This window comes from Pseudomonas sp. GW456-12-10-14-LB2, assembly GCF_002884345.1.
GTDB classification, from domain to species: Bacteria; Pseudomonadota; Gammaproteobacteria; order Pseudomonadales; family Pseudomonadaceae; genus Aquipseudomonas; species Aquipseudomonas paraglycinae.
Genome location: NZ_POHV01000032.1, coordinates 1 through 55,630, shown reverse-complemented (window position 1 = coordinate 55,630; position 55,630 = coordinate 1). Strand labels below are relative to the sequence as shown.

The following is a 55,630-nucleotide window of genomic DNA, read 5'->3' as shown; positions in this document are numbered from 1 at the left end:
CATCGGATCGCGACGCAGGTCCTCGGAAACCTTGTAATGGCCTGCGATGGAGATCAGTTCAGCGCTCAATTGCTGACAGAAGATCCGCGCCTTGGTGTCGCCCTTGACCCCGGCCAGCGCACGACCGCGCATCGGGCCGTATACATGGATGTTGCCATCGGCGAGAAGTTCCGCCCCCGGGCTGACCGAGGAAACCACGACCAGATCGCCACCTTGTGCATATATCTGTTGGCCACCACGTACTGGCGTGGTGATGACGCGGGTCGGTTTGACGGCTGGCTCCGGTGGTTTTTCCGGCTTCTTCGGTGCGACGGGTTCGGCGCTTTCCAGCGGTCGTTCGCGGGCGCCGGACGGCGGTAGCACCGGGATGTCGATGGCGATGGCGGCGGCGATGTCTTCGATGCGGCTGGCGCGGATCGCCAGGGTGCGCAGGCCGTGCTGGCGGCACACGCGCATCAGGCCCGGCAGGTCGACGGCGCCTTCGCTTGGCGGCAGTTTGTCCAGCGCCAGAACCAGCGGCGCGTTGCTGAAGAAATTCGGTGCCTGGGCGACTTTGGCGGCCAGTTGCCGATCGAGGCTGTCCAGGTTATTGCGGGACAGCTCCAGCACCGTAATGGCGAGCATGCTGCCCTTCAGCTGGAACACGGGATCTTGGTCTAGCGGTTCGGTTTGGCTCATGTCGGCATACAACGGCTTGTCACTAAAAGTGCCGAGACTTATAACGAGAACGCCCGCAGGCCGCAAGCCGGGTCGAACGATGTAGAATGCGCGGCCACTGTATTTACGGAAGCTTTAATGGATCGCCCGCGTTTTCGAAAAGCATTTCTTGCCCCACGCTTCTGGCCGCTCTGGTGCGGCCTCGGGCTGTTGTGGCTGATCGTGCAGCTGCCGTATCCAGCCTTGCTGGCCATCGGTCGTTTTCTTGGTGCCCTGATGTATCGCTTCGCCGGCGACCGGCGGCGTATCGCCAAGCGCAATCTGGAACTGTGTTTCCCGGAAAAGTCCGCCGCCGAACGCAAGCGTCTGCTCAAGGAAAACTTCGCGTCCACCGGCATCGCCTTCTTTGAAATGGCGATGAGCTGGTGGTGGTCGCGTCAGCGCCTGGCGAAACTGGCTCATGTCGAAGGTCTTGAGCACCTGCAAAAGGCCCAGCGCGAAGGCAAGGGCGTGATTCTGATGGCGGTGCATTTCACCACCCTGGAAATCGGCGCAGCGCTGCTCGGCCAGCAACACACCATCGACGGCATGTACCGCGAACACAAGAACCCGTTGTTCGACTTCGTCCAGCGTCAGGGCCGCGAGCGGCACAACCTCGATTCGCTGGCGGTGGAACGTGACGACGTGCGCGGCATGCTCAAATTGCTGCGCGCAGGCCGGGCGATCTGGTACGCACCGGATCAGGACTACGGCGCCAAGCAAAGCATCTTCGTGCCGCTGTTCGGGATTCAGGCCGCAACCGTCACCGCCACCAGCAAGTTCGCCCGTCTGGGCAAGGCACTGGTGGTGCCGTTCACCCAAGAGCGTCTGGCCGACGGCAGCGGTTATCGTCTGGTGATTCATCCGCCGCTGGAAGGTTTCCCGGGCGAGACCGAAGAGGAAGATTGCATCCGCATCAATCAGTGGGTCGAAGGCGTGTTGCGTGAATGCCCCGAGCAATACCTGTGGGCACACCGGCGCTTCAAGAGCCGGCCACCGGGTGAGCCGAAGCTGTACGCCAAACGCGGTTGATTGACCCATCCCCATAAGCACCACGGAGCGTTGCGATGAGCCCAGCTGAACCGGTCACAGGTTTGATTCTTTCCGGCGGCGGGGCTCGGGCGGCGTATCAGGTGGGGGTTCTGGCGGCGATTGCCGAATTGCTGCCGTTGGGGGCGGACAATCCGTTTCCGGTGATTGTCGGCACGTCGGCCGGGGCGATCAACGCAGTCAGCCTGGCCAGCGGTGCGACGGATTTTCGCGCCGCCGTCGAACGCCTGACGCTGTTCTGGCAAGGCTTTCGCAGCCATCGCGTGTTGCGCAGCGACTGGCCGGGGGTGATCCGCCAGGCCAGTCGTTTCGTCAGTCACAGTCTGTTGGGCATGGGCCGGCAAATGCCGGTGGCGCTGCTCGACAGCTCGCCGCTGCGTCATCTGCTCAACGAAAAACTGCATCTGCCCGGCATCGCCGAGTCCATCGCGCGCAAGCAGTTGCATGCGGTGGCAGTGACGGCGTTTGGTTACGAGTCGGGGCAAGCCGTGACTTTCTATCAGGGCGGCGGCACCATCGATTCCTGGCTGCGTCATCGGCGCATCGGTGTGCCGACGCAGTTGTCGGTGGAGCACTTGCTGGCCAGTTCGGCGATCCCGCTGTTGTTCGCGCCGGTGAAGATCGGCGATGAATATTTCGGTGATGGCGCGGTGCGGCAGTCGGCACCGATCAGCCCGGCACTGCACCTGGGCGCGAGTCGGGTGCTGGTGGTGGGCGTCAGCGGCAACCCGCGCGGTTTCGATCCGGCGCAACCGCTGGAACGCACCTACACCGGGCAGCAGCCGACGCTGGCGCAGATCGGCGGGCACATGCTCAACAGTACGTTCATTGATAGCCTGGAAAGCGATATCGAGTTGCTTCAGCGCCTGAACCAGTTCAGTCATCTGATGCCCGAAGGCACGCCGACCCGCGCGCTGGGTGTGGCGCCGGTGGAAGTGCTGGTGATCTCGCCGAGTCAGCCGATCGATGAAATCGCGGCGCGGCATCGCCAGGAACTGCCGGCGGCGTTGCGGTTGTTTCTGCGTGGGCCGGGAGCGACCAAGACGAGCGGGGCAGGGGTGTTGAGTTACTTGCTGTTCGAGGCGGGGTATTGCAGCGAATTGATCGACCTCGGGCGGCGCGATGCCTTGGCCAAACGTGATGAGCTGTGCCGGTTTCTCGGGATTGGCGAGGCGCTGGTTCCGGCCTGAGAACGATGGCGCCCGAGCGGGCGCCATCTGAACCTTCATCAGAAGTGGAACTTCACCAGGAAGCTGGTCACGTTCTGATTGGTGGTGAAGGCCTTGGTGTCGTCGATACCGTACTTGTCTTTCCAGTAGTCGTATTCAACACCGACGTACAACTGCTTCTCGCCGAAATTCAGCGCCTTGCCCAGGTCGTATTTGACCTGAGGGTTGAAGTGCAGGTTGGCGTGGTATTCGCCTTTGTTGTTGACGTCGTTGTCGACCACCCAGTCCATGTAGCCGTCGATCAGGATGTTCGAGTCGCCCACCGGAATGGTGTAGGACCACACTGGCGTGATCTGCCAGACGTTGTCACCCGGACGCGAGCCTTCGGTGTGACGCTGGTAGAAGTTCAGCTGGAAGTAGTCGAAGCCCGGAATGGCCAGGTCGAAGCCCGGGCCGATCAGGTAGGACTCGGTGTCACCCTCGCCGAACTCGTAGGTCATCGCCAGCAGGACATCCTTGATCGGACCGAACTCGATCTTCTGGTCGAGCACCTTGCCCAGCGAGATGCGTGGCTGGAACTCGCCGTAGTAGGTGTTCGGACCGTTGTTGAAGTCCTTGTCACCGTTGTAGAAGATCTTGTCGAGGAAGAAGAAGTTGTCCCCGTACTTCCACGCATCGGCGTGTTCGAAGGTCACGGTCTGCTGGATCGCCGGGTTGACCTTGAAGTCTTTACCGTAGAGGTAGGTCAGGCTGTTGTTCTGCCATTGCAGCAGGCCGTCGGCCATGGCCTGACCCCCTGCCAGCAGCGATCCCGCAAGCATCAGGCTGGTGCACATACGTTTCATTCGGTTGCTCCCAAAGTAGGTGTTCCACGTTTATTTTTTTGAGTCGGCGCTCTGGTGTGGCGCCTTTTTTCGTTGCTGCAAAATTCATCCATTCGGTCAGCTTTAGTGCTGTTAGCAAGAGCTGAGCCAAGGCTTTTCGAAAAGCAAAAAAACGCCCGTCGGCTGCTGAAAAACAGTCGATTGAGCGTGTTTTCGGGATGCCTCGGTACTGACCGCGGCCGGGATAAGTTGGCTTTTCGGTCAGGAATTAAATTCGGGCTTTTTTTTAGACCGAATTCAGGAGGCCGCGGAGAATACTGACTCAACGGCCAGGCCTCAAGTGCCCTGCAACAGAGCACCGACGACAGGTAGGGGGCACGGTTGCGGGTCATCTTAGAAGTGCACCTTCACCAGCAGGCTGGCGGTGTTCTGGTTGGTGTCGAAACTGTGGGTGCTTTCGACCCCGTATTTGTTTTTCCAGTAGCTGTATTCGGTGCCGACGTACACCTGCTTTTCACCCCAGCCGAGGGCTTTGCCCAGGTCGTATTTGATCTGCGGGTTGATGTGCAGGTTGGCGTGATAGGTGCCGCGCGAGTTCTGGTCGTTGTCGACCACCCAGTCCAGATAGCCGTCGATCAGCAGGTCGGAATTGCCCACGGGAATGCTGTAGGACCAGCCGGGCGTGATCTGCCAGACGCCGTCGCCGGGGCGCGGGCCTTCGGTCTGGCGGCGATAGAAGTTCAGGGTGAAATAGTTGAAGCCCGGCACCTTGAGGTCGAAGCCGGGGCCGATCAGATAGGCCTCGCTGTCGCCTTCGCCGTACTCGTAGGTCATGGCCAGCAGCACGTCCTTGATCGGGCCGAACTCCAGCTTCCTGTCGAAGATCTTGCCGAACGACAGGCGCGGGCTGAATTCGCCGTAGAACGCGTGGGGGCCTTTGTTGCGGTCTTCCTGGCCGTTGTAGAAGATCTTGTCGACGAACAGGAAGTTGTCGCCGTACTTCCACTTGTCGGCGTGCTCGAACGTCACCGTCTGCTGGATCGACGGGTTGATCGCGAAGTTCTTGCCGTACAGGTAGCTCAGGCTGTTGGTCTGCCACAGCAATAAATCGCCGGCCATGGCTTGCGATGCGGCCAGCAGGCCGCCGCTCAACAACACGTTGGTTTGAGTCCGGATCATCTGTTGCTCCCTCTTGTTTTTATTGTTTGAGGCAAAGCTGTCGCGAGGGGGCAGGCTTGGGCGAGCCCCCTTTTTTACTCTTCGGATCAGTGCGGGTGTGCGTGGCAGTCGTTGATCGCGGCGCGTTCGGCGCCGCCGAGGATGTTGAACAACAGGTTCAGCGTCAGCGCGCTGAGGGTGGCCATGGCGATCCCGCTGTGGGTGATCGGGCTCATCCACAACGGCAGGTGGGCGAAGAACTCCGGGCGCACCACCGGGATCAGGCCCATGCCGATGCTCACGGCCACCAGCAATTGATTGCGACGGTCGCCGATGTCGGCTTCCTGCAGGATCTTGATGCCGGTCGCCGCCACCATGCCGAACATCGCGATCGCCGCGCCACCCAGCACCGCCGGTGGAATCGACGCCACCAGGAACGCTGCTTTCGGCAACAGGCTCAGGACAATCAGCAGACCGCCGGCGACGATGGTCACCGAGCGGCAGCGCACGCCGGTCATCTGCACCAGGCCGATGTTCTGCGCGAAGGAGGAGTGGGTGAAGGTGTTGAAGAAACCGGCGAAGAACGACGCGCCGGCATCACATAACAGGCCGCGACGCAGCATGCGCGGGCAGACTTCCTGGCCGGTGATCTTGCCCAGTGCGAGGAACATCCCGGTGGACTCAACGAAGATGATCACCACTACCAGGCACATCGACAGGATCGGTGCCAGTTCGAACTTCGGCATGCCGAAATGCAGCGGGGTGACGAACTGAACCCACGGCGCGTTGGCCATGCCGCTCAGGTCGACCATGCCGATGGCGCCGCAGAGCACGTAGCCCAGGCACATGCCGATCAGCACGGAAATGTTGACCCAGAAACCGCGCATGAAGCGGTGGATCAACAGAATGGTGGCCAGCACCAGTGCGGCGATGGCCAGGTAAATCGGTGAACCGAATTGTGCGGCGCCAGCGCCGCCACCGGCCCAGTTTACGGCCACGGGGAACAGCGACAAACCGATCGAGGTGATGACCGTGCCGGTCACCAGAGGCGGGAAGAAGCGTACGACCTTGGACATGAACGGCGCGATGATCATGCCGAAGAACCCGGCGGCGATGGTGGCGCCGAAGATTCCCTGCAGACCGATGCCGGGCATGCCGGCCATGGCGACCATGCTGCCGACGGCGGCGAAACTGGCGCCCATCATTACCGGCATGCGAATGCCCATCGGGCCGATGCCCAGAGATTGCACGATGGTGGCGATGCCAGCGACCAGCAGGTCGGCGTTGATCAGGAAGGCGATTTCTTCACGACTCAGGCCAGCGGCCTGTCCAATGATCAGCGGTACCGCGATGGCGCCGCCGTACATCAGCAGTACATGTTGCAAACCGACCAGGATCAGTTGCAAAAGGGGCAAACGCTGAATGGCGGGTGCGTCGGGGATGCGCGCTTTGGACAGCTCGGACATGCAACACCTCGGATCTTTTTTATTCTTGTGATTAACAGCTGCCGGGTTGCTCACAGCTGTTTCTTTGCATCAGGTAAGCCGCGTTGCGGCTAATCGCTGGCAAGCCAGCTCCCACACAGGCAGTGCAAAACCCTGTGGGAGCTGGCTTGCCAGCGATGCTTTTACTGCTTAGTTGGTCTGGGCTCCCTGGGCGATCCATGCACCGATCAGGTCACGTTCCTGCTGGGTCATCTGCGTGATGTTGCCCAGTGGCATGATCTGCGTGGTGATGGCTTGCGCCTGGATCCGTGCCGCGTTCTGGCGGATCTGCTCGGGGGTGTCGAACATCACACCGGCCGGTGCAGCGCTGAACAGCGGGCTGGTCGGCTTGGCCGAGTGGCAGACCGCGCAGCGTTCCTGGATCACGTTGTGCACCTTGTCGAACGCAGGACCGGCGTTGGACGCCTGAGCCGGAGCAGCGGCCGGTGCAGCAGGAGCTGCCGGTTGTGCCGCTTCAGCCGGTTTCGCGCCACCACCCAAAGCCGTTTCCGGCAGCGGCTGGTACTCGATTTTCGCAGGCGCCTTGGCCACGTCCGGAGCGGTCGACATCGGCGCAGGGCCGGTGACGTACGCCAGACTGATCATGCCCACCGCTGCCACCGGCAGGGTCCAGGCAAACTTGTGGCTGTCGTGACGGGTGTTGAAGTAGTGACGCACCAACACCGCCAACACTGCGATCCCGGCCAGGATCAGCCAGTTGTACTGGCTGCCGTAAGTGCTCGGGAAGTGGTTGCTGATCATGATGAACAGCACCGGCAGGGTGAAGTAGTTGTTGTGACGCGAACGCAGCAGGCCTTTGGCCGGCAGCGCCGGATCCGGCGTGCGGTTCTCGGCGATCGCGGCCACCAGTGCGCGCTGCGCCGGCATGATGATGCGGAACACGTTGCCGACCATGATGGTGCCGATGATCGCGCCGACGTGCAGGTACGCACCACGACCGCTGAACACCTTGCTGAAGCCAAACGCCGCGCCGATGATCAGCACGAACAGGATGAAGCCGAGCAGGGCAGGTTTTTTGCCCAGAGGCGAATCGCAGAGGAAGTCGTAGATGAACCAGCCGGCGATCAGCGAACCGATGCCGATGGCCACGCCTTCAGGGCCGGTCAGGCCGCTGCCGGGTGCCACGAGGTAAAGCACGGGGTTGGAGTAGAACACCACGCACAGCAGCGCGATCCCCGACATCCAGGTGAAATAGGCTTCCCATTTGAACCAGTGCAGGTTCTCCGGCATCGACGGAGGGGCCAGTTTGTATTTTTCCAGGTGATAGATGCCGCCGCCGTGGATCGCCCACAGATCACCGGCAAGACCGGTTTTCGGGTTGACGCGGTTGAGGTTGTTCTCCAGCCAGACGAAGTAGAACGACGCGCCGATCCAGGCCACGCCAGTGATCATGTGAACCCAGCGCACGCTCAGGTTCAGCCATTCCAACAGATGTGCTTCCACAGTCTTTACCTCTCGCCCGTCACTCTTGTTGTCGAGTGATCGGACCTTCTCTTATTGGTGGGGGGCGAGGATCAAACGCTCATCCTCTTTGAAAAAATGCTCATCGCAGTTATTGCCTGTGCCACTGCGATCAACCACCAGGAAGTCATCCCGCTTTTCGATCGTCAGCACCGGGTGGTGCCAGACGCCGCGATGGTAATTGATGCCCTGCCTGCCGTTGGTGACGAAGGCGCGGACCAAGCCTGATACAGGTACATCGCCAAGTGGCGCGACCACGATCAGAAAGGGGTTGCCGAGCAGCGGAATGAAAGCCTGGCTGCCCAGCGGATGGCGTTCCAGCATGCTGACGGTCAGCGGCATGTCCTGCGCGTCGGCGCGGAAGATGCTGATGATCGCGTTGTCCTCAGGCGTTGCGGTTTCGACCGTCGCCAGTTTATGGAAGCGCATGGTCGAACCGTTGTTGATCATGAAGTGATCGCTGCCGTCGGTTTCGATCACGTCACCGAAAGGGGCGAAGGCTTCTTTGGTCAGCGGTTCAATCGTCAGTGTGCGCATGCTGTTCTTCTTAATCTCTTGAAAATTGATCGTTCCCACGCTCTGCGTGGGAACGCTGCCATGGACGCTCCGCGTCCACTGTGACGCGGAGCGTCACGGTATGCATTCCCACGCAGACGGTTCGACGCCTCGACGTGGGAACGATCGGGTGTTACTTCGCGACCTTGCCCAAAACGCGCAGGCGGCTCACACCACCATCCGGGAACACGTTCAGACGGATGTGGGTGATCGGGCCCAGTGCCTTGATCTGCTCGACGAAGGTGTGTTCGGCGTGCATTTCCAGCTTCTGGCTTGGCAGCAGTTCGCGCCAGAACAGCGACTGGGTTTCGATCTGGCTGTCGGTGCCGCCCTTGACGAACGCGCCCTGGATCGAGCAGGTGTCCGGGTAGTTGCCCTTGAAGTGCAGGGTGTCGACGATGATTTTTTCGATCTCGCCCGGGTGGCCCAGCGCGACGATCACCCAGTCATTGCCTGGCGTGCGACGACGTGCGGTTTCCCAGCCGTCGCCCATGTTGATGCCACGGCCCGGGTTGAGAATGTTGCTCATGCGGCCGAAGTGTTCGTCGGAGCAGGCGAGGGCGCGGCCACCGTTGAGGGCTGCTGCCAGGTCCACTTGCTCGTTGTCGCCAACCGCCGACCAGTCGCGGAACGGAATGCCGTACACGCGCAGACGGGCCACGCCGCCATCCGGGTAGATGTTGAAGCGCAGGTGGCTGAACGCCTTGTCGTTGCTGATTTCGTGGTAGTGGTGGCTGTTGCCCTGCAGCTCGACGGCCGACAGCACTTCAGTCCACTGGGTGTTTTCGTCCGGCTCGCCCGACGCCAGGAAGCAGGCTTCCAGCGAGGCCGATGGCGGGAAGTTGCCGGTGAAGAATGAAGTGTCGATGTCCACGCCTTTGATCGAACCCGGTACGCCCAGGCGGATCACCGCGCTGTCGTAGCCTTCGAAGCGCTTGCGGCGCGATTCCCAGCCGTCCATCCACTTGCCGTTGTCATCGAACACGCCCTCCTTCCACACGGCCGGGGTCGGCTGAAACAGACGATTGGCGTCTGCGAACCAGTCATCGGTGACCGAGATGATTTTGGTGCCCAGACGGGCATCGGCCAGGTTGACGAACTTCTCGAAAGGTACGGCGTAAGCTTTCATTCTTCTTGTCTGCCTTTAAATAAGTGGCTTGGGATGCTTGCAGGGCCCTGGGAAACACAAGCGTTCTAGAGGCTTCTCGGGCCAGGCTCGCTAGAGAGTCAGTAATCGGAACAGGGCGATCTTGTTGATCTCCGCCAGCGCACATTTGAACTCGGTGTCGACCGGGTTGTGAATGCGCGTTTCGAACGCCGCGAGGATCTGATGCCGGTTGCTGCCTTTTACCGCCATGATGAAGGGAAACTTGAACTTGGCTTTGTAGGCGTCGTTCAGCTCGGTGAAGCGCTGGAACTCTTCGGCCGTGCATTGGTGAATACCGGCGCCAGCCTGTTCATTGGTGCTGGCTTCGGTCAACTCGCCCTGGACGGCAGCTTTGCCGGCCAGGTCCGGGTGAGCGTTGATCAGTGCCAGCTGACTGGCGTGATCGGCGCTCAACAGGATGTCGCTCATGCGCTGGTGCAGGGTTTCGATCTGGTCGATCGATGCGTCCTGGCCCAGGTCGAAGGCCTTCTCGGCCACCCATGGCGAATGTTCGTAGATGTCGGCGAAGGCTTTGACGAAGGCGTCGCGGCTCAGGGTCGATGGTTTCAGGGTTTGAAAGGTGCTCATTTGGCAGCCCCTTGGTACGGGTGGGTTTCGTGCCAGTGACGCGCGATGTCGACGCGGCGGCTGAACCACACCTGTTCATGACTTTTAGCGTATTCGATAAAGCGCTTGAGCGAAGCCAGACGCGCCGGACGGCCCACCAGACGGCAGTGCAGACCGATCGACAGCATCTTCGGTGCTTCGGCGCCTTCGGCATAAAGCACGTCGAACGCATCTTTGAGGTATTCGAAGAAATCGTCGCCCTTGTTGAAACCCTGGACCTGGGTGAAACGCATGTCGTTGGTGTCCAGGGTGTACGGGATCACCAGGTGCGGCTTGCCGGTCGGGTTGTTCGGTTCCCAGTAGGGCAGGTCGTCGTCATAGGTGTCGCAGTCGTAGAGGAAACCGCCTTCTTCCATCACCAGGCGACGGGTGTTCGGGCCAGTGCGACCGGTGTACCAGCCCAGTGGGCGCTCGCCGGTGAGTTCGGTGAGGATGCGGATCGCTTCGAGCATGTGCTCGCGTTCCTGCGCTTCGTCCATGTACTGGTAGTCGATCCAGCGGTAGCCGTGGCTGCAGATCTCGTGACCGGCCTCGACCATCGCGCGGATCACGTCCGGGTGACGCTGGGCGGCCATGGCCACGGCGAAGATGGTCAGCGGAATGTCGAATTCCTTGAACAGTTTCAGGATCCGCCAGACGCCGGCACGGCTGCCATACTCGTAAAGCGATTCCATGCTCATGTTGCGCGCGCCTTGCAGAGGCTGAGCAGCAACCATCTCGGACAGGAAGGCTTCGGATTCTTTGTCGCCATGCAGAATGTTGCGCTCGCCGCCTTCTTCGTAATTGAGTACGAACGACAGGGCGATCCGGGCATTGCCCGGCCAGTGTGGGTGAGGAGGGTTACTGCCGTAACCGATCAGGTCGCGTGGGTAGTCAGCGCTCACTGCAGTCTTCCTTCTTATTCGTTGACAGATTGTGTGGCGCCCTGAAGTTTGAATGGCAGGCTGGCGTCACAGCGATGGGCTGATTGTATACAACTTTATTCTCAATTTGTAAGCCTGAATTTTCGCATTTTTCACCGGCTGTCATCTTTTGCTGTTAATGGCGTGAACCTGCAAGAAACCTGCCTGACCAGTCAGCTAATGGATTGGGGGTTCAATGAATGCGAGGTTATGGGGCAAATCACCGGGAAATCGAAAAATGGCGGGGGTAGCAGCAAAAATGTCGTTTTTATTGTGTACAATTTTTTTGAAAAGTGTCTTAATCAATCGCTCGCCGCAGCTTTTCGTGCTCCGAAACGGTGCGGTCTCCTTTTCAACTGACTTCGGGAGGCGCGAGGTCTGACTGCTCCACGCAGGCAGGCGCGCAGAATCAATGGGACGTTTGACAACACACGTTTTGGACGCTGCACACGGTTGCCCGGGCAGCTCGATCAAGGTCGAGTTGTACCGCGTTGAAGGTTCGCACCTGGAATTGGTCGCCAGTGCGCTTACCAACAGCGATGGCCGGGTCGATGCGCCGCTGCTGCAAGGCGATGACTATCGTACCGGTGTCTATCAGGTTCAGTTCCACGCCGGCGATTACTACCGAGCCCGTGGCGTCCAGTTGCCGGAGCCGGCATTCCTGGACGTGGTCGTGCTGCGGTTCGGCATCTCTGCCGAACAGGATCACTACCACGTACCGTTGCTGATCTCGCCTTACAGCTATTCCACCTATCGGGGCAGCTGACCCCCAAGCAGCTGCCCCTGCCGGGAAGCGACTGCGCATATAGCTTCTTTGGTCTTTCGCCCGCTCACACTGCGGGCTTTTTTTCGTCTGTCATTCAGCAATCTGCGATCACAGCCGTGGGTGCCCGTCGCGCACGATAAACACTGTGTCGTCAGCGTTTGCAAGCGTCTGCGGGCCGCCCCTGAGCCAGACGACTTTGTTTCTGGCATTTGCTGCGATCACCGCTGCCGCCGCCGGTGCGCCCACCTGAATATGCAGGCGCAAGCTGGCGCTGTTCTGATCGACATTCAGAGTCTGGTTGATCTTGCGGCCCCGGATGCGATGCAGGCTGATGAAGAATACATAGTCATGCCCGGTGCGCTTGAACACCAATGCCGGATACGAGTTGGAAGGGCTAGGATCGAACACGGCGTAACCGTTACGGGTCAGCAGCGTCGCCATGAAGCGTTTGAGATCCACCGCCGATTGGGTATTGGTCGAATACAACCATTCCTGGCGAAACAGCGCCGGATCGAAATCCAGTCGATGCAGCGGACCACCCGATTCCGGCGTCGGTAGTTCGATCACACGGATCGTTCCAGCGCCCGACGTTGGCAGGATCGGCAACATCAGCAACGGATCCGCCAATTGCGGGCGTGGAGTGTCGTTTCCGGTTTCCCAGTCGTTGAAGGTTTGTCGCAGCAAGGTCAGTCCCGAACCGGTGGCGGTATTGGTTCCGTTTGCCAGCACAAACTGGTGAAACGCGACATTCTCCTGCGAGCTCGCGGACAACTCGGGAAAGTATCGAGCGACGTAATTCGTCAATGGACGATCGAATGGCAACGTCGGATCGATTTGCCAATGATGGGCAGGCGGAACCTGAATGGCGCCTCGCGGCTGTTGCTGCGGGTCCAGTCGGAGTGTGCGCTCCAGCAGGTCGAAGTCGTAGATCAGGTGACTCGGGTTCTTGATATAGACGATCGGATCTCTCGCATCGCCTGGCGGAATGACTTTGTACTGGATACCGTCGACGCGAATGTCACCCGGGGTGGCATGTTGCGGGTCGATGCCCCAATCGCTCCACGGCGTCTCTTCCAGGCGAGAGCGTTTTGACGGTACGGCTGACGGTTCATCATCCGGCAATCGGTGGCGTGTGATGGTCAGCCTGGAAGTATCTGGCGCGGTTTCCACGGGAACCGGGCGCCACATCAGCGTCCCTTCAACCCGCTCCAGCAACGGACCGGACGCGAAGAGTTCGTTCGATAAACGAGCTCTTACTCCATCCTGTGCATCGGGGTCGATCAGCACGGTGCCACCCTCGACAAGATCGACATAGGCATAGCGTCCGGCGGAACGAATGCCGCTCGGCAAGTCGGGAGGCGGCAACCTGTTGACCAGCCCGGGTGCAAGAAAATAACTGCCGATCGGCCTTTGCGCGGTGCTGGCCCTGACCTGTGTCTCGGCAGGAAGATCGTAGATTTCGATCATCTGACGGCGAGTCACGGGCGGCGCAGGCAATTGCCAGGCCGGATGCGTGAGGGTTGGGTCGATCAAGGTGTCGGGCGTCAGGCGTGGGGGGACTGGAATGTCCGGCGTGGTGTCTCGCACGACAGGCGTGGAGTCCGGTGTATCCGTTTTCGGTCGGGTGGGGCGTTTGGGGCTCATTGATGATCAGCCTTCGCGAAGAATGAAGAGGGTGGGTTGGTCCGGACTCGGTCGTTGAATGCCGCCCACCAGATAGTTGATTTTGTCTTGTGCCAGCAGGGTGTTCAGCCGTTGCCGTCCGGTTTCGTCGAGTGTCATCAGCGCTGCCGAACTGGTCAGTTCGGAACCCGGTCGGGTGTAGCGGGGGATGAAGTCGGAGGAGACGAGCGGGAGCTTCAGTACGAAAAGCGAGTCCAGTCCTTCCCGACGGAAAACCAGCGAGTTTTCCAGCAGCAGGGGATCTGGCGGACTGACCGTGTAGCCGCTCTTGACCAGAATTTTGTAGAAGAGCTTTTGCAAGCTCGCAGCCCCCGGTTCAGCCGTATATTCATTCCATTGCTGCGAAAATTTCTGCGGATCAATATCGACTCGCTGCAGGCTTGGCCCGCTTGTCGGGGGCAGTACGATCCCTCCCCCGAAAGTGCCGTCATCGATGATGGGCTGGATCGGCAGCAACATCAGCGGATCTGCGAGCTGTCGGTGGGCGGGGATGGTCCTGTTTTCCCAGTAACGGAACGTCTGGCTCAGTGCCTGCAATCCCTCACCATTGATCACTTCGGCGCCACGTGACGCGCTGAACATGGCCTTGGCCACGGCCCTGGCGGATTGCCCGGACAAGTACTCGAAGGTATCGGCGACGTATTGCGTCAGCGGTTTTTCGAATGGCAGGTGATCGTCTGCAACGACCCACCGGTTGTCCGGGGCACGGGCTGCCCAGCGCGGTTGCAGCGTGCGATTGTCTACGAGCATCTGTTCGAAAGCTTCGAAGCGTTCCGGGTTGAAGCGCGGGTGCTTGATGCAGACAATGGGAGTATTGGAGCGAACGATCTGCGACACGATCGGGTAGTGCAGCCCATCTACTTCAACCGATTGACCGCTGGTGGGTTTTGTCGGTTGACCCCAGCTTTGCCATGGCTTGCTGGACAGATCCAGTGGTTGCTGGATGGTTGTCGACGCCTCATCTTCGTTCAGTCGCGGGCGCTTGCTCGGACCGGCTTGCTCGTCCGGCTCGTCGACATGCGGGCGACGTGCCGCGATGGCTTGGCGTTTTTGCCACAGATTCGTGCCATGGATCCGCTCGACTTGAAAACCGGATGGCGTCAACTCGCTGGCCGAGGTCAGTTGATAGCGGCCGTCAGGGTGTTGATGAACCATGGCAGTACCTTCGCGCATGTCGACATAGGTTCGTTCACGACCGTCACGGCGAATGCCTTGCGGTGAGTCTGCTGCCGGGGTCAGCCTGAGGGCCAGATGAACGGGAATGAACACGGGTGATGTCGGCCTCGCCGAGGCGTCAGGTGCAATGACTGACCCGTGTGGATGCTGGCGGGTCAGCATCTCGCTGACCTCGACCGAGGGCTGTTTGCCCCCGCCATGGTCTGCCGTGTGTTGCGATGAATGTCCGGCGAACGTCAGCTCGACGGTTGGCAAATGCGTGCCGGGGCGAATGTTCGAAACGTGATCGACATTGATAGGAGGCGTGTCTGTCAAGGACCTGGGAGGCGACGAACTCGCGGGAGGAATCTGCTTGGGTGGCTTGGCCATTTGAAGTGCTCCGGTGTACGACTGATTCAGCGGTGTAAAGCCATGGAGTGGTGCTGGCTAAAGGGGGCTGAATGATCGTCAAAGCAGGCTTCTGGCGTGTGGTACATATATCAATTGGCGCAAGCGACTGATGCAAAGCGTTTCCAGCGGAGTCCGTGACTCCCGAGGGCGTCAGTTGTAGTGCGATTGTCCGGATAAAAGCCAGGCGAGGTGTTTCGCCTGTTCCAGTTTTGCCGGGTAATCCAGCGAGAGATCGCCCATCAGCCTGACGCATTGATCGCGCAAGGCTCTCAAAGCTTGCTCGCCAAGTGGAGGAGAGTAAGCGAGACCGATCTGTGCCACTTCTTCGAACAGTTTCAGTTGGTGGGTGCAGTGGTTGGTTGTCTGCAGATCCTGGCGGTCAATGGTGCGGGACTTGTCTGTGTCGAGCATCCATTTGCGCTGTGTCAGGTGATACCGCAGTGCACCGAGGCTGCCATCTTTCATGACCATGTTGCGTACAAGTATGTGGTCTTCCGGATGTTGCTTCAGCCCGGCAGGCAAGGGAGTCGAAACGTCGGTTGCCGGTACCAGGAACCGTGCGTCTATCGCTTCGATATAGACCGCCTCGAAAATCAGATCGACCGCCCAGACAATGCCCTGCGCGGTTATCACGCGAACCTGGTCGATCAGGTCGCCCGTGTTCTGGTATTGCGGCAGATAGATGATCGTCTGGCCGATCTGCAACTGGTTGTCGATGAGCCTGATCTCCACCTCGCCCAGGCTGGAGGCGTCGAATTCCCAGGTCGAGGAAAAGGCCAGTTGCTGGCTCGCGGTCGCCAATGCGCCTGGCGTGGAAATGCGCAACGACATGCCGGGGTTGAGGTGGACGAGGTACTTCGAACCTTCACCGGTGAGGCTTTCCACGGCAGTCTGTTGCGCAGCCGGTTTGAGCATGACGCACTTCTCCCCGCTACCTAGCGCATGTGTCTGGTTGTCGAGCGGTTGCAGGTATTGATGCGTTCCCGCTCTGGGGGAAAGTGGCAGAGGCACGTTGCTGGTCCAATGCATCGGGCCGCTTATTTCAAACGTGTCGTTCAAAAAATGACTGTCGGTGACAGGGGGTTGGATAAGTCGATAAGACGCGCCGTCGTTCATGATCAGAATGAACGAGTGGTTGGTTGCCAGCTCGGGGGCCTTCAACCGGGGCTTGAGATCGCGCATGCCGGACACGGTCGAAGAGGCAAGATTTTTGATCGATAGCTGTTTGCTGCCGAAATGCAGGGTCAGCCCGCATTCCTTGTACATGATGTAGTTGAAATGAGTTCCGCGCATGAGGTCGGCGTTGTAATAAGCCTCGACGTGAGTCAGTTCTGTGCTGGCACAATCGATGTGCAGCGTAGTGACCCCTGTATTACCGGGCGTTGTTACCTGGAAAACCGTCTGGATATTGTTGCGTGACAGCCAGTAGCTCGAACTTCTGTCGTTGGGGACGGTGAGCTGCTTATCAAACACAATGACCGGAAGCTGGCGTGTTCCCTGTCGCAGGATCACCACTTCCACATCGACCGCTAGCGGCGTTTCTATGCTGGCTGGAAGTTCCGGCACGAGATGAAATCCATCTTTGCTGATGAAGGTCAGTTTTCCATTCTGTAGCAATCGTTTGTCCCCGGTTTGCTGGTAGACATTCTTGATCCGGACAATTTTCTTGCTGGTATCGTCGAATTCGAATCCTGACGTGATGACCAGTTCCCGTTTTTCAATCTTCCAGCTTTCGATCAGCTCGCAGGGCCAGTCCAGCGCAATGATGCTTTCATCTGCGCCGTCTTCAATAATCGATACCATGCCGGGGACGTGAGCGATTGCGTAGGCATCCTTGCCTTTGCCGCCATTGGCCGATACGTAACTGCCGAGTAAATAAATCTGGTCCTCGCCGGGGCCTGCATCAATCTCGTCGCGACCACGGGACTTGATGATGTTCGGACCGTCACTACCGATGACTTCATTGGTTGCACCGGCCAGCGTCTCGACGTTTTCGATACTTCGCAGATGACTGTGCAGCCTGTAGGCCTGCTCTTTTGGAGTGAGCGGCTTGACCAGCAGCGACATCTCGCCCTTATGCAAATCAACTCGGAATCCGTAACGATCGTCGTTGGTTTGCGGAAAGTGCCCCGCCAGTTTCAGCGTGTCGTTACCTGCATCACCTTGCAGTTCGGAGATCAGTGTTTCTTGCGTGCCGGTTTTCAGCAGGTCGGCAGCGCCCTCGAAGATGAACTCGTCGGCTTTCTCGCCACCGTTCAGGGATTTATGGCCGGCACCGTAATAGAGCCTGTTCGGTTTTTTCTTTACCCCCAGAATCGTGTCGTTACCGCCACCGATAAACCATAGGATGTCTTTGTCGTAGGCAGAAGTTCCAAACACTGCCCCGGGTGTGTCTTGGGTGACGCCTGCATGTGCGTCGATGTTGTCGTTGTTATCGCTGATTCGTGGACGCTTGATGGTTTTGTACTTCGGGTTTTCCGGGGTCCACTCATAAGTCGCGACCTGGAGTGATTCGACTTCCACCCGGAAACTGCCATTGATGATGGCTTCGGTCTGATCCTTGAGTGTTTCGTCCAGCAACTTGCGGGCGGTGGTTTGAAGTTGTTGTGAATGTCGGGCAGCCGATCTGGCAATGAGGTGGCGATCTTCAATGCTTTCATCCGGGCTGATGCCCCAGAAAGCGAACCAGCCGGTACGCAGACGCTCTTCGGTGGTCAGCGTGATGTAATCGTCAATGTCATCGACTACATTGATTGCCGCCCAGACTCGCGATCCCGCGACCAGCAGCAAACCCGCGATCAGCCCGATCGGGCCGGCCGAGGAAAATCCGGCCAGGGCCGCGGCGCCGAGCAGCACGGTCATGGTCGCGCTGGTGACGCTCAGCCCGGCATTCACATAGTTATTGATCGACTCTTTCCCGGTTGTTCTGGCTGCCGCTTTGAAACCATCCACCGCAGAAATGACATCGAACGGCAGCGTCAGGGCACCGCCGATCAAGCCACCGCCGCGACCCAACTTGAGGGCGAAACTGGTTTTGGCAAACCCCTTGTAGGCACTCTCGCTGGCTTTGAGCATTTGTGTGGCTTTGCGGGCGACGGCCAGATCGATCGCTATCGAAGCGACATCGGCGGTGAACGCCGAGCTGTTGAACACAATGCCATACGAATCCTTGTCTCTGATCGCATCCTGCAGACCGCGAAGACCACTGTAGATACCGAACGCCTGAAGTCCGATACCGGTGCTGGCCATGGTTCGGCTGCTTGAGCGTTTGACCCAGTTGGGAAGTGGCTCCTCGATATGGGCATGGCGGATATCGAGTCTCTGCGCCGAGTTCAGAAGTTGTTTCAGCTTGGCCTGATAAGCACCTGGATCGGTTTGAGTATCGAGTGGATCAATCAACAAGGGAGGTGCCGTGAGAGGGCGTCGGCTGGCCATTTCGAAGAGCAGGGCCGGAAGTAAATAGTCGTCTGCGCCGGTCGTTGTTTTCATCCGCGCTTCAATGGCGACCGGGTCAAATTGCAGGGCGTTGATAAAGCGCTTTCCTGGGGTACGGAAAAACGTGTTCTTGCCATCCAGGGGTTGCCCGTCGACCGTTGCGCCCAATGTGTCCAGCGCTCTGCGGCTAATGGAGTATTCGCCTATCAGCAGCGGGCCGAAGACTTGGTCCACGGTTTTAAGCTGCGCTCTTTTGTTTTTGAGCGCAGGAGAGAGCGGGCGGGAATTGTCGTCGTCATAGTCGATCGTTGAAGGTTGCCGTTCATTGGCGACAAGTTGCATGTCGGCAATGTCTGCGTCGTTATATTCGATCGAGGACGGGTGAATAAGCGTGGCCATTTGAACATCCTTGTTCTGAGATGAGGTTGTGCTGCGCCGTCATCTTAGGAAAAGGGTTCAAACGAAGTACATCGGCGGGGTGTTGCGGTGTGTTGCGTTTTGGAAGCGGAAGTTGCTGCCAGTTTCGATGCAGGACGTGAGTGTCGAAACTGGCAGTCAGATTCAAATCATCTGAGACTCAGAACATTGTCTGCAAGTATCAGTGCCCGCTGAGCAGCGATGCGGCACCGGCACCGCCGAACAATCCGGCGCTGATGCGGTTGAACCAGCTCTGGCCCTTGCCACTGCGCAGGTAACGCGCTGCACCATGGGCACCGAGGCCGTAGGTCAATTTGCACAGCAGATCGAGCAGCGTCCAGGTGGCGATCATCACCAGCAGTTGCGGCAGGAACGGTTGTTCGGCGCTGAGGAATTGCGGCAGAAACGCGGCGAAAAACAAAATGTCTTTCGGATTGCTGGCGCCAAGCACGAAGGCCCGGCTGAACAATGCGCGGAACTTAGGAACCGGTGCGGCCTGAGGCACTTCGGCCCCCACCGACGGCTGGCGCGATTGCTGCCAGCTCTGCCAGGCGAGGTAGAACAGGTAAATCGCGCCGACGATCTTCAGGGCGCTGAACAGTTTTTCGGACGCCAGCAGCAGGGCGCCCAGCCCCAGCGCCGAGGCACTGAGCAGGCAGATCGAGGCGAACACGCCACCGAGAAACGCCGGGTACGATCGACGCAGACCGTAATTCAGACTGTTGCTGATCATCAGCAACGACAGCGGCCCCGGAATCAGGATCACCACCAGCGCAGCGCCGCTGAACAGCAGCCAGGTTTCCAGACTCATCACTTGCTCCTTTTTATCGTTATCAAGAATGTGCAAAAGCCCCACCCGGTGGGGTGAGGCTGTTTTGAAGCTTGAACCGCGTAGCGCTTACAGGAAGATGAACTTGGCGATGAAGATCGCGCAGAGCACCCACAGGCTGACGGAGATCTCTTTGTATTTACCGGTGCCGGCCTTCAGCGCGACATAGGTAATGAAGCCCAGCGCGATACCGTCGGCGACCGAGAAGGTCAGCGGCATCATGATCGCGGTGACGATCGCCGGAATGCTGTCGGTCGCTTCGTCCCATTCGATGTGCGCCATGCCGCCCATCATCAGCATCGCTACGTAAATCAGCGCGCCGGCGGTGGCATAGGCGGGAATCATGCCGGCCAGCGGTGCAAAGAACATCGCGGCTATAAATAGCACACCCACGGTGACTGCGGTAAGACCAGTCCGACCACCAGCCGCTACACCGGCGGCACTTTCCACGTAACTGGTGACCGGCGGAACGCCGACCACTGCGCCGAAAACGCTGGAGGCGGAGTCGGCTTTCATGGCGCGGGACAGGTTTTCGATGCGGCCGTCAGCGTTCACCAGGTTGGCGCGCTGGGCGACGCCCATCAGGGTGCCGGCGGTGTCGAACATGTGCACGAAGAGGAAGGCCAGGACCACGCTGATCATGCTGACGTTGAAAACGCCGGCGACGTTCATGGCCATGAAGGTCGGCGCCAGGCTTGGCGGGGCGGACATGATGCCCTCGTAGTGCACCAGACCAATCCCCCAGCCAGCCAGGGTCACGGTGATGATGCTGATGAGGATCGCGCCGAACACTTTGTGATAGCTGAGGATCGCGATCATCAGGAAGCAGATGGCGGCAAGCAGCGGACCGGGTTCACGCAGCGAGCCAAGTTTGATCAGGGTGGCCGGGCTATCGACGACGATGCCGGCGGTTTTGAGGCCGATCAGCCCGAGGAACAGACCCACACCGGCGCCCATCGCATAGCGCAGGCTGACCGGAATGCTGTTGAGCAGCCATTCGCGAATCCGCGAAAAGGTCAGGATCATGAACAGCACGCCCGAGACGAACACCGCACCGAGCGCGGTTTCCCAGTTGTAGCCCATGGTGCCGACCACGGTGTAGGTGAAAAACGCGTTGAGGCCCATGCCCGGCGCCAGGCCTACCGGCCAGTTGGCGTAGAGGCCCATCAGCAGGCAGCCCAGCGCGGCGGCGATACAGGTGGCAACGAAGGCTGCACCGTGATCGATCCCGGCATCGGCCATGATGTTCGGGTTGACGAAAATGATGTAAGCCATGGTGATGAAGGTTGTCAGACCGGCAATCAGCTCGGTCTTCACCGTGGTGCCATGCAAGCTGAGTTTGAAGATGCGCTCCAGCAGGCCATTGCGTAACGGCGGCGAGAGTTCCAGCGTCGATGCTTCGGATTTGCGGCTTTCCACAGCGAGTACTCCTCAAGAGTTTTATTGTTATTTCCAGGACCGGACCCATGAGGGGTGGCAGCGGCCCTTTGAGGCATACGCGAATTTGTTGACCATGCGGTCAGGAACTCGCACGCTGTGGATTATGCTTTTGTGTACAAATAAAGCAAATATTGTTTTTGGTTTTGTAGACGAAAATACTGGCGATCAAGCTATATCACTCGTTCGGGCGATTGGCTCCCAGCGCCAGATTCACCGCCAGCCAGCCGTTGACCGCCGTTTCGCCGGCTTCGGCAAAGACGCGTTCAAGCAATTTCACCTGTTCCCGACGCAGAGCCTGTTCAAATTTCGCGCCTTCAGCAGTCAGCTCCAGCAGGCGTTTACGCTTGTCGGTCTCGGACGCCACGCTGTTCACCAGATGCATTTCCTGCAATTGCCGCAGCGGCATGTTCAGCGCCTGCTTGCTGACACCGAGCAGCGCGAGCAATTCCTTGACGCTCAGGTTCGGGTAACGGGCGATGAAAAACACGATGCGTTGATGCACGCGGGACAAGCCGCGACGCTCGAGCATTTCATCGGCCTTGGCGGTGAACGCCTGGTAACCGAAGAAAAACGCTTCCATGGCTTGTTGCTGGCTGGCGCAGTTTTTAAGGTCAAGCATATTGACGTTTCCAGAGAGGGTGTCGTAATTTCAGTCAACAAGTTTGACTCATTTTTCCCATGCCTCGCTAGCGGTGACTTCCATGGCTTTTTCCGAACGTGTCTCGCGCCTCAAAAGTTCTCTGATCCGTGAAATCCTTGCCGCGGCCCAGCGCCCGGAGGTCATGTCATTCGCCGGTGGTTTACCGGCCGAAGCGATGCTGCCGAAAGTTGAATGGGCTGAGATGCCGCTGTCTCTCGGCCAGTACGGCATGAGTGAAGGCGAGCCAGCACTGCGCGAAGCGCTGGCGGCAGAGGCGAGGGCGTTGGGTTTGCCGTGTGAGGCGAGTCAGGTGCTGGTGGTCAGTGGCTCCCAGCAAACCCTCGATCTGGCGGCCAAGCTTTACATCGACAAGGGCACCGAAATCCTGCTCGAAGCGCCGACCTATCTGGCGGCCTTGCAGATTTTCCAACTGTTCGGCGCCGATTGCCTGACCGTGCCGCTGGAGGCTGACGGTCCGAACCTTGCGCAATTGCGTCAGCGCCTGGAGCAGCATCGTCCGGCGTTCATCTATTTGATTCCGACCTTCCAGAACCCGTCCGCCGTGCGCTACAGCGAAGCCAAGCGCGAAGCCGTTGCTGCATTGCTCGACGAATTCGGCGTGACCCTGATCGAAGACGAGCCCTATCGCGAACTGACCTTCGACGGCGGCAGTGCCCAGCCGATTGCCGGACGCCTGAAGAAGTCCAGCTGGATCTACACCGGCACCGTGTCGAAAACCCTGCTGCCAGGTCTGCGCGTCGGCTATCTGATCGCCAGCCCGGATCTGTTTCCGCATCTGCTCAAGCTCAAACAATCGGCGGATCTGCACACCAACCGCATTGGTCAGTGGCAGGCGTTGCAGTGGATCGGCAGTGAGAAATATCAGCAGCACTTGAGTGAATTGCGTGGCTTCTACCGTCAGCGTCGCGATGCATTTCAATCAGCGCTGGAAACTCACTTCGGCGATCTGGCGGACTGGAACACACCCCAGGGCGGGCTGTTTTTCTGGCTGACCCTGAAGCAACCGCTGGACACCCGCACGTTGCTGAACACCGCGCTGGACAACGATGTGGCGTTCATGCCGGGCGAACCATTCTTCCCCGAGCCGGATCGCAATCCCGGTCATCTTCGCCTGAACTTCAGCCACATCGATCCGGCACGACTCGATGAAGGGCTCAAGCGTCTGGCGGCGGTGGTGCGCCAGGCACAGGCCGCGCAGGCAGCATGAAAAAACCGGCCTTCAGGCCGGTTTTTTTGATTCAGACCGCGGCGAACCGCTTGTTCAGATATTCGATGATCGTGTTGGACTCATACATCCAGGTGGTCTGGCCGTTCTCTTCGATGCGCAAGCACGGCACCTTGATCCTGCCGCCCTGTTCCAGCAGGGTCTGGCGATCCTGCTCGTTGTTTTTCGCATCCTTCAGGGCCACCGGAACGTTCAGGCGGCGCAGGCTGCGGCGGGTCTTCACGCAGAACGGGCAGGCGTGGAACTGATACAGGGTCAGGTCCTTTGCGGCGGCATCAACCTGAGCCTGGGCAGCGGCGGGGCGCTGCTTCTTGCCCGGGCGGGTGAGGAAATCAACGAAGATGATCAGTTGGCCGAGGCCGACACGAAGCGCTTTGACGAACACGTTACAAGCCTCACAGGGACATTGAAGAAGGCGCGCAGCTTACCCGATTTTTCACGGACGAAAAAAAACCGGCGATCAACGCCGGTTTTTTTGTGTCACGCATTACTTGATCAGGCTGAGAAACTCGCTGCGGGTCGCCGCGTTTTCACGGAACTCACCGAGCATCACCGAGGTGATCATCGACGAATTCTGTTTCTCGACACCGCGCATCATCATGCACATGTGCTTGGCCTCGATCACCACGGCCACGCCCAGCGCGCCGGTGACCTGCTGGACCGCATCGGCGATCTGGCGGCTGAGGTTTTCCTGGATCTGCAGGCGGCGGGCGTACATGTCGACGATCCGCGCGACCTTCGACAGGCCCAGCACTTTGCCGCTCGGGATGTACGCGACGTGGGCCTTGCCGATGAACGGCAGCAGGTGGTGTTCGCACAACGAGTAGAGCTCGATGTCCTTGACCAGCACCATTTCGCTGTTGTCGGAGCTGAACAGGGCACCGTTGGTGACCTCTTCGAGCGTCTGTTCATAACCGCGGCAGAGGTACTGCATGGCTTTGGCGGCACGCTTTGGCGTGTCGAGCAGGCCCTCGCGGGAGACGTCCTCGCCCAATTGGCCGAGAATCGCGGTGTAATTCTGTTCCAGGGACATGAAACTACCTGTGGGGATTTTCGCAAAGGGCAAGGGTACGGTGGCGGACACGACCCTGCAAGTTCGGTGTGACGGGATTATTCGTCGCGGCCTTCCATCATGGTGCGTTTGAGCATCACATACACGGCGCCGGCACCGCCATGTTTCGCCTGGCACGAGCAGAAACCGAGTACTTGCGCATGCTGGCGCAGCCAGGTGTTGACGTGGCTTTTGATCATCGGCCGCTTGCCGTCCAGACGCACGGCCTTGCCGTGGGTGACGCGCACGCAGCGGATTTCGAATCTGGTCGCTTCGGCGAGAAAGGCCCAAAGGGTTTCGCGGGCTTTTTCCACGCTCATGCCGTGCAGGTCGAGGCTGCCTTCGAACGGAATCTGCCCGATCTTGAGCTTGCGCATCTGGCTTTCCTGCACCCCGTCGCGAGCCCACATCAGCTCGTCTTCAGGACCGACGTCGATCACGAACTGATCGGACAGGCCGTCAACGGTAGTGGTGTCGGTGCGCACGGTGGCGGAATGGCGCAGCTTGGCGATTCGGTCACGGTCAGCCTTGGGTTTGCCGGTGTCGGCGCGGTCGTGCTTGATCGGCTTGACGCCTTGGATCGCACTTTTGAACAGGGAAAAATCGTCGTCTTGCATGTCAGCCTCCGCGAAGGGCGGCCAGTTTACCCAAACAGACACAAAACGGCCCGGCAAAAAGCCAGGCCATCGATCAATCGTGTTTTTTCATCAGATGCGGGGACATGTTCAATTCCCGCGATTGCCGTGCGCGACGCCGGCAACGACGCCACAGGGCCACACCGAAATACAGGAACAGCAGGCCGACCGCGAGAATGATCGCCGAGCCGAGCGGTGTTGCATTCAGATCGCCGAGCGCCGGCGGGCGCCCCAGCAGGCTGGCGGCCCCGGCCATCGCCAGCAGCACGCCGAACGTGGCCAGAATGGCCGCGATCGCCGCGCCGAATCGAAATCGCCAGTTGCTTTGGCCTTTGGGCCGCAAGCGGCGTGCGTCAAATCCATCGGATAACTTCATTCCGACCTTCCTCAATGGGTATCGGCCCTTCGACCGGGAGTTGACCGGGTTGTTCCTGAGGCTAGGGTAATTGAAGCAAATGCGAGGTTTTTGCAGATGAGCGGCGGGCTGAACCGCTCATTTACGGTCGATCAGATCAGGTCCTGAGTCAGCGCGAGGGTGGCGAAGTTGTCGGCCATGATCGCCATTTCCGCTTCCTGCACCTGTTCGGCGCTGAGTACGCGGCCCTTGAACGGCAGATCGCGGGTGGCGCAGGCGTCTTCGACCAGGGTGCAGCGGAAACCCAGGTTCTTCGCTGCACGCACGGTGGTGCTGACGCTGGAGTGGCTCATGAAACCGCAGACGATCAGGTCCAGCGAACCGATGGTTTGCAGACGATCGTAGAGTTCGGTGCCGTGAAAGGCGCTCGGCAGCAGTTTGCCGATGATGGTTTCATCGCCCTGGGGTTCCAGGCCGGGGATGAACTCGCCGCGTTCGCCCTGCGGGTCGAACAGACCGCCGACGGTGCCGAGGTGGCGCACATGCACGATCGGTCGGCCGGCTGCGCGGGCGGCGGCAACCAGTTGTTTGATGTTCGCGACAGCCGCGTCCATACCGCTCAGGGCCAGCGGGCCGCTGAGGTACTCTTTCTGGGCATCGATGATGACCACGGTGGCATGGCTCAACGTGGCCGCTGCGTAACCGCGACCGCTGAGTTGAAACATCGTTTTTGGAACGGACATTCTGGGGCTCCTTCGGGTGGGGCTTTTGCGACATTGTCCTCTGGCTGAGCGGTTCTGTGAATCGCTACCATCGTAGACACCGTCGTTGCTGGCCTGCAGCCTTGTCAAGTTACACGATCTGTTCAATAGCCGAGGGGAAAATCGGAAGCGTCCTACCGTCGCCCCGGAATCTTTCCTGCGTCGTCGCGGCGCGTTTTGGCTGCTAGAATCGCCAGTCGTTTTTTCTGGAGTTCTGCCCCGTGATCACTTCCCGACTTCGTACCCTGCGCGACCACATCCGTTGGGCCGTCAGCCGCTTCCATGGGGAGGATCTGTTTTTCGGCCATGGCACCGACAATGCCTGGGACGAAGCCCGGCAGCTAGTGCTCGGTGCCTTGCACCTGCCATGGGAAATCGCTGACAGCTATCTGGATTGCGCGCTGGAAGACGACGAACTGGTCAATCTTCAACGCCTGCTCAAGCGCCGCATCGAAGAACGCATTCCGACCGCTTACCTGCTGGGCGAAGCCTGGTTCTGCGGCATGTCGTTCATCGTCGATGAGCGCGTGCTGATCCCGCGTTCGCCGATTGGCGAGCTGATCGAAAACCGTTTTGCCCCATGGATCGGTGACGAACCTGCGCGCATTCTCGACCTGTGCACCGGCTCCGGCTGCATCGGCATCGCCTGCGCCTACGAGTTCCAGAACGCCGAAGTGGTGCTGGCGGATCTGTCGTTCGAAGCGCTGGAAGTGGCGAACCAGAACATCGAGCGTCATGGCGTCGATGAGCGTGTGTTCACTGTGCAGGGCGATGGTTTTGATGGTCTGCCGGGTCAACGTTTCGACCTGATCGTGTCGAACCCGCCCTACGTCGATGCGGAAGATTTCGCCGACATGCCGGACGAATACCAGCACGAGCCGGAACTGGGCCTGGCCTGCGGCGATGACGGTTTGAATCTGGTGCGCCGGATGCTCGCCGAAGCGGCGGATCATCTGACAGAGAAGGGTTTGCTGATTGTCGAGGTGGGCAACAGCCAGGTCCACGTCGAGGCGCTGTACCCGGAAGTCGATTTTGCCTGGCTGGAGTTCGAGCGCGGCGGGCATGGCGTGTTCATGCTGACCGCCGAACAGTGCCGCGCCCATCAGGCACTGTTCGCCTCCCGCGTCTGACTGACGTCGATCGTTCCCACGTCGAGGCGTCGAACCGTCTGCGTGGGAATGCAGCCCGGGACGCTCCGCGTCCCATCCGAGTCAAACGCGGAGTGTGGGAAAGATCAGTCAGCGGTGCGTTGCAATCCAGATCAGCAACCCGGCCTGAAACACCGCAAACGCCACCAGGCAAGTAATGGTGAAACGCAAACCGGCGTCTTCACGCTTGAACTTGCTGACCTTGTCTTCCTGCTTCTTCAGCTTCACTTCCTGCTCGGCCAGATTCTGCTCAGCCTGCTGCAACATCTGCGCGGCTTCAAGAATTTCGACGATCTGCAGCTTTTCGCTGTTCCAGTCGCCCAGCAAATCGCCGACCTGCACTTCCTTGACGCTGCCCTTCAAATGCTGGGCGTCGGCGTAAACCACATCAAAGCCGTGCACTCGCAGAAAGTGATCGCGGCGCAGGCGAGTGTCTTCGTTCAGCGCGTCCTTGTTGTTCAAGTCCATGCCGTCGACGGTGTAGGTGGGCCAGCGCTTTTTCGCCCAGTTGATGCCCTGGGCAGCCATGAAACGGCCGATGCCACGGTTCATCGGTTCGATCTGCAAACCGCTGTCCGGACCGAAGTGCACGCGTTTGGTCGTGTGATCGACCCACACGTCCAGATGATTCTGTTCTTTACGCACGCGCTGAGCGGGCAACTTGATCGCCATGCGCATCAGGCTGTGTTCTTTGCCGTTGCGCTCGGCGTAACCGAATTCAACGAAGCGCAGCGGCCGCCCGCCGGTGTTGCGGTCGGTCTGCAACGGCGCCAGGCGGAGCATCTTGTGGTGCTCGACGTGGACATCCGCCCATGGCAGCTCGACCGCTGGCGGTGCGTCTTTTTCAGCGGTGGTGTCGGGTGAAGTCTGGGTATCAGTCATAACGGCGAGATCCTGTCCAAGCTGCTTGCCGCCAGCCAGTACGCTGGCGACAAAGGCTTATCGGCCGTTTTTCAAAGTCCTAGAGGGTAAAAGAGCTTAACGGGTGCGAAGTCCGTCAATAAATTCAAGAACGCGTGTCCCCAGTTCAGCCGCCAGGGGCAAATTCGGGTCCTTGTAGGAGGCCAGTTGCCGCTTCACGTCGTTGGGCACGATGCGCAACACGTGGTTCATGCCTTCGATCAGCGCCAGTTGCGCGTCCGGTTTGGCGGCCTTGAGCAATTTCGCATCATCGACCTGAACCTGAATGTCGTTGCTGCCTTGCACGATCAGCGCCGGCATTTTCAGCTGGGCGAAGGCCGCCGCCGGATCCTGACGGAACAGCGAAATCAGGTACGGCTGCACACTCGGACGGAAGATCACCTGCAACGGCGCCGGCACATTGTCGTCGGTGCGCCCGGCCTTGAGGCTGTCGAGCAGTTCGTTGCTGCGCAGCATCAGCGGGGGAGGGAGGCTGCGGGCCAGTTGCCGACGCAGCACCTGATCGATCGGTCGGGCCGTGCCGGAGAGCGAGATGACCGCCGCCGCGTCGACCTTTGGCGCCGCCAGGCTGGCAATCAGCGCGCCTTCGCTGTGGCCGAGCAGGATCAACGGGCCGAAGCGCGGATCGGCTTTCAGCTTCTGGCCCCAGGCCACGGCGTCCGCCACGTAGGCTTCCACCGACAGGTTTCGCTCGTCCGGAGTTGCCGCCAGGCTGGCCGCCACCCCGCGCTTGTCGAAACGCACACTGGCGACGTTGTGTTTGGCCAGCACCCAGGCCAGTCGCTTTAGGCTGTCATTGCGCCCGCCATCGGGGTTGTTTCCGTCACGATCGGTAGGACCCGAGCCGGAAAGGATCAGGACAACCGGCACGGGGCTGTCGGATTTCGGCAGCAACAGCGAGCCGAAAAGTTCGCCATTGTCGGTAGTCAACGTGACCGGTCGTTGCAGGACAGTTGCCTGGACGAAGCCGGTAAACAGGGAAAGGCTCAAGATCAAAACTCGCAGCATCATCACGCCATCATTTGCCAAGGTGCCGGTTGGACTCACCCACACCGCTAAGGTTCGAGGATGAACTACTCGGTTAGCCTGCGTATACTGGCGCGCATCACGAATTTGGGTTCGATTTCACGGAGCGTCCTGCATGTCCGGCAATACCTACGGCAAGCTGTTCACTGTCACCACCGCGGGCGAAAGCCATGGTCCGGCGTTGGTCGCCATTGTCGACGGCTGCCCGCCGGGCCTGGAGATTTCCCTTGAGGACCTGCAACGCGACCTCGATCGTCGCAAGCCGGGCACCAGCCGCCACACCACCCAGCGCCAGGAAGCCGACGAAGTCGAAATCCTTTCCGGCGTGTTCGAGGGCCGCACCACCGGCTGCTCCATCGGCCTGCTGATCCGCAACACCGACCAGAAGTCCAAGGACTACTCGGCGATCAAGGATCTGTTTCGCCCGGCCCACGCCGACTACACCTACCACCACAAATACGGCGAGCGCGATTATCGCGGCGGCGGTCGCAGCTCGGCGCGGGAAACCGCCATGCGCGTCGCGGCCGGCGCCATCGCCAAGAAATACCTGGCCAGCCAGGGCATCGTCATTCGCGGCTACATGAGCCAGCTCGGCCCGATCGAAATCCCGTTCAAGACCTGGGAATCGGTCGAGCAGAACGCCTTCTTCAGCCCGGACCCGGACAAGGTGCCGGAGCTGGAAGCCTATATGGACCAGCTGCGTCGCGATCAGGATTCCGTCGGGGCGAAGATCACCGTGGTTGCCGAAGGCGTGATGCCGGGCCTGGGCGAGCCGATCTTCGACCGTCTCGACGCCGAACTGGCCCACGCGCTGATGAGCATCAACGCGGTCAAAGGCGTGGAAATCGGCGCCGGTTTCGCCTGCGTTGCCCAGCGCGGCACCGAACACCGTGACGAGTTGACGCCGGAAGGTTTCCTCAGCAACAACGCCGGCGGCATTCTCGGCGGGATCTCTTCGGGTCAGCCGATCGTCGCGCACCTGGCGTTGAAGCCGACCTCGAGCATCACCACCCCGGGCCGTTCGATCGACATCGACGGCAACCCGGTCGAAGTGATCACCAAGGGCCGTCACGACCCATGCGTCGGTATCCGCGCCACGCCGATTGCCGAGGCGATGATGGCCATCGTGCTGATGGATCACCTGCTGCGTCACCGTGGCCAGAACGCCGATGTGCGCGTGAGCACCCCGGTGCTGGGTCAGCTTTGATGGGTGATCTCAAAGCCGCCGCGGTCTGACCGTGGCGGCGCTCCCGTACTGGCGGCTGTCCAGTTTCTATCTGTTCTATTTCGCCTTGCTCGGTTCGACGGCGCCGTTTCTGGCGCTGTACTTCGATCACCTCGGATTCAGCGCCGCGCGCATCGGCGAGCTGGTGGCGATCCCGATGCTGATGCGCTGCGTGGCGCCGAACATCTGGGGCTGGCTCGGCGATTACACCGGCAGGCGCCTGGCCATCGTGCGCTTCGGCGCGGTGTGTACGCTGCTGACGTTCTCATTGATTTTCGTCAGCAAGACCTACGCCTGGCTGGCGATGGTCATGGCCTTGCACGCCTTCTTCTGGCACGCGGTGCTGCCGCAGTTCGAAGTCATCACCCTCGCGCATTTGCAGGGCCAGACCTCCCGCTACAGTCAGATCCGCCTCTGGGGCTCGATCGGTTTCATCATCACCGTGGTCGCCCTCGGTCGCCTGTTCGAATGGCTCAGCCTCGACATCTACCCGGCGGCGCTGGTGTTGATCATGGCCGGCATCGTGCTCAGCAGTCTGTGGGTGCCGAACGCTCAGCCGCCTCAGGGCAACCGGCCGACAGGCGAGGGCTTTCTCAAGCAATTGCGCAATCCCGGGGTGCTGGCGTTTTACGGTTGCGTGGCGCTGATGCAGATGAGCCACGGGCCGTATTACACGTTTTTGACCCTGCACCTCGAACGACTGGGCTACAGCCGTGGCGTGATCGGCATGCTCTGGGCGGTCGGCGTGGTGGCGGAAGTGCTGATGTTCATGGCCATGAGCCGGATCCTCGCGCGTTTTTCCCTGCGGCGGGTGCTGATGGCGAGTTTTCTGCTGGCGGCGTTGCGCTGGTTGCTGCTAGGTTCGTTCGCCGAGTTCCTCTGGGTCTTGCTGTTTGCCCAGGTGCTGCACGCGGCGACCTTCGGCAGCTTTCATGCGGCTGCCATCGCGTTCGTGCAACGTAGCTTCGGCGCGCGCCAGCAGGGACAGGGCCAGGCGCTGTATGCAGCGCTGGCCGGCACCGGCGGTGCGCTCGGCGCCTTGTATTCCGGTTACAGCTGGAATGCCCTCGGCGCGACATTGACCTTTAGTATTGCCAGTCTCGCAGCGCTCGCCGCTGCCGTTATCATTGCCATTCGAATGCAAGAGGACAGGCCATGAGCCTTACCCGTGAACAGCTTGCCCAGCAAATTGTCGACGCCGGGCGTTTTCTTTATGGTCGCGGCTGGTCGCCGGCCACCAGCAGCAATTACTCGACGCGTCTGTCGCCGAGCGAAGCGCTGCTGACCGTGTCCGGCAAGCACAAGGGCCAGTTGGGCCTGGACGACGTGCTCGCCACCGACCTGTCCGGCAACAGTCTTGAGCCCGGCAAAAAGCCGTCCGCCGAAACCTTGTTGCATACCCAGCTCTACAGCTGGCGCCCGGAGATCGGCGCGGTGTTGCACACTCACTCGGTGAACGCCACGGTGCTGTCGCGACTGACGCCGCAAGACTTCATCGAGTTCGAAGACTACGAACTGCAAAAAGCTTTCAGCGGCATCTCGACCCACGAATCCCGGGTGCGCGTGCCGATCTTCGACAACGATCAGGACATTGCGCGCCTCGCCGCCAAGGTGCAGCCTTGGCTCGACGCCCATCCCGATTGCGTCGGTTATCTGATTCGCGGCCACGGCCTCTACACCTGGGGCGCGCAGATGAGCGACGCGTTGCGTCAGATCGAGGCCTTTGAATTCCTGTTTGAATGCGAGTTGAAGACCCGCAGCGTCATGAACCGCCAAGGCTGACTTCACCAGAACCAGCCCCTTTGCCTGATGAATGCAGTGCCCGACCGGTCTCGAAGAACCGGACGGCAAGGCCGATACCGAGGAATGCCCCATGAGCAGCCTGTCCGTCTATCACGTTTCCAGCCCCGAGATTCCGAACAAGGTGCTGACCCATTTCGAAGACATCGCTTCGACCCTGGCCGAGCAGGGCGTGCGCTTCGACCGCTGGCAAGCCGCCGCAAAGATCCAGCCCGGCGCGAGCCAGGAAGAAGTGATCGGTGCCTATAAAGAGCAGATCGACAAACTGATGACCGAGCGCGGTTACATTACGGTCGATGTGATCAGCCTCAACAGTGACCATCCGCAAAAAGCCGAATTGCGCGCCAAGTTCCTCGAAGAACATCGCCATGGTGAAGACGAAGTGCGTTTCTTCGTCGCCGGTCGTGGCCTGTTTACCTTGCACATCGACGATTACGTCTACGCCGTACTGTGCGAGAAGAACGACCTGATTTCGGTGCCGGCCGGCACCAAACACTGGTTCGACATGGGCGAGAATCCGCACTTTGTGGCGATCCGCCTGTTCAACAACCCTGAAGGCTGGGTCGCCAACTTCACCGGCGAAGACATCGCCGGCCGCTTCCCGCGTCTGGAGGACTGAGCCGATGTCGATCAAGGTCATTCTCACCGACATCGAAGGCACCACCAGCGCAGTGAGTTTTGTGTTCGACGTGCTGTTCCCGTATGCGGCGAAGCACCTGCCAGACTTCGTTCGCCAGAACGCCCAGCGTGCCGACGTTGCCGAGCAACTGGACGCCGTGCGCCGCGACAGCAACGAACCGCAGGCTGATGTCGAGCGAGTCGTGGAAATTCTGCTGGCCTGGATCGCCGAAGACCGCAAGGCCACGCCGCTGAAAGCGTTGCAGGGCATGGTCTGGGAGCAGGGTTATCAGGCCGGGCAGTTGAAAGGCCATGTTTACCCGGACGCCGTTGAAGCGCTCCAGCGCTGGCATCAGGCCGGTCATCAACTGTTTGTGTATTCGTCCGGTTCGATTCAGGCGCAAAAGCTGATTTTCGGCTGCTCGGAAGCAGGGGATCTGACGCCGCTGTTCAGTGGCTACTTCGACACGACGTCGGGCCCCAAGCGCGAGGCGCAGTCGTACAGCAATATCCAGCAGGCCATCGGTGTCGAACCGCAGGAAATCCTGTTCCTCTCGGACATCGTCCAGGAGCTCGACGCCGCCCAGTCAGCCGGCTTGCAAACCTGCGGCCTGGCCCGTGAAGGCGGGGAACTGGCAGGGCATGTGACCGTCGACAGCTTCACCGGGATTGAGCCGGAAGCGTTCTGAGTTCACACAATCGACGCGCAAAAAAAACAGGCCGTGAAGCGAAAGCTCCACGGCCTGTCTGTTTATACGGTGTTCGAATTACATCGAGTGATAGGTCGGCAGGGCAAAACGCTGCTGGCTTTGCAGCATGCCGATCTGTGGCAGCTCGCTGGCCTGTTCCGCCAGATCACGACGGATCGCGCTGATCGCCCACGACAGTTGATCACCGGTATGCAGTTGCTGATACGTGAGCGCACGCTTGAACACTTTGCCGTCGGCACTCTTCAGCGTCAGCAGGATCCCGCCATCGGGACGGGGCTGGGTGGTGACGGCGAAGTTGGAAAACAGGGAGGTAAATTTTTCTTGGATCAGGTTCATGTCTTTCAGCTCCGTATGCACTTGAATGGCAAGCATGTATAGGGAGTTGCAGCGATTGTGCCAGTATTTGAGTTTTTAAAAATCCTTATAAATCAGTAATTTATAAAATCTGATGGTTTTGGCTGTCGTGCAATCTGCATGAATGGCCATCGTGCATCCTGCATTTTGCGGGATCATTGTCGATTCGATTGAACCAATACCCTTGGCTGTAATCATGTGGCGTTTAGTAGTGCCGGGACGGATACAAAACATTGCAAAAACCGCGTGTACAGCCCGCGAAGCCCTGACGTATTTTCGGCCTCGACCCTCGCTCGAGAAGCGCCGGTTGTCTCACCCGATTGCCCGACAATAAAAATCCGGCCTGCACGTCAAGGTCGAACGGGAGCTGCCATGCACCAAGCGCCGAGCGACACGATTACCTGGGGCATGATGCTCCGCAAACTGCCGATGATTGCCAAAGCCATTCCACGGGTGGTGAAAGGCATGAAGGTGGCCAACGTCACGGATCCGACCCAAACCTGTGGCCTGGGCTGGACATTCGAGCAAGCGACCCTGCGCAATCCCGAGGGCCCCGCGCTGCTGTCGGGCGAGGTGGTGCTGAGTTATTCACAGGTCAACCAGTGGGCCAACCGCATCGCCCACTATCTGATCGGGCAGGGCATCGGCAAGGGCGATGTGGTGGCGGTGTTCATCGAGAACCGTCCGGAACTGCTGGTGACGATTCTGGCGCTGGCCAAAGTCGGCGCCGTCAGCGCGCTGCTCAATACCTCGCAGACCCGCGATACGCTGATCCACAGCATCAATCTGGTGACCCCGGCGGCGATTGTTGTCGGTGATGAGTTGCTGCCGGCATTTGCGGCGGTACGCGAGCAAGTAGCGATCCCGGCAGCGCGCGCCTGGTTCGTCGCCGATCAGGATACCTTCAGCCATCCGGGCATCGCGCCCGAGGGCTACATCAACCTGATCAGCGCCAGTGCCGACGCCTCGGGCGACAACCCGGCCAGCAGCCGGCAGATTTTCTTCGACGACCCGTGCTTCTACATCTACACCTCCGGCACCACCGGTTTGCCCAAGGCCGGGGTGTTCAAGCACGGCCGCTGGATGCGCAGTTCGGCGAGCTTCGGCATGATCGCCCTCGACATGCGCCCGGACGACATCGTCTATTGCACCTTGCCGCTGTACCACGCCACCGGGCTTTGCGTGTGCTGGGGTTCGGCGGTCAATGGCGCGTCGGGTTTCGCGATTCGCCGCAAGTTCAGCGCCCGGCAGTTCTGGAGCGATGTGCGTCGCTATCGCGCAACCACCATCGGTTACGTCGGCGAGTTGTGCCGGTATCTGGTGGATCAGCCGCTCAGTGCCGACGACAGTCGTCATGATGTGCGAAAGATGATCGGCAACGGCCTGCGGCCCGGTGCGTGGGCCGAGTTCAAGACCCGCTTCGGCGTGGATCACATCTGCGAGCTGTACGCCGCCAGCGACGGCAATATCGGCTTCACCAACATCCTCAATTTCGACAACACCATCGGTTTCTCGCTGATGGCCTGGGAGTTGGTGGCCTACGACCAGGGCAGCGGCGAGCCGATTCGCGGTGACGACGGGTTCATGCGCAAGGTCGACCGGGGTGAGCGGGGGCTGTTGCTGGCGCGGATCGACGATAAGGCGCCGCTGGACGGCTACACCGATCCGCAGAAAACCGCCAAGGTCGTTCTGCAGGACGTGTTCACCAAGGGCGACCGCTTCTTCAACACCGGCGATCTGCTGCGCAACATCGGTTTCGGCCACGCACAGTTTGTCGACCGCCTCGGCGACACCTACCGCTGGAAGGGCGAAAACGTCTCGACCACCGAGGTCGAGAACCTGCTGCTCCAACATCCGCACATTTCCGAAGCCGTGGCCTATGGCGTGGAAATCCCCAACACCAACGGTCGCGCCGGGATGGCGGCGATCACCCCGGCCGAGTCTTTGGCGACCCTGGATTTCGCCGAACTGCTGGCCTTCACCCGCGAACGCCTGCCGGCCTACGCGGTGCCGCTGTTCCTGCGGGTCAAGGTGAAAATGGAAACCACCGGCACCTTCAAATACCAGAAGACCCGCCTGAAAAACGAAGGTTTCGACCCCGGCCAGACGGGGGATGACCCGATTTATGCCTGGCTGCCGGGAACCGAAACCTACGTGCAGGTGACGAATGAAATCCTTGTCGACATCCGGGCAGGCAAGTATCGCTATTGATATTGGCTATCGGTCATCTTGGAAAAAAGGGGATGACAGCTATCGCCGCGCTCGGGAAACTGTCGGCTTTCCGAACGACCGAAAGTGGAGTTGCCCCATGTCCGACCAAAGCCGCCAGATGACCCCCGAGGAAGCAGCCGAATTCACTGAACAGGTGTTCAACAAGGCGCGCGAGGGCGACGCGGTGATGCTCGATCGCCTGATCACTGCCGGTCTGCCGGTGAACCTGACCAACAGCAAGGGCGACACCCTGCTAATGCTTGCCAGCTACTACGGGCATGTGGATGCGGTGCAAGTGTTGCTCAAGCACAAGGCCGACCCGGAACAACGCAACGGCAACGGCCAGAGCCCGATTGCCGGCGCGGCGTTCAAGGGTGATCTGGCCGTAGTCAAGGCTTTGGTCGAGGGCGGTGCGCAGATTGAGGGCGCATCCTTCGATGGCCGCACGGCGCTGATGATGGCGGCGATGTTCAACCGGGTTGAAATCGTCGATTACCTGATCGACCAGGGCGCCGATCCGAAAGCCAAGGATGCCAATGGCATCACCGCGCTGGACGCGGCCCGCACCATGGGCGCCGTGGACACCACCGCGCAGCTGGAAAAACTGCTGGGCTGAGGCCGCTGGCCGGAACCCGATCTGTGGCGAAGGCGAGAATGCGCTATCCTTCGCGCCCTCAAAATTCCCTTCGCCACAGGATCCGCCCCCATGAAAGCCGCACTCGCCGAACTCATCAGCAAAATCAGCTCCGGCTGCATGGGCGAAGACGAGATCCTGAAAGTCGCGGATGAAGCGGCGCAGGCTTACGCCGATGCCGACGCATTTCTGACCGCCAACCCGGACATCAACTACGACGATACTTTCCCGATTCCGCTGGGCGAATGGGTGGTGGTCGGCAGCCTGCCGGAGACCGTACTGTTTCAGGCGGACACCTACGTTGACCTGTTCGCACAGATCGTGGCTTCGTTCGGCCCGGGCGTCGAGTTCAACCTCAAGCCCAAGCAACTGGCCAAGACCGAGGCGCTGACCGCGCTCAACCGCATCCAGGTGCAGATGAGCAGCCTGAACAAGGAAAACGGTGGTTACACGCTGATGAACTTCAGCCAGCTGCTCGACGACGAGCTGCAAGTGGTGCTGGTCTACGGCAACGACGTGCCGCGCGTACTGGAACTGTGCGCCGAAGTCGGCATTGCCGCCGCGCCGTCGCTGGAAGCCCTGAAGGTCGCCGTTCACGTCTGAACGCAATAAAAGGGAACCCTGAGCGCGACCGTCTATCCTAAAAGTGCATGCCACTATTCTGGAGCGACACCATGGGTTCCACGTTCAACGGCCTGGTCGGCCTGATCATTCTTGCGCTCGACATCTGGGCGATCATCAATGTGCTGAAAAGCGGCGCCGAGACCGGGATGAAAATCCTCTGGGTGCTGTTGATCATCCTCCTGCCGGTGCTGGGCCTGATCATCTGGGCGATTGCCGGGCCGCGGGGCAATGTGCGGATCTGACCGTTCGCACCGTGATTGGGTCGGACCGATGAACTGAGGTTCGACCTGTCATCTTCGGCAACGTAGAATGCGCGCCTTTCCCGGGCAATCGAACCTGACGATTGGCGCCCGCGCATTCATCGGAGCACTCACCATGACCGTCACCAAGACCAGCGAATACCTGGAAACCCTCTACGAAGGCTACGGCCAGCGTTTTCGCATGGAAAAACTGCTGCACGAAGTGCGCACCGAACACCAGCACCTGGTGATCTTCCAGAACCCGCGCATGGGCCGGGTGATGGCGCTGGACGGCGTGATCCAGACCACCGAAGCCGATGAATTCATCTACCACGAAATGCTCACCCACGTGCCGATCCTCGCCCACGGCACCGCCAAGCGCGTGCTGATCATCGGCGGCGGCGACGGCGGCATGCTGCGCGAAGTGACCAAACACGCCAGCGTCGAGCACATCACCATGGTCGAGATCGACGGCACCGTGGTCGACATGTGCAAGGAATTCCTGCCGAACCACTCCAAGGGCGCCTACGACGATCCACGCCTGAACCTGGTAATCGACGACGGCATGCGTTTCGTCGCCACCACCACCGAAAAGTTCGACGTGATCATTTCCGACTCCACCGACCCGATCGGCCCGGGCGAAGTGCTGTTCTCGGAAAACTTCTACCAGGCCTGCCACCGCTGCCTGAACGAGGGCGGCATCCTCGTGACCCAGAACGGCACGCCGTTCATGCAGATCGAAGAAGTGAAAACCACCGCCGGCCGCCTGCGCAGCCTGTTCCCGGACTGGCACTTCTATCAGGCGGCCGTGCCGACCTATATCGGCGGTTCGATGACCTTCGCCTGGGGTTCGACCAACCCTGCGTACCGCAAGCTGAGCCGCGAAGTGCTGCAACAGCGTTTCATCGGCAGCGGCATCGTCACCCGCTACTACAACCCGGAAATCCACATCGGCGCCTTCGCCTTGCCGCAATACGTGCTGCAGGCAGTGAACAAGCCAAGCAACGACTGATCGATCACGGGTCAGAAAAAGCCGAGGCCGGTGTGCGAAAACACGCCGGCCTCGGCTTTTTTCATGTTGCATCGGTGTAAACCTTTTGAACGATCAATCCTGACAAAAGTCGAGATAGGTGTAAGCCCATTTGCGGGTTTGATCGAGGAGGCTCCGATGTCAAAGTGGAAAGTCACCTTTGTGGACGATCATGGTGAAACGATCGACGAAGTCTTCGAGTGCGAGGAATGCCCCAGCCATGAACGGGCAGCTCGCCTCATCAAGGAGCGGTTGTTGCCGGTCGCCGCCGAGCTTGACCTGAACGATCTGGAAGGGCGCACCGCCGATGCCGGCGTGAAAAGCCTGAAAACCCAGAACAGCATCGAAATCCGCAGCATCACCCCAATCTGAATCTTCATTTTCTTCATGTACCAGGCCTTGGCAGCGGCTCTATCTTGGGGCTACTCTGCAAGCGAGATCAGCGAACGGATCGCTAAGGTCTGGTCTTGTCAGCTACATGCTTGTTTCCCGCCGGCAACGCGGTTGCCGTAAGCACCCGGGCCCGTTGGGCCAGTGCAGGGAATACGGAAAGTCTATCCATCTATGCGAGGGGGACGATTCATGAGCACAGCCTATCAAGAAGACATCAGCAGCAGTGTGCTGCGCCGCATGAAAGAAGGCGGTTTCGATTTTTCCCGATTCCATCCCATCGAGTTCTACGCCATTTTCCCGGACGAGGAGCGGGCGCGCAGGGCGGCAGGCAAATTTCGCGGTGAATCCATCAATGCCCAGGTCAGTGCGCGCGACGACGGCGCATGGTCTCTGGAATTGAGCAAGGTGATGTACGCAACCTACGACGACATTGGCGATTTCGAGCAGGGCTTTTCGGCGGTGGTCGAGCCCTTGGGCGGCATCATCGAAGGCTGGGGCGTGAAACAGGAGATCCGCAACCGGCACCGTTTGAACTGATCACTCTCGCAACACGTCGAGCTACGGCTGACCTTCGGGTCGGCCGTTGTCGTTTCTGCCCCCCTGAACACCCCATGGCAAAACCCTGAAACAAGAAACCGGCGCAAAAAAAAGCCACCTGAAAAGGTGGCTGAAAGGGAAGACCGGAAGGAGAGGAAACCGCTCAGGGTTACGGCCGGGATGGCTGCCGAGGCAAGCCGGATCAGTGGGGCTGCGTACTTCGTCAGCGACGTTTTTGCAGCGGATGCGCGGATTATCCGCAGCCGGCACCGAGCAGTGAAATCAACTCTGACTATGCTGGTGATAGGCGACGGGACTGCGTCGCAATGAAGCGGGGGCGATCAGGTTGGGGCATTTGCCGCACAGGAATGGTGCGGTGCGTGTGGCGTGAATATCCAACCGATTGAAATCAAAGCGTTTATGCCGATGGCACGGGCCTTGCGAAGGCCTGTATGTCCGGGGTGACAAGGAGTACGGCATGATCCGCACCTATTTTGATGAAATGTACGATGCCGGCGGCCAGATCCGTCCGCATTACCGGGAGTTTGCCCGCTGGCTGGCCGAAACGCCTGACGAACTGCTGGCCCAGCGGCGGCGCGAGGCCGATCTGCTGTTCCATCGTGCCGGGATCACTTTCACGCTCTACGGGGACGAGCAAGGGACAGAACGCCTGATTCCCTTCGACACCATTCCGCGCAGCATTCCCGCCAGCGAGTGGCGGATCGTCGAGCGCGGCTGCATTCAGCGGGTCAAGGCATTGAACATGTTCCTCGCCGACCTTTACCACGAGCAGCGCATCATCAAGGCCGGGATCATTCCCGCCGAACAGGTGCTGGCCAACGAGCAATATCAGTTGGCGATGCAGGGACTGGATCTGCACCGCGATATCTATTCGCACATCTCCGGCGTCGATCTGGTGCGCGACGGCGACGGCACGTACTACGTGCTCGAGGACAACCTGCGCACGCCGAGCGGCGTGAGCTACATGCTCGAAGACCGCAAGATGATGATGCGCCTGTTCCCGGAACTGTTCGCGGCCCAGCGCATCGCCCCGATCGACCATTACCCGAATCTGCTGCTCGACACCCTGAAAAGCTCAAGCCCGATCGACGACCCGAGTGTGGTGGTGCTGACACCGGGACGCTTCAACAGCGCGTTTTTCGAGCATGCGTTCCTGGCCCGGGAAATGGGCGTGGAGCTGGTGGAGGGTGCGGACTTGTTCGTGCGCGACGACAAAGTCTTCATGCGCACCACCGACGGCCCGAAAGCCGTGGACGTGATCTACCGCCGGCTCGACGACGCGTTCCTCGATCCGCTGGCGTTCCGCCCGGATTCGATGCTCGGCGTGCCGGGGCTGCTGTCGTCCTATCGCTCGGGCAACGTGGTGCTGGCCAATGCCATCGGCACCGGCGTGGCGGACGACAAATCGGTGTACCCGTTTGTCACCGAGATGATCCGTTTCTACCTCGACGAAGAACCGATCCTGAAGAATGTGCCGACCTGGCAATGCCGCAATCCGTCTGAACTTTCCCATGTACTGGCCAATCTTCCGGAACTGGTGGTCAAGGAAACCCAGGGCTCCGGCGGTTACGGAATGCTTGTGGGGCCGGCGGCGACGACCGCGGAAATCGATGCGTTCCGCGAGCGGATCAAGGCCAAGCCCCACGCGTACATCGCGCAACCGACGCTGTCGCTGTCGACCTGTCCGACCTTTGTCGAAAACGGCATTGCGCCGCGCCATATCGACCTGCGTCCGTTCGTATTGTCCGGCCGCGAAACCCGGGTCGTGCCCGGCGGTTTGACCCGTGTCGCCCTGCGTGAAGGCTCTCTGGTGGTGAACTCATCCCAGGGCGGCGGAACCAAGGACACCTGGGTGGTCGAGGATTGAAGGAAGCCTGCCATGTTAAGTAGAACTGCCTCGGATCTGTACTGGATGTCGCGTTACCTGGAGCGGGCGGAAAACCTCGCACGGATGCTCGATGTCAGCTATTCGCTGTCGCTGATGCCGCAGGACGGCCGTGGCGACGGCCTGCACGAACTGGCGATGCCTCTGCTGATCACCGGCACGCTGGACGATTACCTGGAACGTCACGGAGAGCTGCATGCCGAGCGCTTGCTGCACTTCTTCGCCCTCGACGCGGCGAATCCGGCGAGCATCTACAGCTGCCTCGGCGCGGCGCGAGCCAGCGCCCATGCGGTGCGCGGGCGAATCACTGCCGACATGTGGGAGAACATCAACGCCACCTGGCTGGAGATCCGTGGGATCGCCAATCAGGGCCTCAGCCGCTACGGCATGAGCCGTTTCTGCGAGTGGATCAAGGAACGTTCGCACCTGTTTCGGGGCGCGTCCTACGGCACCATCATGCGCAACGACGCGTTTCGTTTCATTCGCCTGGGTACGTTCATCGAGCGGGCGGACAACACGTTGCGCCTGCTCGATGCCCGCTACGAAATGGCCGGCGATCAGGCCGAAGCGGTCAGCGACGGCACGGCCCACGCCTATTACCAGTGGAGTGCGCTGTTGCGGGCGCTGTCGTCGTTCGAGGCGTACACCGAGATCTATCGCGATGCGCCCGGCGCCCGGCATGTGGCCGAGCTGCTGTTGTTGCGCGCCGACGTGCCGCGTTCGCTGCGGGCCTGCACGGAAGAGATCGACCAGATTCTCGCGCAACTGCCGGGGGCCAACGGTCGTCCCGCGCAACGGCTGGCGGCGGAAATGGACGCGCGTCTGCGCTACACCGGTATTCAAGAAATCCTTGAGGAAGGGCTGCACGCCTGGCTCACCGAATTCATCCCGCTGGTGCGCCAGTTGGGCAACGCCATTCACAGTTCCTACCTGGAGGCCGCATGAGACTTTCCATCAGCCACGAGACCACCTATCACTACGAAGATCAGGTACGCGCGAGCATCCAGTACCTGCGCCTGACGCCCCACGACAGCGAGCGTCAGCACGTGCTGAGCTGGCAGCTCGACCTGCCGCGCCCGGTGCGCGCCCAGCTCGATCCGTTCGGCAACATTCTGCACGTCCTGACCATGGACGAGCCTCACGAAGCGATCATCATCGGCGCCCGGGGGCAGGTCGATATCGACGAGTTGCGAGAAGCCGAGCACGAGAGTCAGTCGGCGCTGCCGTTCCTGCGTTTCACCCGGCTGACCGAGGCTGATGAGGCGCTGCGCGCGTTTGCCGAAAAATCCTGCAAGCAACGACGTGACCGCAATGCACTGATCGACCTGATGCATGGCCTGAACCAGCACATGACCTACAAGCCGGGCGCCACCGAAGTCGATACCAGTGCCGCCGAGGCGTTTGCCGGCCGGGCGGGTGTTTGCCAGGATCACGCCCACGCGTTTCTCGCCTGCGCGCGCAGCCTCGGAGTGCCGTCACGTTATGTGTCGGGCTATCTGTACAGCGAGGATTGCGAGCATCTGGCCAGTCACGCCTGGGCCGAAGCCTGGATCGATGACGCCTGGTACAGCTTTGACGTGACCAATGAACTGGCGCGGCCGGAGCGGCACCTGAAACTGGCGGTGGGTCTGGATTATCTGGATGCCTGCCCGGTGCGCGGCATGCGCCGGGGCGGCGGCTCAGAGCAGATGCACGCGAAAGTGCTGGTGTCGCCGACACCAGCGCCAATCATCTCGGTGCAGCAGCAGTAAGCGGCGTAATTGGATTACTTGGCCGGCTCAACCTTGCGCCCGGCCATGTGCCGCAAATACCCGATCAGCTTCTGCAGATCCGCATCCGGCAACACCTCGGCAGAAAACCCTGGCATCTTCGCTTGCGGCCACTGACGCAGACTCTGTGGGTCGCGAATGTAGCGCTTGAGGAAGTCCGCGCCGAAGTACTCGGTCGGGTTGTACGGAATATTCAGGTCCGGCCCGAACTGCGCATCGCCCGCGCCATTCAGGCGATGGCAGGCCAGGCAGTTCTTCTGGAACAGCGCAAAACCCTGATTCACCGGGTCATCGGCCTTCAACGCAGGATCCGGCAGCAGGGCAGGGAAGCGCTCGGCCACCGGCGCCATGCGCTTGATGCTCGCCACTTCGAACGGCCATTGTTCCGGGCTGATATTGCCGGCCTGCGGATCGGTCCACACCAGATAGAACGGCCCGGCGCTGTGCTTGCCTTCCGACAGCGGCGGCCAGGGTTGCGCCGGATCTTCGATGGCGAGCCAGGCGCGTGAGCCTTTGTCGTTCAGTAGCGGTGCGGCGGACAGCTCTGCGGCAAAACCATCCAGTGCCACGGCTTGCAGGTGATCGTCCGGTTTGATGCCGGTCAGCAGCGCGGCGATCGGCACGGCGCGATAAGTCATGTCCTTCTTGTAGGACACATCATTCTTGACCGTGAGGGTTTGTACCTGAGGATGCTTGAGCAATTCCTCGGTCTGCCAGGTGCGGCTGTTCGCGCCCAGCTCCAGGTTCAGCTGCGCGGCAGACAGGGGCATGCTCAGCAGCATGGCCCCGAATAGAATGAGCGTTTTCAAGTGATCGCCGTCCGTGTCGTGGAAGTGCGCAAAGGTTGGCACAGCCACGCTGGCCCGGGTAGCGGGCCAGTCACATTTTCAGTGGCGATAAACAATACCTGCCGCTTGAATCAGCCGATGACCTTGGTCAGGTTCGGCAGAATCAACAACAGCGTCGTGGCGAAAAGAATGAGCCCTGCTTGCCGTACTTTTGGTTGTTTGAACATGGCTTGACCGCCTTTTTTGTTATTTCCTGATGCTTGCCTGCATATCCATGACGGCAAGCGCTGCACTTCCTGTAGCGAACGCCTGTCTCGGCAAAACCCGACGACAACGACGTACATCTTCACCTTAGGGCCCGCGTCACGCTTCGCTTAGATCCATTTCGTATGTATTTGCTACCTGTCGCGATTAAAAAGGCATGAGGCCCATTGCCAGCTTCTTTGCCGCCCGTTTGCTAGACAGCTCGCGCACCTGAACCGGTTAATCAAGCCACGGATGACCGTCCGTCTGAGCGTGCGCGTCAACGTCATTGAGCGCTGTGGTCATTGAATCGATGGCCTGCGAAGACAACAGTGACAGCACGAATTTCATTCACCGCACAGGTTCGAGGACGTCATGACCCAAGCTTTGATTTTCGACGCGTTACGCACGCCCCGTGGCAAGGGCAAGGCCGACGGATCGCTGCACAGCGTCAAACCGGTGAACCTGGTGGCCGGGCTGCTGACCGCTTTGGAGGCACGTACGGCGCTGGACACCAGCCAGATCGATGACGTGGTGCTCGGTTGCGTCACGCCGATTGGCGATCAGGGCTCGGACATCGCCAAGACCGCCGTGCAGGTGGCTGATTGGGACGTCAGCGTCGCGGGCGTGCAGATCAACCGCTTCTGCGCCTCGGGGCTGGAAGCGGTGAACCTGGGGGCGATGAAAGTGCGCTCCGGGTTCGAAGACCTGGTGGTAGTTGGTGGCGTCGAATCCATGTCCCGAGTGCCGATGGGCAGCGACGGTGGAGCCTGGGCGCTGGACCCGCAAACCAACCTGCACAGCCACTTCACACCACAAGGCGTCGGCGCCGATCTGATCGCCACCCTTGAAGGCTTCAGCCGGCAGGACGTCGATGCCTACGCGCTGCACTCGCAGCAGAAAGCTGCCCGCGCCCGGGCCGACGGTTCGTTCAGCAAGTCGCTGGTGCCGGTGCAGGACCAGAACGGCATCATCCTGCTCGATCACGATGAATTCATTCGCGCCGAGTCGACCCTTGAAGGCCTGGGCAAGCTCAAGCCGAGTTTCGAAATGATCGGTCAGATGGGCTTCGACGCCACGGCATTGCGGGTCTACAGCCATGTCGAGCGAATCAATCATGTGCACACGCCGGGCAACAGCTCGGGGATCGTCGACGGCGCGGCGCTGATGCTGATTGGCTCCGAAGCGAAGGGGCGTGCGTTGGGTCTGCAACCTCGGGCGCGGATTGTCGCCACGGCGGTCACCAGCACCGACCCGACCATCATGCTCACCGGCCCGGCGCCGGCCACTCGCAAGGCGCTGGCCAAGGCCGGGCTGCGGGTGGAGGACATCGACCTGTTTGAAGTCAACGAGGCGTTCGCCTCGGTGGTGCTCAAATTCATCAAGGACATGGCTGTCGACCCGGACAAGGTCAACGTCAATGGCGGCTCGATCGCCATGGGCCATCCGCTGGGCGCCACCGGTTGCGCGATCCTCGGCACCTTGCTCGATGAACTGGAAGCCCGGCGCCTGCGCTACGGCCTCGCGACGCTGTGCGTCGGCGGCGGCATGGGCATCGCCACCATCATCGAACGCCTCTGACCCCAAGGAATCCTGTCATGACCCAAGCCATTCGTTACGAAAAAGGCCAGGACGGCATCGTTGTCCTGACCATCGACATGCCGGGCCAGAGCGCCAACACCATGAACGCGGCGTACCGCGAGGCCATGGCCGAAAGCGTCGCCCGTTTGCAGGCGGAAAAAGATGACATCGCCGGGGTGATCATCACTTCGGCCAAGAAAACCTTCTTCGCCGGTGGCGACCTGAATGAACTGATCAAGGTCGGCAAGCCCGAAGCCAAGGCTTTCTACGACATGGTGCTGACCCTCAAGGGTCAGTTGCGCACCCTGGAAACCCTCGGCAAACCGGTGGTCGCGGCGATCAACGGCGCGGCGCTCGGCGGTGGCTGGGAAATCTGCCTGGCCTGCCACCACCGCGTGGCGCTGGACGATGCGTCGGTTCAGCTCGGTCTGCCGGAGGTGACCCTCGGCCTGTTGCCGGGCGGCGGTGGCGTGGTGCGGATGGTGCGCATGCTTGGCATCGAAAAGGCGTTGCCGTACCTCCTTGAAGGCAAGAAAGTCCGTCCGCAGCAGGCGTTGCAGGCCGGATTGATCGATGAGCTGGCGGCGGATCGCGATGAGCTGCTGGCCAAGGCCCGGGCCTGGATTCTGGCCAATCCTGCGGCCGTGCAGCGTTGGGATGTTAAGGGTTATCAGATTCCCGGCGGCACGCCATCCAATCCGAAAGTCGCGCAGATGCTGGCGATTGCGCCGTCGATCCTGCGCACCAAAACCCAGGGCACGTTGCCGGCGCCGGAGAAGATTCTGTGCGCGGCTGTGGAAGGCGCGCAGGTGGATTTCGACACGGCGCACCTGATCGAAACCCGCTACTTCACCGAACTGACCACCGGCCAGATCTCGAAAAACCTGATCGGCACGTTCTGGTTCCAACTCAATGAAATCAATGCCGGCGGTTCACGGCCGCAGGGTTTGGCACCTTATGTGACGAAGCGAGTGGGCGTGCTCGGCGCAGGCATGATGGGCGCCGGGATCGCCTATGTCAGCGCATCGGCCGGGATCGACGTGGTGCTCAAGGACATCAACCTCGCGGCTGCGGAAAAGGGCAAGGCGCATTCGGCGGCGTTGCTGGACAAGAAAGTCGCTCGCGGGCAAATGTCTGCGCAGCAGCGTGAAGCGGTGCTGGCGCGTATTCACCCGACCGAAAGCGATGCCGATCTGGCGGGTTGCGATCTGATCATCGAGGCGGTGTTCGAGGATCGTCAACTCAAGGCCAAGGTCTCGGCAGCAGCGCAACAGGTGGTTGGCGCCGACGCTGTGATTGCTTCCAACACATCGACCTTGCCCATCACTGGCTTGGCGACCGCAGTACCGGATCAAAGCAAGTTTATCGGCCTGCACTTCTTCAGCCCGGTGGAAAAGATGCCGCTGGTGGAAATCATCAAGGGCGCGCAAACCAGCGACGAAACCCTTGCACGCGGGTTCGATTTCGTACTGCAAATCAAGAAAACCCCGATTGTGGTCAACGACAGTCGCGGATTCTTCACGTCGCGAGTATTCGGCACCTTCACCAATGAAGGCATTGCGATGCTGGGTGAGGGCGTCAGCGCGCCGATGATCGAGACCGAAGCGCGCAAGGCCGGCATGCCTGTCGGGCCGTTGGCGATCTCTGACGAAGTTTCCCTCAGCCTGATGAGCCATATCCGTCAGCAAACGGCCAAAGACCTTCAAGCAGAAGGGAAACCGCTGATTGAGCACCCGGCGTTCGCCGTGATTGACTTGCTGCTCAACGAATACAAGCGGCCGGGCAAGGCAGCGGGAGGCGGTTTTTATGAGTACCCGGCGGGTGGGCAGAAACATCTGTGGCCCGAGCTGAAAACCCGGTTCGAGAAAGCCGACGGGCAGATATCGCCGAAGGATGTGCGTGATCGACTGCTGTTCGTGCAGGCCATCGAAACCGTGCGTTGCTTGGAGGAGGGCGTGCTGACGTCGACGGCGGACGCCAACGTCGGCTCGATCTTCGGCATCGGTTTCGCGGCATGGACGGGCGGTGCGCTGCAGTTCATCAACCAATATGGCGTGAAGGACTTTGTCGCCCGGGCGCAGTATCTGGCGGAGCAGTACGGTGAGCGTTTCGCACCGCCTGCGCTGCTGCTGGAAAAAGCTGCCAAGGGCGAGTTGTTCTAACGGGGAGGGGACGCATTTCGGGGCTTGCCTTGCCGGGTGGTTTCAAGGCAGGCTCTGGGGTGTGCATTATTCCCATCACGTGTCAGGTATTTTTTATGTCGCTACGCATCTGCATTCTGGAAACCGACATCCTGCGTCCGGAACTGGTCGATGAATATCAGGGTTACGGGCAGATGTTCCAGCGCCTGTTCTCGCAACAGCCGATCGCCGCCGAGTTCACGGTGTACAACGTGATGCAGGGCGATTATCCGAGTGATGACCTGATCTTCGATGCGTATCTGGTCACCGGCAGCAAGGCCGACTCGTTCGGTACCGCCCCGTGGATCCAGACCCTCAAGCAATACCTGCTGACCCGCTATGAGCGCGGCGACAAACTGCTCGGCGTGTGCTTCGGCCATCAACTGCTGGCGCTGCTGCTGGGCGGCAAGAGCGAGCGCGCCACGCAAGGCTGGGGTGTCGGCATCCACAACTACAAACTGGCGGCCAAGGCGCCGTGGATGAGCCCGGTGCGTGAAGAGCTGACGCTGTTGATCAGTCACCAGGACCAGGTGACGGCGCTGCCGGAGAATGCAACGGTGATTGCGTCGAGCGATTTCTGCCCGTTTGCCGCGTACCACATCAACGATCAGGTGCTGTGCTTCCAGGGTCATCCGGAATTCATTCACGACTACTCGCGAGCGCTGCTGGATCTGCGTCAGGAAGCGCTGGGCGAGCAGGTTTACAGTAAGGGTGTGGCCAGTCTGGAGCATCAGCACCACGGCACCACCGTCGCGGAATGGATGATGCGTTTCGTGGCGCACAAGCCGACCGCTGCTTGAATCCAGACGCCCCCGTGTTTTACACGGGGGCGTTTTTTCTTATAGCCAGCCGGATTTCTTGAAGCTCGCCCACAGGCTCACGCAGCCGACCGTGATAAAGCCCAGCACGCCGAAATAGCCGTAGTGCCAGCTCAGCTCCGGCATGTTCTGGAAGTTCATCCCGTAGATCCCCGCCACCGCTGTCGGGAACGCCAGAATCGCCGCCCATGCAGCGAATTTGCGTTGCACCACGCTCTGGCGTGACGCCTCTAGCAACACGCCGATTTCGATGGTCTGGCTGGCGATATCGGCCAGGGTGGTCAGATCTTCCATCTGCCGATTCACGTGGATCTGCACGTCGCGAAAGTAAGGGCGCATGTTCTTGTCGATGAAGGGAAAGCTCAGCTTCTGCAGTTCTTCGCCGATTTCCACCATTGGCGCGGCGTAACGGCGCAGGCGCAGGACGTCGCGACGCAGGCCGTGCAGCTTCTGGATGTCGTATTCATTCAATGCGCTGCACAACACGTTGCGTTCCAGTTCATCGATCTCGGCGTGGATCGCTTCGCCCACTGGCTGATAGTTTTCGATCACGAAATCCAGCAGCGCATACAGTACGAAATCTTCCCCGTGCTCCAACAACAGCGGCCGCGCCTCACAGCGTTGGCGGACGTGGGCGTAGGACGCCGAGTGGCCATTGCGGGCAGTGATGATGTAGCCCTTGCCGGCGAAGATGTGGGTTTCGATGAACTGCAGAATCCCGTGTTCGCGCACCGGCGAGTAGGTGACGATGAACAGCGCGTCGCCAAAGGTTTCCAGCTTCGGCCGGCTGTGCTTTTCCAGGGCGTCTTCGATGGCCAGTTCGTGCAGGTTGAACTGACGTTGCAGGTTGGACAGTTCCTGGGCGCTCGGCTCTTCGAGGCCGATCCAGACGAAGTGGCCGGTCTTGGCGGCCCAGGCCGCGCCTTCGTCGAGGGAAATATTGGTGACTTTCTTACCGGCGCTGTAAACCGCAGCAGCAACAACTCGACCCATGGTGGTGATTCACTTCTTCTTGGCAGATGGCAGGGGAGACATGGCTTCAGCTTAGCCGTGTCGCTGCTTGAGAGTCAGTGAAATCTGCACAGTTCACCGGGCAAAAGAAAACCCGCACAGGGCGGGCTTCTTTTTCACGCAGCTTGCAGCTGCCGGTCCATCGCATCGATGCATTCGCGCATCTGTTCGCGGCACTGGTTGATCAGCATGGGCATGTCATCCATGGTCAGGCCGACGGTAGGAATTGCCGGCAGCGAGCGTATGAGAACTTTCCCGCTGTGCCAGCGGTTCAGACGCATGTGCTTGATGTAGCTGCTGACACACACCGGAACGATCGGCACCCCGGCGGCGATGGCCATCTGGAACGCGCCTTTCTTGAATGGCAGCAGTTCCTCACCCAGGTTGCGCGTGCCTTCCGGGAACACCCAGATCGAGGTGTCTTTGTGCTGCAAGGTGTCGGTGGTGGTCAGCATCGACTGGCGCGCCTTGTGCGCGTTCCCACGATCGATCAACACATTGCCCGCCAGCCAGAACAGCTGCCCGAACAGCGGCACCCACTTCAGGCTCTTTTTGCCGATGCACACCGTCCGACGCGGCACCACGTTGCCGAACACGAACAGGTCATAGTTGGACTGATGATTGGCGATGATCACGCAGCTGTCGGGTTTGTTCATCAACGGGCCGACTTCGGCCTTCACTCGCAGACGCAAAATGCACATGGCCGGCAGTGCATAGAGGCGGGCGCACAGGCGACTGTTGTCCGGATTGAATGGCCGGCACAGCCCGAGGATCACTCCGAGTATCCCCGCCAGAATAAAGTGCAGGCCCATCAATAACATACGAAACACAAACAGCATTTTCAGGCCCATCGGGACAAAAGGTGGCGCAGTGTACGGATGTGCACTGTTTTCGGCAATTGCCGCTATAGAGTCCGGAGATGGGCGATGTTTAAGCGCATGTTTCCGACTTGTTGGTCAGAGGCGTCCTAGAGCTGCCGCGGAGTTTTCAACAAGCCGCGTAAGAAAAAGCCCGACACGACGGTGGGGCTTTTCTGAATCGGTATGAGCCGGGTGTCAGCCCAGATGCTCCTGATCCTGGATGATCGCGTTGTCCAGGGTTTCCAGCAGCGCCTTGCGCACTTTCAACTTGGTGTTCTTGTGTGCGGTCATGTTGATCTTTTTCAACTGACGCGCGGCGGCGAGGGCGGCGCCTTGCAGTTCTTCGGCCGCGACCACTTTGTCGAGGAAGCCGGCATCCACTGCGCTTTGCGGATCGAACATCTCGCCATTGATGACCGAGCGGTGGAAGGCCGAGCGACGCAGGCGATCACGGGCCAGCTCGATGCCGGCGTGGTGCATGGTCATGCCGATCTGCACTTCGTTCAGACCAATGCTGAACGGGCCGTCGACACCGATCCGGTAATCGGCGGACAACAGAATGAATGCGCCTTTGGCTACGGCATGCCCCGGGCAAGCAACAATCACCGGGAACGGGTGCGACAACAGGCGGCGGGCCAGGGTCGAGCCGGCGGTCACCAGCGACACGGCTTCTTTAGGGCCGGCAGTCATCACTTTCAGGTCGTAGCCGCCAGAGAGAATGCCCGGCTGACCGGTGATGATCACAATGGCACGATCCGCCACCGCCTGATCCAGCGCCGCGTTGAAGGCCGCGATCACGTCCGGGGAAATGGCGTTGACCTTGCCGTTGCTCAGGGTCAGGGTCGCGATACCGTCTTCGAGGTGGTAGGCAATCAGGTCGCTCATGGCGCAATTCCTTATAAGAAAGATGGGCAGACGTTACCCACCGTCGCCGGTCAGGTAAAGCACTGTGACTGACCCGCCAGTCACCGTTTACCGGCCGATGCGCTGCAACACGCCCCGCGCCTGACGCCTGCGCACCTATATAGAAGGGCTGCGCCCACCCGAGATTGGCCGGATTGCCATGGCCCCTAGAAGGTGGAAGCGACTTTTTCTCTTAACCGCATGAAAATTCTGAAAAAAAGTTTGCCATCAGAAAAGCTTTCGACTACATTAGCGCGCCTCGACAGACAGAACATGTTTGAAGAGATACGGTGAAGTGTCCGAGTGGCTTAAGGAGCACGCCTGGAAAGTGTGTATACAGGAAACTGTATCGAGAGTTCGAATCTCTCCTTCACCGCCAAATTCGATGTAAACAAAACCCCTGGTTTCGAAAGAAGCCAGGGGTTTTGTGCATTCTGGCGTCCGGATTTTTTTGGTCACAGAGATCGGTTCGGCTTCCCTTTGCCAGGGCATTACAATCGCGGCTTTATCCGGCAAGTAAAAGGACGACCTCCATGATCATTTCCACCACCCACTCCATCGAAGGCCGGCAGATTACGGCATATCTGGACATCGTCAGTGCCGAGTCGGTGCAGGGCGTGAATGTGATTCGCGATATGTTCGCGGGCATGCGGGACTTTTTCGGCGGGCGTTCGCAGACGCTGGAGCGGGCGTTGAAGGAGGCGCGTGTTCAGGCGACTGACGAGATCAAGGAGCGCGCGCGGGCCTTGCAGGCGGATGCGGTGGTCGGGGTGGATTTCGAGATCAGCATGCCGGCAGGGAAGGGCGGCATGGTAGTGGTGTTTGCGACCGGTACAGCGGTCAAGTTGCGCTGAGCATTGGTTTCCGCTTGTGAGCCCATTCAACGGAATGGGCTCTTTGCTGACAATCAGCCCTGTGGTTTGAGCAGGATAGTGCCTTTCGAGTCATAGGTCAGCGGTGTATCGATCGCAACGAGAGGCGGGGTATCGCCCGGCTGAGCTGGTTGGGCCGGGTCCGGGTGGTAGATGACGCCAGGCTGCAACGGGCTCGGTCCAGTCGGTTGCTTGATGACGATTTCGCCCGAAGCGACTTTTTCCTTGAATTTCTCTGCCCCGGCTTTGCCGGCGGCGATCTGTTCGTCCGTGAGCTTTACAACAGGCAGTGTCGGGAATCCTTTGATTTCCATGTTCTCTCCTTGAGATTGATTGCGTAGGAAAAAGGGCAGCGGCCGGTCGCCGGGAATCTTTAGCGGCGGGGGACCAACGGTTCGTCATTGTGTTTAATTTCCGTGGGCCATTCGTCGGGCTTCGGGTGATCTGAACCACAAGTCCAGGAATGACCGACTAGTCTCAAAAGCCTTGGAGGTCGATATTTTTTCAGGCAAAAGGGTTTGCCGGTGTCGGCCCGCATTTGGAAAGGGGTGAAGAGATGACTGATCCGTACATCGAAGACGACGGGGCTGAATTTCCATTCAACAATTGCGTGCGCTGCGGCCAGACGGAGTACCAGGCCGGGTTTGGCGAGGACCCGGTGCAGACCGGCAAGATCAAGTCGGCTGCACCCAAGGGGCCTAAAGCAAAATTTCTGCCCAAGGTGACGGCGCGTTCCAGGAAGTAATCCGGATGCCACACAGCCCCGCCATTGAGCGGGGTTTTTTGTTTCTGTTTTTTGATAAGCGTCCTACAGAAATTGCAGATTCGTCCGGATTCTTTCACAAACTTTTCACACCCGGCTGGGTAGGGTGAAGCCATCCGTTAGAAAGCAAGTCTCCAGCCCGTCTCCCCAGCGGGCTTTTTTTTGCCCGTCATAAAACCTTTTCCGTATTCGCTGTCCGATCGGCGCCAAGTGCGCTGCAACGCTGGACATTGCCGCGGCAACAGCATTCAATCTGCGCCCTTTTTTATTCCTTCTGTTGAGGTTTTTCGTCATGCGTTTAACTCTGCCTGCTCTGGTTCTGGGGCTTCTGGTTGCTCAAGGTGCAATGGCTGGCGACGGTACCGCCGCACTGGGTGGCGGCCTGGGCGGCGCGCTGGGTAACGTGGTTGGCCAAAAAATGGGTGGCAGCAACGGCGCGGCGATTGGCGCTGGCCTGGCCGGCGCAGCTGGCGGTGCGTTGGCAGCGAAGAAGGGTGCCCGCACAAAGGCGGCCATTGGCGGGGGTGTCGGTGCGGCGGGTGGTTCGATTATCGGTAACAGCCTGGGTGGCAAGAACGGCGCGACTATCGGTGCTGGCCTGGGCGGCGCAGCCGGTGGCGCAGTGGGCAGCAATCTGTCCAAGGGTCACAAGCGTCACTGATTGCCAACGCGTGACTGAAAAGGCCCGGCTTTATGCCGGGCCTTTTCGTTGCTGAACGTTTTTCTCGAATTCGCCTCCAATGCCACATAGCCCCCTCCGCGGGCGAACCGTCCCGATCCGGGACCTGTGAGGTCTGTATGCGCTCGACTTTAACTGCAACTGCGTTGGTTATAGGACTGCTCGTGGCTCAAGGCGCCATGGCTGCCGGCGATGGTTCCGCGGCTGTCGGTGGTGGGCTGGGCGGTGTACTGGGCAATGTGGTCGGCGGACAGCTCGGCGGCAGCACCGGTGCTGCGGTGGGTGCCGGCGTTGGCGGTGCGGCCGGTAGTGCCGTCGGAGCGAACAAACGCAATCGCACGGAAGCCGCCATTGGCGGTGGCCTCGGCGCCGCAGGCGGTTCAGTGGTCGGCAACAGCCTCGGCGGCTCCACCGGTTCGACCATTGGCGCAGGGTTGGGCGGCGCAGCGGGTGGTGCGGTCGGCAACAACCTGGGTGACGATGGTGGCAAGTCGCACTCTGGGGGCGGCCACAAGCACAAGAACAAACACAAGAACCGTCATCGTTGAGTGACCGGTTCTACGGAAACCCGGCTTTATGCCGGGTTTTTTGTGCCTGCGCGTCATGCGCAGGAACGAATGGCGACCATACTTTTCGAACGTCCTATACGAACGCGATTGACGAGGTGCGCCATGACTCCGGAAACCGAAGGCAAGGAAGAGAAAGGACAGAGCGGATTGCCGTTTATCAATGATCCGGGGAATGAAGATCCGGGGTCGTTGATGGATGATGCGACGGTTCCGCTTTTGGAGGGTGAGGACGAGCTTGAGTATGAGGATTTTGATGATGATGAGTGATAGGGTACTCGCCTTGTTGAACTTGGTGTGCGCCTACTCGACAGCCTTATCCTCCCGGACCTCAATGCGCCGCGGCCAATTGGTCAACGCTGACTTCCCTGTCCGCACCAATGCTTGTGGAGCAGCGGTCTAATCCCTGCCATTCGCTATCGAACAAACGAAACATCAATCCTGTCCGCGTTAATTTTGACAAATTGCCCATTTAGATGTGGAAATTCGTAGTGGATATCCTGATCAGTAAAATCAACTAAAGACCGGAAAACTTCGCCATCCAGGTAGCCATAAATCTCACAGGGGAATCCGCTACCGAGCATCTTGATCTGCGTTTTTTCGCATTCTGAAGGTGATACACATTCTTCATCAGATAACACCATTTCGAACTCAACTTCGTAAGTTTTTCCCACCTCAATTTCTGAAGGGCTGTAGCTTACGAAACATCTGACCGCTGTGCCCTCCACGACCAGCAAAATAGCTTCTTCTACATACGGGTCTATTTCGACAACCAGTGCTTTGTACGTCTTAGTCATGAGCGGGTCTCACTGTTTTATCTCGTGCATTACCATTGATTGTCCGCCAAAACTCTTTCCCACTTTTGGTGTGTAGAGTCGTAATTTCATCATTGGTGTTGGTGCCAACGAAAGCGAATTTCGCTTCACCTTTTCGGTTAGTCCCCATCAACTGGATATACCCTGCTCGCAGCTCTCCCTTGTATAAGTACTCCACACGCGTGCCTTGATTCACAACGCCTCGCGCGGTGAGTAAGTACTCTTCGTTGCTCATCGCTTTGAATTCGGCGCCATGCTTTTCAAAATGCCCGGTAAGCTTTTCATCACTCCCAAAATTTTCGGGTCGAGATTTTGGCTTTGGAATCAGCGGCTCACCTTCGTCAACAACCGAGCCACCCACCCCAGCCGGCACCGAACAACCCGGCTTATTCGGCGGCGGACAGTTGGACGTCAACCCCAACGGATCCACCCACCCCGTCGGATTCGGCACGTACCGGTACTGATTCAGCCCACCCGCGAGCTTCACC

The 55,630-nt window shown here is 59.9% G+C and carries 57 protein-coding genes, 1 tRNA gene and 1 pseudogene (1 of these 59 cut by a window edge); 29 read left to right on the top strand and 30 right to left on the bottom strand.

All coding sequences use genetic code 11. The features are described from left to right. Positions 1-678, bottom strand: partial view of a septum site-determining protein MinC gene (gene minC / locus C1X29_RS21080; RefSeq protein WP_102688301.1) — the 5' portion only. The gene continues 60 nt to the left of window position 1, outside the view; only the first 678 of its 738 coding nucleotides appear in the window; it begins with the start codon at positions 676-678; its stop codon lies off the left edge, out of view. 117 nt (positions 679-795) lie between these two features. On the opposite strand from minC, the gene C1X29_RS21075 reads away from it, so the two are divergent. Next, on the top strand, positions 796-1,728 hold the full coding sequence (locus C1X29_RS21075; protein WP_007960061.1) for a lipid A biosynthesis lauroyl acyltransferase: 933 nt from the start codon (positions 796-798) through the stop codon (positions 1,726-1,728). Between the two features lie 35 nt (positions 1,729-1,763). After that, on the top strand, positions 1,764-2,936 hold the full coding sequence (locus C1X29_RS21070) for a patatin-like phospholipase family protein (protein WP_102718283.1): 1,173 nt from the start codon (positions 1,764-1,766) through the stop codon (positions 2,934-2,936). A 38-nt stretch (positions 2,937-2,974) separates the two neighbouring features. Here C1X29_RS21070 and C1X29_RS21065 read toward each other — a convergent pair whose 3' ends face one another. The 8 genes from C1X29_RS21065 to puuE form a co-directional block, all read right to left on the bottom strand. Beyond that, positions 2,975-3,760, bottom strand: coding sequence for an outer membrane protein OmpK (locus C1X29_RS21065; protein ID WP_102718282.1), 786 nt, complete (start codon positions 3,758-3,760; stop codon positions 2,975-2,977). A gap of 372 nt (positions 3,761-4,132) precedes the next feature. Beyond that, positions 4,133-4,918 (bottom strand): outer membrane protein OmpK, encoded by a 786-nt coding sequence (locus C1X29_RS21060; protein ID WP_011333187.1) that lies wholly within the window; start codon positions 4,916-4,918, stop codon positions 4,133-4,135. Between the two features lie 86 nt (positions 4,919-5,004). Further along, positions 5,005-6,363, bottom strand: coding sequence for a nucleobase:cation symporter-2 family protein (locus C1X29_RS21055; protein WP_011333188.1), 1,359 nt, complete (start codon positions 6,361-6,363; stop codon positions 5,005-5,007). A 168-nt stretch (positions 6,364-6,531) separates the two neighbouring features. Beyond that, positions 6,532-7,845 (bottom strand): urate hydroxylase PuuD, encoded by a 1,314-nt coding sequence (locus C1X29_RS21050; RefSeq protein WP_085748492.1) that lies wholly within the window; start codon positions 7,843-7,845, stop codon positions 6,532-6,534. A gap of 51 nt (positions 7,846-7,896) precedes the next feature. Further along, on the bottom strand, positions 7,897-8,400 hold the full coding sequence (locus C1X29_RS21045) for an ureidoglycolate lyase (protein ID WP_027613342.1): 504 nt from the start codon (positions 8,398-8,400) through the stop codon (positions 7,897-7,899). Between the two features lie 151 nt (positions 8,401-8,551). Continuing rightward, positions 8,552-9,547, bottom strand: a complete 996-nt coding sequence (gene alc / locus C1X29_RS21040; RefSeq protein ID WP_007960036.1) for an allantoicase — start codon at positions 9,545-9,547, stop codon at positions 8,552-8,554. Positions 9,548-9,637: 90 nt separating this feature from the next. Beyond that, positions 9,638-10,153 carry a 2-oxo-4-hydroxy-4-carboxy-5-ureidoimidazoline decarboxylase gene (gene uraD, locus C1X29_RS21035; protein WP_007960034.1) on the bottom strand — a complete coding sequence of 172 codons (516 nt, stop codon included), beginning with the start codon at positions 10,151-10,153 and terminating at the stop codon, positions 9,638-9,640. After that, a complete protein-coding gene (puuE, locus tag C1X29_RS21030) occupies positions 10,150-11,076 on the bottom strand; it encodes an allantoinase PuuE (RefSeq protein ID WP_007960032.1) in 927 nt (308 codons plus the stop codon). Before puuE ends, uraD begins: the two co-directional genes overlap by 4 nt. A gap of 430 nt (positions 11,077-11,506) precedes the next feature. Between puuE and uraH the strand changes: the two genes are divergently transcribed. Then, positions 11,507-11,860 (top strand): hydroxyisourate hydrolase, encoded by a 354-nt coding sequence (uraH, locus tag C1X29_RS21025; RefSeq protein WP_011333195.1) that lies wholly within the window; start codon positions 11,507-11,509, stop codon positions 11,858-11,860. Positions 11,861-11,968: 108 nt separating this feature from the next. On the opposite strand, the gene C1X29_RS21020 is transcribed toward uraH, so the two are convergent. From C1X29_RS21020 to C1X29_RS20995, 6 genes are all read right to left on the bottom strand, one after another. Continuing rightward, entirely contained in the window at positions 11,969-13,504 is a 1,536-nt protein-coding gene (locus C1X29_RS21020; RefSeq protein ID WP_146023264.1) for a hypothetical protein, read from the bottom strand. 6 nt (positions 13,505-13,510) lie between these two features. After that, entirely contained in the window at positions 13,511-15,088 is a 1,578-nt protein-coding gene (locus C1X29_RS21015) for a hypothetical protein (RefSeq protein WP_146023263.1), read from the bottom strand. 171 nt (positions 15,089-15,259) lie between these two features. Continuing rightward, positions 15,260-18,943, bottom strand: coding sequence for a hypothetical protein (locus C1X29_RS21010; RefSeq protein ID WP_102718279.1), 3,684 nt, complete (start codon positions 18,941-18,943; stop codon positions 15,260-15,262). A gap of 199 nt (positions 18,944-19,142) precedes the next feature. Next, positions 19,143-19,772, bottom strand: a complete 630-nt coding sequence (locus C1X29_RS21005; RefSeq protein WP_007960020.1) for a LysE family translocator — start codon at positions 19,770-19,772, stop codon at positions 19,143-19,145. 87 nt (positions 19,773-19,859) lie between these two features. After that, on the bottom strand, positions 19,860-21,209 hold the full coding sequence (locus tag C1X29_RS21000) for an NCS2 family permease (protein ID WP_007960018.1): 1,350 nt from the start codon (positions 21,207-21,209) through the stop codon (positions 19,860-19,862). Positions 21,210-21,405: 196 nt separating this feature from the next. Continuing rightward, positions 21,406-21,849, bottom strand: coding sequence for a MarR family winged helix-turn-helix transcriptional regulator (locus C1X29_RS20995; protein WP_085748497.1), 444 nt, complete (start codon positions 21,847-21,849; stop codon positions 21,406-21,408). 82 nt (positions 21,850-21,931) lie between these two features. Here C1X29_RS20995 and C1X29_RS20990 point away from each other — a divergent pair, with 82 nt between their 5' ends. Next, the gene (locus C1X29_RS20990) at positions 21,932-23,098 is read left to right on the top strand and encodes a PLP-dependent aminotransferase family protein (RefSeq protein ID WP_102718278.1); all 1,167 of its coding nucleotides are present in this window, start codon (positions 21,932-21,934) and stop codon (positions 23,096-23,098) included. Between the two features lie 31 nt (positions 23,099-23,129). Here C1X29_RS20990 and C1X29_RS20985 read toward each other — a convergent pair whose 3' ends face one another. The 5 genes from C1X29_RS20985 to C1X29_RS20965 all read right to left on the bottom strand — a co-directional run bounded on the left by C1X29_RS20985 (position 23,130) and on the right by C1X29_RS20965 (position 25,900). Continuing rightward, entirely contained in the window at positions 23,130-23,501 is a 372-nt protein-coding gene (locus tag C1X29_RS20985) for a glutathione S-transferase N-terminal domain-containing protein (protein WP_102688276.1), read from the bottom strand. Between the two features lie 102 nt (positions 23,502-23,603). Continuing rightward, on the bottom strand, positions 23,604-24,149 hold the full coding sequence (gene folE, locus C1X29_RS20980; RefSeq protein WP_003204506.1) for a GTP cyclohydrolase I FolE: 546 nt from the start codon (positions 24,147-24,149) through the stop codon (positions 23,604-23,606). Between the two features lie 77 nt (positions 24,150-24,226). Beyond that, a complete protein-coding gene (locus tag C1X29_RS20975) occupies positions 24,227-24,784 on the bottom strand; it encodes a Smr/MutS family protein (protein WP_102718277.1) in 558 nt (185 codons plus the stop codon). A 73-nt stretch (positions 24,785-24,857) separates the two neighbouring features. Next, positions 24,858-25,178 (bottom strand): hypothetical protein, encoded by a 321-nt coding sequence (locus C1X29_RS20970; RefSeq protein ID WP_007960009.1) that lies wholly within the window; start codon positions 25,176-25,178, stop codon positions 24,858-24,860. A 131-nt stretch (positions 25,179-25,309) separates the two neighbouring features. Next, entirely contained in the window at positions 25,310-25,900 is a 591-nt protein-coding gene (locus C1X29_RS20965) for a cysteine hydrolase family protein (RefSeq protein WP_011333204.1), read from the bottom strand. 239 nt (positions 25,901-26,139) lie between these two features. Between C1X29_RS20965 and prmB the strand changes: the two genes are divergently transcribed. Further along, a complete protein-coding gene (prmB, locus tag C1X29_RS20960; protein WP_007960007.1) occupies positions 26,140-27,048 on the top strand; it encodes a 50S ribosomal protein L3 N(5)-glutamine methyltransferase in 909 nt (302 codons plus the stop codon). Positions 27,049-27,156: 108 nt separating this feature from the next. Here prmB and C1X29_RS20955 read toward each other — a convergent pair whose 3' ends face one another. Both C1X29_RS20955 and C1X29_RS20950 read right to left on the bottom strand, forming a co-directional pair. After that, a complete protein-coding gene (locus C1X29_RS20955) occupies positions 27,157-27,948 on the bottom strand; it encodes a hypothetical protein (protein ID WP_007960006.1) in 792 nt (263 codons plus the stop codon). Positions 27,949-28,044: 96 nt separating this feature from the next. Continuing rightward, the gene (locus C1X29_RS20950; RefSeq protein WP_102688278.1) at positions 28,045-28,998 is read right to left on the bottom strand and encodes an alpha/beta hydrolase; all 954 of its coding nucleotides are present in this window, start codon (positions 28,996-28,998) and stop codon (positions 28,045-28,047) included. 130 nt (positions 28,999-29,128) lie between these two features. Here C1X29_RS20950 and aroC point away from each other — a divergent pair, with 130 nt between their 5' ends. The 5 genes from aroC to mtnC all read left to right on the top strand — a co-directional run bounded on the left by aroC (position 29,129) and on the right by mtnC (position 33,345). Beyond that, the gene (gene aroC, locus C1X29_RS20945; RefSeq protein WP_102718276.1) at positions 29,129-30,220 is read left to right on the top strand and encodes a chorismate synthase; all 1,092 of its coding nucleotides are present in this window, start codon (positions 29,129-29,131) and stop codon (positions 30,218-30,220) included. A 31-nt stretch (positions 30,221-30,251) separates the two neighbouring features. Further along, positions 30,252-31,397 carry an MFS transporter gene (locus C1X29_RS20940; protein ID WP_011333208.1) on the top strand — a complete coding sequence of 382 codons (1,146 nt, stop codon included), beginning with the start codon at positions 30,252-30,254 and terminating at the stop codon, positions 31,395-31,397. Next, positions 31,394-32,020: a methylthioribulose 1-phosphate dehydratase gene (locus C1X29_RS20935; protein ID WP_007959997.1), complete on the top strand. Its 627-nt coding sequence runs from the start codon at positions 31,394-31,396 to the stop codon at positions 32,018-32,020. The genes C1X29_RS20940 and C1X29_RS20935 overlap by 4 nt, the downstream gene beginning before the upstream one ends. A 91-nt stretch (positions 32,021-32,111) precedes the next feature. Then, positions 32,112-32,657, top strand: a complete 546-nt coding sequence (locus C1X29_RS20930; protein ID WP_039770173.1) for an acireductone dioxygenase — start codon at positions 32,112-32,114, stop codon at positions 32,655-32,657. A 4-nt stretch (positions 32,658-32,661) separates the two neighbouring features. Further along, the gene (gene mtnC, locus C1X29_RS20925) at positions 32,662-33,345 is read left to right on the top strand and encodes an acireductone synthase (RefSeq protein WP_102688279.1); all 684 of its coding nucleotides are present in this window, start codon (positions 32,662-32,664) and stop codon (positions 33,343-33,345) included. Between the two features lie 78 nt (positions 33,346-33,423). Here mtnC and C1X29_RS20920 read toward each other — a convergent pair whose 3' ends face one another. Then, on the bottom strand, positions 33,424-33,702 hold the full coding sequence (locus tag C1X29_RS20920; RefSeq protein WP_039769924.1) for a DUF3509 domain-containing protein: 279 nt from the start codon (positions 33,700-33,702) through the stop codon (positions 33,424-33,426). 390 nt (positions 33,703-34,092) lie between these two features. Between C1X29_RS20920 and C1X29_RS20915 the strand changes: the two genes are divergently transcribed. The 10 genes from C1X29_RS20915 to C1X29_RS20870 all read left to right on the top strand — a co-directional run bounded on the left by C1X29_RS20915 (position 34,093) and on the right by C1X29_RS20870 (position 43,045). Continuing rightward, a complete protein-coding gene (locus tag C1X29_RS20915) occupies positions 34,093-35,931 on the top strand; it encodes a long-chain-acyl-CoA synthetase (protein ID WP_102688280.1) in 1,839 nt (612 codons plus the stop codon). 97 nt (positions 35,932-36,028) lie between these two features. Continuing rightward, on the top strand, positions 36,029-36,547 hold the full coding sequence (locus tag C1X29_RS20910; RefSeq protein ID WP_011333214.1) for an ankyrin repeat domain-containing protein: 519 nt from the start codon (positions 36,029-36,031) through the stop codon (positions 36,545-36,547). Between the two features lie 90 nt (positions 36,548-36,637). Then, positions 36,638-37,168, top strand: coding sequence for a hypothetical protein (locus C1X29_RS20905; protein ID WP_011333215.1), 531 nt, complete (start codon positions 36,638-36,640; stop codon positions 37,166-37,168). A 71-nt stretch (positions 37,169-37,239) separates the two neighbouring features. Further along, the gene (locus C1X29_RS20900) at positions 37,240-37,431 is read left to right on the top strand and encodes a PLDc N-terminal domain-containing protein (RefSeq protein WP_007959984.1); all 192 of its coding nucleotides are present in this window, start codon (positions 37,240-37,242) and stop codon (positions 37,429-37,431) included. Positions 37,432-37,564: 133 nt separating this feature from the next. Continuing rightward, entirely contained in the window at positions 37,565-38,440 is an 876-nt protein-coding gene (gene speE, locus C1X29_RS20895; protein WP_007959983.1) for a polyamine aminopropyltransferase, read from the top strand. Positions 38,441-38,596: 156 nt separating this feature from the next. Further along, positions 38,597-38,830 carry a hypothetical protein gene (locus C1X29_RS20890; RefSeq protein ID WP_007959980.1) on the top strand — a complete coding sequence of 78 codons (234 nt, stop codon included), beginning with the start codon at positions 38,597-38,599 and terminating at the stop codon, positions 38,828-38,830. 210 nt (positions 38,831-39,040) lie between these two features. After that, complete coding sequence (locus C1X29_RS20885) at positions 39,041-39,388, top strand: ribonuclease E inhibitor RraB (protein ID WP_007959978.1); 348 nt, start codon at positions 39,041-39,043, stop codon at positions 39,386-39,388. Between the two features lie 478 nt (positions 39,389-39,866). Beyond that, entirely contained in the window at positions 39,867-41,276 is a 1,410-nt protein-coding gene (locus C1X29_RS20880; RefSeq protein ID WP_085748507.1) for a circularly permuted type 2 ATP-grasp protein, read from the top strand. Positions 41,277-41,288: 12 nt separating this feature from the next. Then, the gene (locus C1X29_RS20875) at positions 41,289-42,239 is read left to right on the top strand and encodes an alpha-E domain-containing protein (protein ID WP_007959974.1); all 951 of its coding nucleotides are present in this window, start codon (positions 41,289-41,291) and stop codon (positions 42,237-42,239) included. Then, the gene (locus C1X29_RS20870) at positions 42,236-43,045 is read left to right on the top strand and encodes a transglutaminase family protein (protein ID WP_007959971.1); all 810 of its coding nucleotides are present in this window, start codon (positions 42,236-42,238) and stop codon (positions 43,043-43,045) included. The genes C1X29_RS20875 and C1X29_RS20870 overlap by 4 nt, the downstream gene beginning before the upstream one ends. A 14-nt stretch (positions 43,046-43,059) precedes the next feature. On the opposite strand, the gene C1X29_RS20865 is transcribed toward C1X29_RS20870, so the two are convergent. Further along, complete coding sequence (locus C1X29_RS20865) at positions 43,060-43,845, bottom strand: cytochrome c (RefSeq protein ID WP_102718275.1); 786 nt, start codon at positions 43,843-43,845, stop codon at positions 43,060-43,062. Between the two features lie 624 nt (positions 43,846-44,469). On the opposite strand from C1X29_RS20865, the gene C1X29_RS20860 reads away from it, so the two are divergent. The 3 genes from C1X29_RS20860 to C1X29_RS20850 all read left to right on the top strand — a co-directional run bounded on the left by C1X29_RS20860 (position 44,470) and on the right by C1X29_RS20850 (position 48,655). After that, a complete protein-coding gene (locus C1X29_RS20860; protein ID WP_102718274.1) occupies positions 44,470-45,675 on the top strand; it encodes an acetyl-CoA C-acetyltransferase in 1,206 nt (401 codons plus the stop codon). 17 nt (positions 45,676-45,692) lie between these two features. After that, complete coding sequence (locus tag C1X29_RS20855) at positions 45,693-47,837, top strand: 3-hydroxyacyl-CoA dehydrogenase NAD-binding domain-containing protein (RefSeq protein WP_102718273.1); 2,145 nt, start codon at positions 45,693-45,695, stop codon at positions 47,835-47,837. 95 nt (positions 47,838-47,932) lie between these two features. Continuing rightward, positions 47,933-48,655, top strand: a complete 723-nt coding sequence (locus C1X29_RS20850; RefSeq protein WP_102718272.1) for an amidotransferase — start codon at positions 47,933-47,935, stop codon at positions 48,653-48,655. A gap of 39 nt (positions 48,656-48,694) precedes the next feature. Here C1X29_RS20850 and C1X29_RS20845 read toward each other — a convergent pair whose 3' ends face one another. The 3 genes from C1X29_RS20845 to C1X29_RS20835 all read right to left on the bottom strand — a co-directional run bounded on the left by C1X29_RS20845 (position 48,695) and on the right by C1X29_RS20835 (position 51,429). Then, a complete protein-coding gene (locus C1X29_RS20845) occupies positions 48,695-49,666 on the bottom strand; it encodes a magnesium and cobalt transport protein CorA (protein WP_085748511.1) in 972 nt (323 codons plus the stop codon). A gap of 134 nt (positions 49,667-49,800) precedes the next feature. Continuing rightward, complete coding sequence (locus tag C1X29_RS20840; protein ID WP_085748519.1) at positions 49,801-50,523, bottom strand: 1-acylglycerol-3-phosphate O-acyltransferase; 723 nt, start codon at positions 50,521-50,523, stop codon at positions 49,801-49,803. Positions 50,524-50,739: 216 nt separating this feature from the next. Further along, entirely contained in the window at positions 50,740-51,429 is a 690-nt protein-coding gene (locus tag C1X29_RS20835; protein WP_011333225.1) for a crotonase/enoyl-CoA hydratase family protein, read from the bottom strand. A gap of 307 nt (positions 51,430-51,736) precedes the next feature. Here C1X29_RS20835 and C1X29_RS20830 point away from each other — a divergent pair. Both C1X29_RS20830 and C1X29_RS20825 read left to right on the top strand, forming a co-directional pair. After that, positions 51,737-51,826, top strand: a tRNA-Ser gene (locus C1X29_RS20830). 154 nt (positions 51,827-51,980) lie between these two features. After that, positions 51,981-52,301, top strand: coding sequence for a YbjQ family protein (locus C1X29_RS20825; RefSeq protein WP_007959944.1), 321 nt, complete (start codon positions 51,981-51,983; stop codon positions 52,299-52,301). A gap of 53 nt (positions 52,302-52,354) precedes the next feature. On the opposite strand, the gene C1X29_RS20820 is transcribed toward C1X29_RS20825, so the two are convergent. Beyond that, positions 52,355-52,633, bottom strand: a complete 279-nt coding sequence (locus C1X29_RS20820) for a hypothetical protein (protein WP_102718271.1) — start codon at positions 52,631-52,633, stop codon at positions 52,355-52,357. A 242-nt stretch (positions 52,634-52,875) separates the two neighbouring features. Between C1X29_RS20820 and C1X29_RS20815 the strand changes: the two genes are divergently transcribed. The 4 genes from C1X29_RS20815 to C1X29_RS29465 all read left to right on the top strand — a co-directional run bounded on the left by C1X29_RS20815 (position 52,876) and on the right by C1X29_RS29465 (position 54,597). Then, entirely contained in the window at positions 52,876-53,064 is a 189-nt protein-coding gene (locus C1X29_RS20815) for a hypothetical protein (RefSeq protein ID WP_102718270.1), read from the top strand. A gap of 310 nt (positions 53,065-53,374) precedes the next feature. Further along, positions 53,375-53,743, top strand: a complete 369-nt coding sequence (locus C1X29_RS20810) for a hypothetical protein (RefSeq protein WP_011333227.1) — start codon at positions 53,375-53,377, stop codon at positions 53,741-53,743. A 137-nt stretch (positions 53,744-53,880) separates the two neighbouring features. Further along, the gene (locus C1X29_RS20805; RefSeq protein ID WP_102718269.1) at positions 53,881-54,309 is read left to right on the top strand and encodes a YMGG-like glycine zipper-containing protein; all 429 of its coding nucleotides are present in this window, start codon (positions 53,881-53,883) and stop codon (positions 54,307-54,309) included. 123 nt (positions 54,310-54,432) lie between these two features. Next, complete coding sequence (locus tag C1X29_RS29465) at positions 54,433-54,597, top strand: hypothetical protein (RefSeq protein WP_173940204.1); 165 nt, start codon at positions 54,433-54,435, stop codon at positions 54,595-54,597. A 146-nt stretch (positions 54,598-54,743) separates the two neighbouring features. Here C1X29_RS29465 and C1X29_RS20800 read toward each other — a convergent pair whose 3' ends face one another. Further along, positions 54,744-55,124 carry a hypothetical protein gene (locus C1X29_RS20800; protein ID WP_102688299.1) on the bottom strand — a complete coding sequence of 127 codons (381 nt, stop codon included), beginning with the start codon at positions 55,122-55,124 and terminating at the stop codon, positions 54,744-54,746. Then, positions 55,117-55,630, bottom strand: a pseudogene (locus C1X29_RS20795) (type IV secretion protein Rhs); the annotation flags it as partial. The pseudogene C1X29_RS20795 and the gene C1X29_RS20800, both read right to left, overlap by 8 nt.

Bases quoted from the DNA above. Each gene is read 5' to 3' on its own strand.
- C1X29_RS20910 (WP_011333214.1), top strand. From the start codon at position 36,029: ATGTCCGACCAAAGCCGCCAGATGACCCCCGAGGAAGCAGCCGAATTC.
- C1X29_RS21075 (WP_007960061.1), top strand. From the start codon at position 796: ATGGATCGCCCGCGTTTTCGAAAAGCATTTCTTGCCCCACGCTTCTGG.
- C1X29_RS21070 (WP_102718283.1), top strand. From the start codon at position 1,764: ATGAGCCCAGCTGAACCGGTCACAGGTTTGATTCTTTCCGGCGGCGGG.
- C1X29_RS20905 (WP_011333215.1), top strand. From the start codon at position 36,638: ATGAAAGCCGCACTCGCCGAACTCATCAGCAAAATCAGCTCCGGCTGC.
- C1X29_RS20835 (WP_011333225.1), bottom strand. From the start codon at position 51,429: ATGAGCGACCTGATTGCCTACCACCTCGAAGACGGTATCGCGACCCTG.
- uraD (WP_007960034.1), bottom strand. From the start codon at position 10,153: ATGAGCACCTTTCAAACCCTGAAACCATCGACCCTGAGCCGCGACGCC.
- C1X29_RS21045 (WP_027613342.1), bottom strand. From the start codon at position 8,400: ATGCGCACACTGACGATTGAACCGCTGACCAAAGAAGCCTTCGCCCCT.
- folE (WP_003204506.1), bottom strand. From the start codon at position 24,149: ATGTCCCTGGAACAGAATTACACCGCGATTCTCGGCCAATTGGGCGAG.
- C1X29_RS21020 (WP_146023264.1), bottom strand. From the start codon at position 13,504: ATGAGCCCCAAACGCCCCACCCGACCGAAAACGGATACACCGGACTCC.
- C1X29_RS20810 (WP_011333227.1), top strand. From the start codon at position 53,375: ATGCGTTTAACTCTGCCTGCTCTGGTTCTGGGGCTTCTGGTTGCTCAA.
- C1X29_RS20935 (WP_007959997.1), top strand. From the start codon at position 31,394: ATGAGCCTTACCCGTGAACAGCTTGCCCAGCAAATTGTCGACGCCGGG.
- C1X29_RS20885 (WP_007959978.1), top strand. From the start codon at position 39,041: ATGAGCACAGCCTATCAAGAAGACATCAGCAGCAGTGTGCTGCGCCGC.
- C1X29_RS21065 (WP_102718282.1), bottom strand. From the start codon at position 3,760: ATGAAACGTATGTGCACCAGCCTGATGCTTGCGGGATCGCTGCTGGCA.
- C1X29_RS20870 (WP_007959971.1), top strand. From the start codon at position 42,236: ATGAGACTTTCCATCAGCCACGAGACCACCTATCACTACGAAGATCAG.
- C1X29_RS20880 (WP_085748507.1), top strand. From the start codon at position 39,867: ATGATCCGCACCTATTTTGATGAAATGTACGATGCCGGCGGCCAGATC.
- C1X29_RS20850 (WP_102718272.1), top strand. From the start codon at position 47,933: ATGTCGCTACGCATCTGCATTCTGGAAACCGACATCCTGCGTCCGGAA.
- C1X29_RS20975 (WP_102718277.1), bottom strand. From the start codon at position 24,784: ATGCAAGACGACGATTTTTCCCTGTTCAAAAGTGCGATCCAAGGCGTC.
- C1X29_RS20845 (WP_085748511.1), bottom strand. From the start codon at position 49,666: ATGGGTCGAGTTGTTGCTGCTGCGGTTTACAGCGCCGGTAAGAAAGTC.
- C1X29_RS20855 (WP_102718273.1), top strand. From the start codon at position 45,693: ATGACCCAAGCCATTCGTTACGAAAAAGGCCAGGACGGCATCGTTGTC.
- C1X29_RS20860 (WP_102718274.1), top strand. From the start codon at position 44,470: ATGACCCAAGCTTTGATTTTCGACGCGTTACGCACGCCCCGTGGCAAG.
- C1X29_RS20915 (WP_102688280.1), top strand. From the start codon at position 34,093: ATGCACCAAGCGCCGAGCGACACGATTACCTGGGGCATGATGCTCCGC.
- C1X29_RS20930 (WP_039770173.1), top strand. From the start codon at position 32,112: ATGAGCAGCCTGTCCGTCTATCACGTTTCCAGCCCCGAGATTCCGAAC.
- C1X29_RS21005 (WP_007960020.1), bottom strand. From the start codon at position 19,772: ATGAGTCTGGAAACCTGGCTGCTGTTCAGCGGCGCTGCGCTGGTGGTG.
- speE (WP_007959983.1), top strand. From the start codon at position 37,565: ATGACCGTCACCAAGACCAGCGAATACCTGGAAACCCTCTACGAAGGC.
- C1X29_RS20995 (WP_085748497.1), bottom strand. From the start codon at position 21,849: ATGCTTGACCTTAAAAACTGCGCCAGCCAGCAACAAGCCATGGAAGCG.
- C1X29_RS21055 (WP_011333188.1), bottom strand. From the start codon at position 6,363: ATGTCCGAGCTGTCCAAAGCGCGCATCCCCGACGCACCCGCCATTCAG.
- C1X29_RS20820 (WP_102718271.1), bottom strand. From the start codon at position 52,633: ATGGAAATCAAAGGATTCCCGACACTGCCTGTTGTAAAGCTCACGGAC.
- C1X29_RS21015 (WP_146023263.1), bottom strand. From the start codon at position 15,088: ATGGCCAAGCCACCCAAGCAGATTCCTCCCGCGAGTTCGTCGCCTCCC.
- C1X29_RS21010 (WP_102718279.1), bottom strand. From the start codon at position 18,943: ATGGCCACGCTTATTCACCCGTCCTCGATCGAATATAACGACGCAGAC.
- C1X29_RS29465 (WP_173940204.1), top strand. From the start codon at position 54,433: ATGACTCCGGAAACCGAAGGCAAGGAAGAGAAAGGACAGAGCGGATTG.
- C1X29_RS20805 (WP_102718269.1), top strand. From the start codon at position 53,881: ATGCGCTCGACTTTAACTGCAACTGCGTTGGTTATAGGACTGCTCGTG.
- C1X29_RS20875 (WP_007959974.1), top strand. From the start codon at position 41,289: ATGTTAAGTAGAACTGCCTCGGATCTGTACTGGATGTCGCGTTACCTG.
- C1X29_RS20865 (WP_102718275.1), bottom strand. From the start codon at position 43,845: ATGCTGCTGAGCATGCCCCTGTCTGCCGCGCAGCTGAACCTGGAGCTG.
- C1X29_RS20800 (WP_102688299.1), bottom strand. From the start codon at position 55,124: ATGACTAAGACGTACAAAGCACTGGTTGTCGAAATAGACCCGTATGTA.
- C1X29_RS20990 (WP_102718278.1), top strand. From the start codon at position 21,932: ATGGCTTTTTCCGAACGTGTCTCGCGCCTCAAAAGTTCTCTGATCCGT.
- alc (WP_007960036.1), bottom strand. From the start codon at position 9,547: ATGAAAGCTTACGCCGTACCTTTCGAGAAGTTCGTCAACCTGGCCGAT.
- C1X29_RS20965 (WP_011333204.1), bottom strand. From the start codon at position 25,900: ATGTCCGTTCCAAAAACGATGTTTCAACTCAGCGGTCGCGGTTACGCA.
- C1X29_RS20900 (WP_007959984.1), top strand. From the start codon at position 37,240: ATGGGTTCCACGTTCAACGGCCTGGTCGGCCTGATCATTCTTGCGCTC.
- C1X29_RS20815 (WP_102718270.1), top strand. From the start codon at position 52,876: ATGACTGATCCGTACATCGAAGACGACGGGGCTGAATTTCCATTCAAC.
- C1X29_RS20955 (WP_007960006.1), bottom strand. From the start codon at position 27,948: ATGACTGATACCCAGACTTCACCCGACACCACCGCTGAAAAAGACGCA.
- C1X29_RS20825 (WP_007959944.1), top strand. From the start codon at position 51,981: ATGATCATTTCCACCACCCACTCCATCGAAGGCCGGCAGATTACGGCA.
- C1X29_RS20840 (WP_085748519.1), bottom strand. From the start codon at position 50,523: ATGCTGTTTGTGTTTCGTATGTTATTGATGGGCCTGCACTTTATTCTG.
- C1X29_RS20920 (WP_039769924.1), bottom strand. From the start codon at position 33,702: ATGAACCTGATCCAAGAAAAATTTACCTCCCTGTTTTCCAACTTCGCC.
- uraH (WP_011333195.1), top strand. From the start codon at position 11,507: ATGGGACGTTTGACAACACACGTTTTGGACGCTGCACACGGTTGCCCG.
- C1X29_RS20950 (WP_102688278.1), bottom strand. From the start codon at position 28,998: ATGATGCTGCGAGTTTTGATCTTGAGCCTTTCCCTGTTTACCGGCTTC.
- C1X29_RS21060 (WP_011333187.1), bottom strand. From the start codon at position 4,918: ATGATCCGGACTCAAACCAACGTGTTGTTGAGCGGCGGCCTGCTGGCC.
- mtnC (WP_102688279.1), top strand. From the start codon at position 32,662: ATGTCGATCAAGGTCATTCTCACCGACATCGAAGGCACCACCAGCGCA.
- C1X29_RS20890 (WP_007959980.1), top strand. From the start codon at position 38,597: ATGTCAAAGTGGAAAGTCACCTTTGTGGACGATCATGGTGAAACGATC.
- aroC (WP_102718276.1), top strand. From the start codon at position 29,129: ATGTCCGGCAATACCTACGGCAAGCTGTTCACTGTCACCACCGCGGGC.
- C1X29_RS20970 (WP_007960009.1), bottom strand. From the start codon at position 25,178: ATGAAGTTATCCGATGGATTTGACGCACGCCGCTTGCGGCCCAAAGGC.